This is a genomic window from Bacillus cereus group sp. BfR-BA-01441 (assembly GCF_022663075.1).
Classification (GTDB): domain Bacteria; phylum Bacillota; class Bacilli; order Bacillales; family Bacillaceae_G; genus Bacillus_A; species Bacillus_A cereus.
Genome location: NZ_JAKUEU010000025.1, coordinates 1 through 57671 on the forward strand (window position 1 = coordinate 1; position 57671 = coordinate 57671).

Consider the following 57671-nt stretch of genomic DNA (forward strand, 5'->3'; position numbering starts at 1 on the left):
CCAATTATAGAGCAAATATTACATGATCCATATGTACAAGCGATACTAAAGGAAACACACTCATAATTGTAAAAAAATATATCAACGATTTTTCAATTATATCTATCATAAATCGCAATATATCAACGATTTTCCGATTATATCTATCATAACTTACGATATATCAACGGTTCGACACGAAATATCGATTTAGCTACAAAAAAGAAGCTGTTCAAATATTGAACAGCTTCTCTCATATTAACGAGTTGGACCAGATACATCTTCTGATTTCAACGTATTATTTGCACCAAGAGAATGATACAACATCTTTCCATTTTCATTCACAGTTACAATATGTTCGTTATTAAAACTTTTGAACTTCACAGATCCATCACCGTAACGAATATGATACTCTTCATATGTCGTTACTTTATATTTCGTAGCACTTTGACGCTCTACATTACGAACTTCCATCGTTAATAAGTCTTCTGTAATTCCTTTTTTGTGTAAATACTGTATATAATCATGGTCTTCCTTATACGATTTCCCGCTCTTATCATAATTATTTTCAATTAAACTAAAATCATTTAATGAAATTGCACGTACGTTATCATAAATATGATTTCTTACAAATTCGCCCACTGCTGAACTTGATGTTTCTTTCGGGAATTTTAAGTAATATGTGCTTTGGTCTCCAATTTTAACACTTTCAGATTTCATCACACCAAAATCAGTAGTTTTCTCTAAATGTACTTCTACTGTTTCATCTGTGGATACAGGGCCAAGCTTATGACTTCCATAATTTAATTTTCCACGTTTTTTCCCATTCACAAATACAGTTGCATCACTTTCATCAGAAGAAATGCTTACATACTTGCCTTCAAGCGATAAATCCACTTTCACCTTCTCGCTCTGTTCATCCGCTAAATCTACTTCTTTCTCTGTTTCTAATTCAGTAAGTTCTGTCTTCGCCGTTGCCTTTACAACATATGTACCTGGGAAGTATGGCCCCAACTCTTTCGAAGTTTTATCACTAGAAAGCTCTGCTTCTTTTTTGTCATTCACATATATTTCTGCATTTTTTGCAGTTGTACTAACGCTCATATAATAAGATTTCATGCTGAACTTATACTTTGGATATAAGAACCACTCTTTTCCCTCTTCTACTATTTCCCCGTCCTTAAATGAAGATTTATCTTTTGTTAACTTTTGATCTACTGTCTCTTTCTGTAAATAAGACAGTAATTGTTTATTGTAAGAAGGATTCTCTTTTAAATAACGCATGTACGCTTTAAGATCCTCTGTCTTAATCTTTAAGCTTGAATCATTTGCTTTTACAAACTCATCAATTGCATTAATATCTTTCTTTTGGAATGCTTCAATCATTACATTTACTTGCTTTTCTTTTGAAAACTTATATGCTCCAAATTTATATGCCCCAAATAATAATGCAGCAATAATGGCAAAACCAATGATTAAAAATAAATTTTTTTTACTTTTCACTGGTTTTGTCTCGCTTTGTAATTCTGTATATGAAGCAGCAGTGTTATCAACGATTACTTCTACTTTACTCCCACACTCAGGACAAAAGTTCAAATGGTCTGCAACATTCTTTTTACATGTTCCACAAAACTTCAACGTGCTCTCCTCCTATTTTTTAGCTAATTTCATTCCAGCAAATGCCGCTACATATGTCACAATAAAACTAAACAAAATTAAATATGTAAATGAATTTTGCATAGATAGTACTGTTCCGCTTGTTCCAAATAAACTTGTTACAGTTCCTGAAACATTAATTTGGAACTTAGAAATCATATTCATTACAATCATCATAATTGTGTAAGAACCACTGCATACCGCTAATGTAATATATATATTGGCAGTCGGTAATTTAGCTAACTTTCTTCCCGCTCTAAACATAAAGAACAATGGAATAATAAGCAGTAATAAACCGTAATGGAATACGTTATTCACTTTATCAAATTCTGCAAGGCTTCCCTCATTTGCTCCTTTTGAAATCAATATCTCTCTAAGCTCTACGCCATTTACAGAGACGCCTGATATAAATGAAAACGATAGTGTGCTCTCATATGCATTTGATTTCTTACCAATTCTAGTAAATTCCTTACTAAGTGCTGGACTTGATACTTCTAACGGCGCAAAATGAGCCATACTCCATAATTGAGGTGTTAACTCTAATGCTAATAATGTACTTTCAGATTTTAAAGTTGTTATTTCTTTTAATGGTTCAATACCGTCTTCCTTACTTACTAACGCCATAATACAAACCGCTACTGCTGTTACTAAAAGTCCTTTTATCATAGCCGAAACACCGTAATAAACAGACGCTCCATATGGCATTAACTCTTGAAATGCTGCTGCCATATTGTTTTTGCTTGTATGAGCAATAAATCCTAATAAGGTAAATAATGTCCCACATACAAAACCACTCAATAAACTCTTCATCGCTGAATAGCCAACCGTAATCTTACCTGCTTCTGAGAATGGGATTGCAAAAGATTGTGATGCTATAAAACTTATAATGAATAAAAAGACTCCATAAATAATACCAACTGTTGCTGCCATAAAGATTTGATCTTTAATCGTTTTCGCAACATGCTGTTTCCCTAACCAAATTCCTGTACCAGCGAAAATAATAAATGGAATGATTAATAATAATGTAAATGGAGTATGCCAAGATAAAGAAAATATCAATCCACTATCATCGTTAGCTGTAAAACCAAGTAAATGGTAACTTAACATCGTAGAAGTTGCACTCGAATAAAAACTTGGCAACATTTCTAATTCTTTCGCAAATTTGCTAAACATCTCACTTAACATAGAGGCAAATAATAAACTACCAATCCAACCAGCAATTAACATGAGAATACTTGCAACAGCCCCACCAATAAAACCTTTTTGTAAAACGGCTTTATCTGCTTTAAATTCAACTTTAGGAGCACCATCCATTGTAGGCAATTTTACAGTTTGTTCTTTTTTCTTCACAACAGATAAAGAATACCCACACTTTTGACAATATAAATTTTTTTGAGCATTTTCACTGCCACAACCTCTGCAGTATTTTGCAGTATCTTTTTCTAATGTTACTGCATCTATAGCTCCTGCAATCTCCATACTACCTTCATTTGGGCAATAATTTACTTCTTCACCATGTTGTTTTCCACATGTGCGACAATACATTTAATTCACTCCCCACTTTGCTTAATTCCACAAACTGGACAGTAAGTAGAGTTTTTATCGATATGCTCATTACATGAAATACAATTTACCGTTTCACCTTCATTTTCTACTGTTAACATCGGGTTAGGCTTTCCACACGAACCACAAAACTTATCATTTATTGATAAAGGTCCACCACATTCACATGTAGCTTTTTCACCTTGTTGTTTTTGCAATTCAACAATGCGCTTTCTTGCTTGATAAATAGCTACATCAAATTCTTGAACTGGAGCAATCATTTCTTTTAAGCTCACTTCATTTACTCCACTTCCTCTTAATTGAACATACACTTGCTGTCCAACCTCTAATAGAACCTCTGCTTTTTTCTGCATTTGCACTTGCATTCCCTTTTTCAATTGAGCAATTTCTTGTGCAACTTGCAACTTCATTTTCCCTTGTTCTATTCCTTCTTGTAACTTATTCATTCCACTACCTAACTTCGTCTGTAAATCTGACAAATCATTTCTCCTCCTATACATATATATTCATATATGAAATTAACATTTTATATATTACCATGATTTTCAAGTTATGTAATCCAAATTTCATTTTTTCTGTTTTGAGCATTTTTTGTTTATAATGGTAAAGGAAAGAAATATGTGTACGGAGGAATATTATGCTGCAACACTCAATTACGAAAGATGAAATTATGATGATTGCGAATGAGTTCGTTCAAGGACTAGATCCACAGCAAACGGCTGATCAGGAACATGTCGCTACAGCTCGGCACCTATATCGTAGTGGTGTTGTCTACAACGTTGACTTTGATGGTTATACACTATCAGGAACTGTAGATGCGGAAGGCAACGTATATAGCGTTCATATTCCGATTCGTAATGTAGCTGAAAGTTATTGTGATTGCTTCGCACCAACACAATGTGAGCATATGCTCGCCGTATTACTATCTGCAGCGTCTAGTTTCGGGCAAGTAGGAGATGTATTAACTTTATTTAAAAATAATACGAAACCTTCCCTTCCTCCTATTCGAACTGCAAGACAAGTATTGCAATCATCAGCTTTTGAAGAAACGGATTATAAAAGTTGGGAATCGTATTTTGAAAAAGAATATGAATCATTTAAAAAAGAACAAGCTCGCCTTACTTATAAACAAATGTATTTTCTTATGAGTATCTTTACAGATTTCTATACGAAACTTGAGCGGAAAGCTCCGCGCGTCATCGCCATACATGAATTATTCAGGTTACATGCAGCACTTTACTGCTTTCAAAAATTATTAGAAGAAATCCAGGCATTCGAAGCAAACAAAACGTATTCTTATCACCAACCTGTTAATGTCGTTCGCCTATTTGTAGATAAAGTGGAATCCATCGTTCGGGACTTACAATCAGAAGCGATTCCTTCAGAATCTGAAATAATTTTGCAAGAAACAGCTCGTCTCGTTCATGAAGTATTCTTCTCTACCGACGCTTATACGCAAGAGCGATTTTTCATTTATCGCCACATATGGAGTGAACTTTTAAACAATAAAGAGAAAATACAAGAGGAAGAAAAACGAATCGATACGAAAATTAATCCACTATCTAAAGCGTTAGCGTCTTCTCACCTTCTCTTTTTAAATGAAGAAGATCTACTAGCGATGGACTTACTAAAGAAACAACCTGCTTCTGTTGTGAGTCTATACTTCTATTGGTTAGAAGAACTATTAAGTGCCATGCAGTGGGATCGTGCGAAAAACTGGCTTTCCTTTACGTATAAACAAGTAAAGAAAACGATCCAAGATCATGAAAATACGATTTTCATAAAAGATATCGTTCGGCTATTTGTAATCATGTATGAAACATATGCAACACATACAAATGAACAAGCTGGTTTTGAAATGATTTTACAAGAACTATTACCGTATAGTTTCACAAACTATGAACAGTACGTACTCGCGAAAAAACAGTATCGTACATGGGCAGAGCTCCATCTCTTATATGGATTTGAAGCAATTGAACTGTTAAAAGAACCACTGAAAGATATTGAAAAAGAAGCGCCAGAAGCAGCACTTCCTCTTTATCATCTTGCTGCTGTAGAAGCAATTGAAGAACGAAATCGTAAATCATATAGACGCGCAGTTCGTTACTTAAAGAAATTACGTACATTATATAAACGATTAAAACGCACCGATGAATGGGATGCTTTCATTATTCACATCGCCAATCTCCATTCACGTCTGCGTGCACTACAAGAGGAATTACGGAAAGGAAAATTAATCGATGATCAATCAAACTGAAGTAACAATTAGGCTCCAGCATGTTAGTCAAGGTTGGTTCCTTTGGGGAGAAGATGACAGCGGTACTCCATTATCCGTAACAAGTTGGAAACGAAATGCATTCACATGGCACTCCACTTCTTTCTACGGTACGTTTCTAAAAGAAGCACCCTTCGAAGGAAAACAAGGTGTGCTACTAACAAATGCACAAGCCTTTGAATACATTGCAAACAAACCAATGAATTCCTTTGCACATATTCAACTGAACGGCCCTATTACAGCACTTACAAAAGATGCAAATGAATTATGGGATGCCTTTACGAGTGGTAGCTTCGTACCAGATATGGAGCACTGGCCCAAACAACCATCTTGGAAAGTTCAAAATACGCCAATTGAAGATGACACATTAGCATCTCTTTTCTCAGCAGCAGTTAATGAAAGCATATTACAAGATAATCGTTCAAATGACGGCTGGGAAGATGCTAAAAGACTATATGAACATTACGACTTTACGAAAAGACAATTGGAAACAGCACTACATGAGGAAGATTGGCTTCGAAAAATTGGTTATATTGAAGATGATCTTCCGTTTACAATCGGACTAAGACTGCAAGAACCACAAGAAGAATTTGAAATGTGGAAGCTTGAAACAATCGTGACACCAAAGCGCGGGGCGCATCGCATATATGTATACGAAAACATCGATTCCTTACCGAAAAGATGGCACGATTACGAAGAACGTATTACAGAAACACAAGAAGGTTTTAGTAAGCTCATACCGTGGTTAAAAGAAGGAGATACGTTCCGAAATGAGCTCTTTGAAACAGAAGCGTGGAACTTCTTAACAGAAGCAAGCAATGAATTACTTGCGGCCGGCATTACAATTTTACTACCATCATGGTGGCAAAATTTAAAAGCAACAAAACCGAAATTACGTGTCCAGCTGAAGCAAAATACAGTACAAACACAATCGTTCTTCGGTATGAATACGCTCGTTAATTTTGACTGGCGAATTTCGACGAACGGCATTGATTTATCAGAAAGCGAATTTTTTGAACTCGTTGAACAAAACAAACGTCTATTTAATATAAACGGTCAATGGATGCGACTAGATCCAGCCTTTATCGAAGAAGTAAGGAAACTCATGAACCGTGCCGATAAATACGGACTAGAGATGAAAGATGTCCTGCAGCAACATTTATCAAATACGGCTGAAACAGAAATTGTAGAAGATGATAGTCCGTTTACTGATATTGAAATTGAACTAGATGGATATTATGAGGAACTATTCCAAAAGCTGCTTCATATTGGAGATATTCCAAAAGTAGATGTCCCTACTTCACTAAACGCAACACTTCGTCCGTATCAACAACACGGCATTGAATGGTTGTTATATTTACGAAAGCTTGGATTTGGAGCATTGCTAGCTGACGATATGGGACTCGGGAAAAGTATTCAAACAATCTCTTACTTACTATATATAAAAGAAAATAATCTCAAAACAGGCCCTGCATTAATCGTAGCGCCGACATCTGTTCTTGGAAATTGGCAAAAAGAATTTGAGCGTTTCGCACCGAATTTACGTGTTCAATTACATTACGGAAGTAATAGAGATAAGGGCAATTCTTTTGAAGATTTCCTTCAATCAGCAGATGTTGTATTAACATCTTATGCATTGGCTCAACTCGATGAGGAAGAACTAACTTCATTATGCTGGGATGCTGTTATTTTGGATGAAGCACAAAATATTAAGAACCCACATACGAAACAGTCGAAAGCAGTACGAAACTTACAAGCAAATCACAAAATCGCTTTAACTGGTACGCCGATGGAAAATCGCCTTGCTGAACTTTGGTCCATTTTCGACTTTATTAATCATGGATATCTCGGAAGCTTAGGGCAATTCCAACGTCGCTTCGTCACACCGATTGAAAAAGATCGTGATGAAGGAAAAATCCAGCAAGTTCAACGGTTTATCTCACCATTTTTACTGCGCCGAACGAAGAAAGATCAAACGGTCGCATTAAATTTACCAGATAAACAAGAACAAAAAGCTTACTGCCCTCTTACTGGTGAACAAGCTTCCTTATATGAACAACTTGTTCAAGATACACTGCAAAATGTCGAAGGATTAAGTGGAATTGAAAGACGCGGCTTTATATTACTTATGCTGAACAAGCTAAAACAAATTTGTAATCATCCAGCTCTTTATTTAAAAGAAGAAGAGCCACAAAATATCGTTGAACGCTCTATGAAAACAAAAACGTTAATGGAGCTCATCGAAAATATAAAAGATCAAAATGAAAGTTGCCTAATCTTCACTCAATACATCGGCATGGGGAACATGCTAAAACGTGTGCTAGAAGAAAAATTCGGCCAGCGTGTCCTCTTCTTAAACGGTAGTGTGCCGAAAAAAGATCGCGACAAGATGATTGAGGAGTTCCAAAACGGAACGTATGACATTTTCATCTTATCCTTAAAAGCTGGCGGAACAGGATTAAACTTAACCGCTGCCAACCATGTCATTCACTACGACCGTTGGTGGAATCCAGCTGTGGAAAATCAAGCAACAGACCGCGCATATCGCATTGGTCAAAAACGATTTGTTCATGTTCACAAACTTATTACAACAGGAACATTAGAAGAAAAAATTGATGAAATGCTAGAAAGAAAACAATCTCTAAACAATGCGGTCATCACAAGCGATAGCTGGATGACTGAACTATCAACAGACGAACTAAAAGAATTACTTGGTGTATAAAGTGAAACTTGAATCAAGCCAGTTAAGTGGAGTTTTACTACTCGCAAAAAAAGGCGCTAATCTCAAATGAGATTAGCGCTTTTTTCTATTCCAAAACCAATTACTTATTATAATTCCCGTTAATCCGCCGCACGTATCAAGCAATGAATCTTGCCACATTGGTGTGCGGTCTCCCGTATACCATTGGTGAATTTCATCAAATGTTGCATAACCCGCAACGAAAAGAAGGGCATATATAAAACATCTTTTCCTCGAATGACCTGATCGATGAAAAGCGTAATAAATCAATGAACCTAGCATAAAGAACACCATAAAATGAGCACCTTTACGAAGGAAAAACTCAATAAATCCGCCTACACCTTTATTCGCAATACTAACAGGGGTTCCTCCACCATAATCGATAGATACCCATGAAAAATGCTCTTTCACAAATTCAACATTTACATATTGTTCAATATCTGAACGCATATCCTGCTTTTTATATGGTTGTGCCGAAGAATAGAAAATCAGCCCCATCCATAGTAATACAGGAATCCAAAATAACCATTTACGATTCATTATCCAGAATTCTCCTCTCTTAATCTTTTAAGGGTACCAAAAAAAAGAAAAAATTTCACGCCAAAACATGACATTTGTACCCTATTTATAAAGTGAAAGGAGGTGATACACATGGCAATTGAAACAATCGTAATGGATTTAACTTTACGTCTTGTCTTAAACAACGGATTAGATAAGAACGGCAAAACAGTTTTCAAGAGCAAACAATTTAAACGTGTTAAAACAAATGCGAGCTTAGATCAAGTACACAACGTAGCTCATGCTCTAGCTTCCTTACAAGCATCACCACTTCACGCTGTACAACTTGTAAGCACATCAGATCTTTCTAAACTATAAAGTAAAACTCGGATCAGTGGGGATTTTATTCATCCCCGCTGAGTATTAGACCGCAATTTAACCGGCAGACCCAAATCCCATAAATAGCTTGATAAATACAAAGGAGGGAATAACACATGCAAGTACTAGAGTTGATTTTCGCAAAAGAAGATGGAAAAACAGTCGTTTTTTCTATCGATACGCCCATCACACCAATCGATGCACAAGTCGTAAATCAAGTAATGGATACAATCCTCGCCTCATCTGTATTTTCATCCATTGATGAAAACACACGAAAAAAGGGAGCTCGCCTTGTAGAAAAAAATGTATCTGAAGTTCCAATTACTCTATAAAATGAAAAAGGCGAATCTGCATCATTTTGCAGATTCGTCTTTTTTCTTCGGCATTTCAATCGGAATAAAAATCTTTGAGAAACCGACGCATACGTACTTATAATGTTCTTCACCTATATCAAACTCAGTCGTATATGTTGAGAAGAATATATAATCATTTCGCTTCGTATAATGATCAATTAATAACCCAACTTGTGGCTCAACATACTTTTTCGCTAACTTTTTACCGGCCGATGCCAAGTCGCCAAGGAGACCCTCTTCATTCTCTTTTTGAACTTCATCTAGCTTCTTACTCACATCATTACGCTTCATAAACTGCTTCGCTGCCCATTCTGTATATTCGCCCTTACTCGGATTACTGTTTGCTAAATATACTAGGAGAACGACAACTAAAGCCATAATAATATACTTTTTCTTCATACTATATCACCGCCTACTCTTTTCTATTTTCATATATATGTACAAGCGATGCAAATTAGAAAGACTATCACCTATTGATTGTAAACGAATAGCCAAAATTTACAATATGAAATAGAATATTAACAGTAAATTTACTTAATTTATATATAATTATATTCGGAATGAAAATTATAAGGGAGGATATAGAATTATGGATAATGAAAACAACATTTTTATTTCTAGTTCTACAATGATGCTTGAACCATGTAAACACCCTTATTACCGCACAAAAATTATCGACAGTAGCGGGAACCATCTTTACTCCTGTCAAACTGCTCTCCAACTTATACAGAAATCTTGTCTAACAAATATTCATTCTACTTATCAAGGGGACGTAATGCCGTAAAAACAAAATTTAAATTCAAACAAAACGTTCCAATTCCGATCAATCATAGAGAATATATTTGTGCTTTCCCAACAGAATCTCCTGCTTCTCCAAATTGCATTTGGCTTTTCTTCAAACATGTTCATACAATAGAGTTTTTCAAAAAAGCTAAACAAGCTAAAATTCATTTTTCAAATGGAGCTACCGTAACGATACAAATTAGTCCCCATAAGTTAAGCCAGCAATTATGGAAAGCTGGATATGTATTATCCCAAATGAACATGCAAGATTCATCACCTTAATAACAAATAGAATGGAAGGTAGTATTTCCTTACCTTCCATTCTATTTTCTATTTTTATCCTTTTACACTATCTCGCATTTTCTCGAGTGCTTGCCGATACATCCATCTTACTTGATAATATGTCATTTCCGTCTCTAAAGCGATTTCTCCCATCGTCTTCCCTACAAAAAAACGTTCAAAAATAATATACTTCTCCTTCTCATCTAACACGCTCATAAAATCCTTCACTCTTATTTCAACGTCCTCAAAATGAAAGATATCCTCATACTCTCCTACACATACACATCTCTCCTGCACTGCGAACTCTTTCTTCAATCTCTCTAATATATAACCTCGCACCGTTACAACTGCATATGCAGGGAAATACCCCTTCTTTTCATTAAATCTGTCATACGCATGCCAAAGACCAATTAAACCACATTGATAATACTCTTCATAATCTTTACGAATACCTAATTTCTTTATTTGATTTACAATCATCCCTTCATACAAAACAACTGCCTCTTTAAAAGTCGCTGGCTTCACACAGTACCCGTTTCTAAAAGGTATACCTTTCTAGTATTCCGCGGTACCTTCACAATATAAAAATAAAGAAAAGATTTCACTGTGAGTAATTTCAAATACTACCGACGGAATCTGAAATTACACTATGTAGAATTTGAAATTCTGTTGGTGGTATTTGAAGTAAGGGTAAAAATAAAAAAGGTGACTCTTGGAAGAGCCACCTTTTTCTAAAAGAATAAATTATGCACCAAATTTTGGAGCTAGACCACTTAAACTAGTAAATCCAACTGAAAGAATAAAGAAAATAACAATTAAAATCGTTGCTTGTTTTTTACTTAATCCAGCCGTAATATGTAATCCTAATCCCATTACAACTAATGTCCAAATATTGAAAACTTCGAATGATGAAGCAGCACCATGAGCAACTGTACCTGGCTCAAATAAAGTTGCTAAACTTGTATAAGAAGTTTCAATATCTCCACCAAGAATCATTCTAATAATAAAGTTCACAATTGCACCTAAAATTGAAATCGTATATGTGTAGACATAAATAGATAATAATTTCATGTATGAAGTATCATTACTCATAAACATCATAATCACTTTATAAATAGCTGCCGCAATGAAGAACCAAATCGCAGTACCAAATAGCCCTCCAACAATACCTGCTCCTATTCCGAAGTAACCAACAACTTTAGCCGTTTCAGCATCAGGCACCTCACTCATTACATCAGGATGATTCATTACTTGATACATGCTAATCCCTGCAATTACAGCTGTTAATATAATGAAAAGGAAAAATGCCCCCCATACTGGACTTTTCGTCTTCATTCTCTCAAATTGCTCACCTGGAGAAGTAATCATTCCTAATAATGATGGCTTCTTCGCACCTACATCTTGCGTATTAATATTTGCTTCCATTATAACGCCTCCTTCTATTTATATAACCCGTTCTAACGGGCGGTTCACTTCCTCACGCAAGAGGCTACGAACCGCCCACTAGAACGGTAATGTGTAGTTCTACTACACTATTAATTACTCATAACGCAATGCTTCAATTGGATCTAATTTCGCAGCTTTATTTGCTGGAATTAATCCGAAAATAATACCGAGTGTCATCGAGAACAGTACGCCTCCAACGACAACTTCCCACGAAACGAGCGGTGGCCATTTTGCGAATGTAGAAACGATATATGCTCCGCCATACCCAAGACCAATTCCGATTAAACCACCTAAAAGTGTTAACATAACAGCTTCAATTAAAAACTGTAATAAAATTTTACTACGCGTTGCTCCAAGCGCTTTACGTATCCCAATTTCGCGCGTACGCTCCGTTACAGATACGAGCATGATATTCATAACACCAATACCACCAACGACTAATGAAATACCAGCGATACCACCGATAATCATCGTCATGATGCTAGTTACTTTAGAAACATTTTCTTGGAGTTCTTTTAAATTCACCAGTTCATATTTACCTGGGATTTCACTTGGCTTACGACTATTTAATACATCAACAGCTCGTTTCCCTGCTGCTTCTAAATTGTCTACATTTTTAGCTTGAATTGCGATATTTTGAATATCATCTGTCCCGTATAAAACAGGCCATAACGTAAGAGGAATTAACGCTTCTTCCATTTCAAATCCCATAAATTCATTATCTGATGTATACACACCAATAATTTGCATTGGCTGTCCCTTCATCTCAATAATTTGTCCAACTGGGTTTACGTCCTTAAATAACGTTTCCTCTGTTTTTGTGCTAATCATCACAACGTTATTCGCGTGAGAAATATCTGATTCATTTAAGGAGCGGCCCTTTACAACCTTTACTTTATTAACCGCAAAATATTCATTATCAAGTCCAATAACATTCAGCCTTGCTTTTTTATCATTTACATCAAGTGTCTCTGTTGTCGAATTTGTTGTAATAACGTGTGAAACATCTTTTACTTGTTTTACTTCCAAAATATCCTCTTCCGTTAACTTCGGTATTTCAAATCCACCTATAGCAAATTCATCATTAATATCTGCTTTAAATTGAATTGGCATAAGGTTATTACCACCAGAACCTGCGAATTTCGATTTCAACATCGCTTCCCCGCCTTGCCCAATTGCAACGACAGTAATAATCGAACCTACCCCGATAATAATACCGAGCATCGTAAGAGCTGAACGTAGTTTATGAGCTAAAATAGAAGATAGGGCAATTTTTATACTATCTAGTAAACTCATACCGCGCACCTTCTATCTTCTGTAACTTTCCCGTCTCGCAGTACAATGCGGCGGGAAGAATACGCTGCCACTTCCTCTTCATGCGTAACCATAACAATTGTCGTACCTTCTGCATTAAGCTTCGTGAAAATATTCATAACTTGCTCACCAGACTTCGTATCAAGTGCACCAGTCGGTTCATCGGCCATAATGAACGTTGGATTATTCGCAATCGCTCTTGCAATCGCTACACGCTGCTTCTGTCCACCTGATAACTCATTTGGTAAATGATGCACGCGATCTGCCAATCCAACTTTACCTAACGCCTCCAAAGCACGCTTGCGACGCTCCGCTTTCTTCACGCCACCATATACGAGCGGAAGCTCAACATTTTCCACTGCGGAAAGACGAGGTAGTAAATTAAAATGCTGGAATACAAAGCCAATATATTCATTACGAATTAAAGCAAGCTTTGACTCGTCTGCTGTTAAGATATTCACGTCATTCAGCATATATTCGCCTTCTGTTGGACGATCTAAACAACCGATAATATTCATAAGCGTCGACTTACCAGAACCAGACGGTCCCATAATCGAAACGAACTCACCGCTCTGAATTGTTAAACTAATACCATGCAAAATCGGCACCGCCAATTTTCCTTGATAATACGTTTTAGCAATATTATTTAACGTAATCATTTCTCTTTCACTTCCATTCCGTCATACACATCGTCGGAAGGATTTTTAACCACCTTTTGCCCCACTGTTACGCCTTCTACAACCTCTGTCCAATCTCCATCAGTAGAACCTTTTTTCACATTTTGTTTACGAAGCTTCCCTTTATCCTCAACATAAACAAATGCATCATCGCCTTTTGCTACAATGCTCTTACTTGGGACAGCAAGCATCTTCTTATTCTCTAAGTTTACTTGCAGAGAAACGTGGTAACCTGGAGATAAACCATCTTGGCTATCAAGACTTGCTTTATATGTATATTGAGACATATTTTGAGTTGCTTCACCCATGCCGCCAGCTTGCGCCATCTCTGCGCTCGTTGGGAACTCACTTACCTCTGTAATCTTACCTGTCCACTTCTTCTTATTATTTGCTTTTGCCGTTACAGTGAATGTTTGATCTTTTTGGATTTGTGACTTTTGAAGCTCAGTTAACGTACCTTGAACTTGGAATGGGTCTTTAGAAGCTACTTGTAAAAATGCTTTTCCTTGACCACCTAACGCTTGAGATGAGCTTTGTGCCGCATCTTTATCTAACTTTTGAACAACACCAGCGAAATTACTATAAATCGTAAGTTCTTTCTGCTTCTTACTTAACTCTTCTTTCTGCAACTTTCCTTTTTCTTTCTCAAGGTCAATTGTTTTTTGTCCTATCTCTAACTCGTTTACTTGCTCGTCCATTGGATCTGTTACTTCTTTCCCAGCTCCGCTATCTTTCGCCTTCTTAATTTCTTTCTTCAATGAATCAATCTTCTTTTTCCCTTGATCATAACGCATATCCGCCATCTTCTGATCAAGCTCAGCTTGCTTCATTTGAAGGTTAATCTCTTCATTGTCATAAGAGAATAACTTCGTACCTTTTTCTACCTCTTGCCCTTCTTTTACCTCAATATCTTTCACTTTCCCTTTGGCCGGATCTGCATAGAAGCTTTCAATATTACCAGGCTTCACCTGACCAGAAATTAACTTCGTATTATTCAGCTTACGTTCTGTTACTTTCTCAAAACTTACAGCATCAGCATTTGTTGATGCACCCTTCTTCTTACCTTGCATAACAAAAATATTAATTGCCGCTACAATAACAATTAGTGCAATAACCCCAATAATAATCCATTTCTTCTTCTTGTTTGGAGTACGAACCGTATTTGGTAACATATTCTCTCTCCCTTTATAAATTAATAGTTTAATAAATACCATAATTGTATAAAACTTTCTGAAAATAAATTGTATATTATTACAATCTTTTTACAAAGTTTTACACATCCATTTATATTGTAACAAAAATTCCAATGATTAGAAATATGACATTATATCTTTTAAGATAGATTTAAGGAAAGATTATATTATATAGAAAAAACCATCCAATATAACAATTGGATAGCTTTTTCAAATAAAATATTATGCTACCTTAGAAGCTTTTCTCTCATGTCCCATTTGAACAATCAGTAAGAATATCGTTGCTAATATGCCGCCCGCTAACAGTAACATGAAGCAACCATCCCAGCCAGAACGATCAACAATGATACCAATTGCTGCGTTTGCTATGAAACTTCCTCCAACATAACCGAACAGACCACACATACCAACTGTCGTACCTACTGCAAATTTCGGTACTAATTCCATTGCACTTAAACCGATTAAGAACTGTGGTACATAAATTAAACAACCGATAATAGAAACTGCAACACTCACAACAATAATATTAGTTGCTTGCCAATAGACGATTGTTCCAACAACAACCCCAGCCATACTCATAACACATAATGGCATACGTTTTCCTTTGAATAATTTATCGCTTAAAAGGCCGACAATTAAAGAACTTGGAATCGCTGCCGTTTCAAATATTGAATACGCAAAATGCGCTTCTGTTTTTGTAAAACCTTTCACTGTTGTTAAGTAAATTGGTACCCAGTTAATAACACCGAAACGAATTAAGTAAACAAATGCATTCGCGATGCATAAGAACCAAACAAATTTATTTTTCACTACATATTTCATTAAAATTTCTTTTGGTGACATTTTGTTAGCATTATCTACTTTTTCAAGTTCTTCATAGTCATTACGATATTCATCAATTGGTGGAAGACCTTCAGATTCTGGTGTATCCTTCGCATTGATCCAAACAAGTACTGCAATTACCATTGCGATAATCGCTGGGAAAATAAACACGCCGCCTTGCCAATGGCTTTCACCGAAAATCCCTACCCCAATCCCAATGAATGGTGGAACAAGTAGTGCACCAACGTTATGTGAAATATTCCAAAGACCTGTTTTCGTACCACGTTCTTTCTTTGAAAACCATTTCGTCATAACAATACTACAAGGTGGTGCTCCCATACCTTGTACAATACCGTTTAGAACAAGTAATGTTAAAATCATCCCAAAGGAAGATGCATAACCGAAACAAATATTAACAAGCCCAGATAAAAATAAACCTACTGCAATAAAACGTTGAGCAAATGCCTTATCCGATAAATTACCCATAAAGAATTTACTAAGTCCGTAAACAACAGCCATTACTGCACCTAATAATCCGATTTGTGTAGTGCTAAATCCGAACTCGTCTACTAAATACGTAGTAGATAAATTAAAGTTACTACGAACTAAATAATAAGCAGCATATCCAACTGAAATCCCGATTAACACACGAATACGTAGTAATCGATATACACGATCAATCATATCCGCTGGCAATCTTTCAATTGCAGGTGCTGGCTTAAGCCATTTAAACATATATTTTCGTCTCCTTTTCTCACTTCAGAGAGAGACGCTGTCTATTCCATATCTCGATTATTCCGCTATTTGATATATTTTGGTTTGTTCTTCTAACCGGCTGTCCTTCTATTTCTTTCTCATTCTTCGCAAACATCGTTGGTACGCCAAACGACACTTTTTCTAAAATATGCCCCGCTTCTTCTGATAAACAATAATCAATAAATAAATCCGCAATAATACCACTCGGTGCACGTTTTAGTTTCGAAATCGCATTAACAGATAACCCTGTTTGCTCAGGTTCGTTACTTAAAATCGGAAAACCTTGTTTTTGAAGCATTCTCTGATCTCCCATAAAGTTGATGCCTATCATATATTCACCGCTCGCAACAAGTTCTGCTGGGATGTAACCATTCACTGTTACTTCTCCAACTTGTTCCGCCAGATTCTTCACATATTCCTTCGCTTCCTCTTCACCTAACATATCAATAAGTGATTGAAAAAACGTATATGCTGTACCTGAAACATTTGGATCGGGCATGACAATCTTTCCTTTATATACTGGATTCAATAAATCTTTCCATCTTAACGGATACGAGAGACCGAGCGGCGCTATTTCCTCGTTCCACCGCTCTTTATTAATCGCAATTGCCAGCTTCTCCACTTCATAACCGTACCAATAACCATCTTTATCCTTAACAGTTTTTGAAATACGATTTGCATGTTGGCTTATCACAGGAATAGAAAGGTTTTTTTGCTTCATCATTTGATGCGCATCTACTGTACCGCCAATAATAATATCCGCCTTCGGATTTCCAGCTTCTTCTTCCACTCTACGAAGAAGTTCTTCTGTTGAAAGACGAATAAATTCATACGTACATCCGCGCGGCTTACAAAATGATGAAAGTAACGCTTCACCAACTTCCTCACGAGCCGCCACATACGCAACAATATGACGATCATCCAAAATAGGGAGACCATTTTTACTATATTTAATAGAGGTTGTATCTCGAGAGCAACTAGACATCGCTCCTCCAATTACTAGCAAAAAGAAGAAAAAGGCTATCTTTCTCATGACGCATTCTCCTTTACGAATAACTCTGCTAGAGAGCTTTTCATATACATGACATTTCCGTTATTATCACCGAGATATTGCACAACAAAGTACGATGGATACACAGAAATCGTAAGAATATCTTCACGATCATTCTTTACACGCTTACCTGTTTTATAAGCTGTAATATAAGCAATCGGTTCATTCTGCGATTGTAATAACTTCTGAATTTCTCCGTAATCTGTAATTTGCTTTGCGTATCGAATAGAATCAAGTATGTGCGTAAGATTGATAGTACGTACCACATCACCTTGACGTACTACGACATCCTTTGCTGAAGCAAAGAAATCACTAATACGCTCTGGCGTGTAATACAGGCTTAATAAATACGTTTGAAGTGCTGAAATCATCGGATCCATGCCATTCTTTCCGTATACATTTTCCCCATACTGGAACAAGTCACCTACTGCAAAAGTACGCTTATGTCCATTCAAGTACGTTACTTCTCCAGTAAATACTTGTTCTTGGCTCTTAACGTCCCCAGGCTCTATTCGAATTCGGTCAAAGAATGAAACAATCGTATGCAAACGAACTTCATCCGTTACAACGATTTCTCCCCACTTTTCATGTCTTACTTTCACTTCAATTGGAAGAGATTCATTCACCCTTTGTAAAACGGCTTGTTTATCATTTACAATGTTAATTCGATTATAGATTTGCTTCTCCATAACATAAAACAAAACAAGAGAAACAATCATACAAATGACAAACATAAGAATTTGAAATGATAGCCTTTTCATTTCTGCCTACCTCCAAGATAAAAAAACGTTGTTTCGAAAATACCGCATAATTGTTTCATAAATGTATCATTTAACCGCTTTCAAGTTTTTTATGTCTTCCATCCTTCTCGGAAGCAAAAATGTAATGAATATTGTAGTACCTATTTCTTCATTACTCTCAATCCGCATGCTTCCGCCCTGCTTATTCATAATCTCCTGACAAATATACAAACCATACCCATTCCCGTAACTAGAAGGAAGTGCTTTTCCTTTCGGAGACTCATTCCACTCTGCAAGCACCATTTCATCTATACCGATCCCATCATCATGAACAAAAACCTTCGCCTCCTGCTCATTCACAATTACATTCATACGAATGTGCGAAGCATCACTATACTTAATTGCATTATCAAGTACATTTAAGAAAATTTGCTTCGTCTTATCAAAATCCGCCACAACATGTACATCTGTTAACTCATTTATCACTTCAATTTCAAACTGATTTAGACGGGGTTTCACAATTGAAACTGCTTCTTCTGCCAATTCCTTTATATTCACAACTGTAGGAGACACTTCAAACGTACTCGTTCCATATTTCGAGGACTTAAGCAGTTCCTCTACAAGTGATAATAACCGCTCACTTTCCACAGCCACATAACGAAGACTTTCCTGTACATCTTCTTTCGATTGTAACTTCGGAATTAAATCAACATAACCGATAATTGCCGTTAGCGGTGTTTTTAGCTCATGCGTAATGCGGTCTAGGAAATCTTTCTGCTTCTCTTTCTCCTCCTGCAATTGCTTAATATGCAGCTCAATTCCATCGGCCATCGCGTTAAAAGATGCTGAAAGCTGAGCGATTTCCACGTACTCATTTAACTCAATCTTACTCTTATAATCACCATTCGCGAGCCTCTGTGCCATTTGTCTCAACTGATCAATTGGTTTATGAAGAGACTTTGCCAAACGAATTGCAAAGAAAATACCGGTAGCAACTAGGCAAAGAGATGTCATTAAGAACGTCCAACTCACATTTGTTAAAACTTCCTTCTCACCCGTTAACTCATTTATAAAACGAATACTTCCAATGACATCGTTTCCATAATATACTGGGCTTGAAAACAAAAGAATGGGAGCGGGATCCGCCTCCTCGAAAACATAAGACTTTTTCCCCTTCAAGGAACTCTCAATGTCGATGTTACGGTGAAGCAATGCTCCTTTTTGTGTATCTGCAACAACATCGCCATTCTTCCCAATCATCTGCACACGGACATCCATACGCTTCGCTAAATACGACGCAATTAAAAGTGAATTAGGACCAAGCGTATCCACTTCTGCTTCCTTCTCTAAATAATTCATCGTATAAATTTGTGCTTCTACACTTAACTTTTCTAAAGAATCTGCTGCGTTATGATACATATTCTTTTCTAACGTAATATAAACAACTGCATATAAAAGAACAAAAATCGGAATTAACAGCCCAACTATTCCAAACACCATATTTCGCTTTAAAGACATACCATCACCACTTAACAATCCAGTTTATAGCCCACGCCATAAATTGTCTTAATATATTCTCCGCTCGTCCCAAGCTTCTTTCGAAGTCTCTGCACCATAATATCAACTGCTCTCGTATTTCCGATATACTCAAATCCCCATACTTTCTCAAGTAACTCATCCCTCATAAACACACGCTGCGGATTTGAAACAAATAACTGACATAAATTAAACTCTCGGTACGTTAACTGAATCTCTTGTCCACTCACATGTACCTTTCTTTCCTTAGGACAAATCACTATCTCTCCAGCCTCAATTACTTCATGACTTACAGCCGCCTCCGTCTTCTTTACACGCCGCGCCATATTCTTAACCCGAAGAATAAGCTCCGCATAATTAAACGGCTTCGTCACATAATCATCAGCACCAAGCTGCAAGCCAAGCAACTTATCATTCATCTGACTTTTTGCCGTTAACATAAGCACCGGAATATCCCTATCCCTCTCACGGAACAAACGAAGCAACTCATACCCATCCGTATCCGGAAGCATAACATCCAAAATCAATACATCCGGCCCTTCATTCCATTTCTCTAAAGCTTCTCTCCCATCAGCCGCTGCCAATACTTCATAACCTTCCATCTCCAACTGCATCCGAATCAAATTACGAATACTCGATTCATCATCAACCACAAGTATTTTCATTATTCTCCTCCTTCCATCATGTATTATAGTACAGTTTAGTATAGCAAAAATCCTATAAAAAAAGAGAGGGTATTGTCGAACATATTTTGTCGACGATACCCTCTCTTTCACTTATTATATTTATTTAGCATATCCATTCGGTTGCTTTTGATGCCAATTCCAAGCATGTTCAATGATTGTCTTAACATTTACATACTTAGGATCCCATCCTAGCTTCTCTTTCGCTTTCTTAGAAGAAGCAACTAAACGTGCTGGATCGCCCGCACGGCGCGGTGCTACCTCAGCAGGAATTTCATGATTTGTAACTTCGCGAACTGCATCAACGATTTCTTTTACACTGAAACCATTACCATTTCCTAAGTTATAGAAATCACTCTCTCCGCCGTTCTGCAAGTCTTTAAGCCCTAAGAAATGAGCCGCTACTAAATCTTCAACATGAATATAATCACGGATACAAGTACCGTCTGGTGTATTATAATCATCACCAAACATCATAATCTTCTCACGTTGACCTAAAGCCACTTGCAACACAAGAGGGATTAAATGTGTCTCTGGGCGATGATCTTCCCCAATAATACCATTTGGAGTTGCACCAGCCACATTAAAGTATCTGAAAATCTTATAACGTAAATTTGAAGCTTGGCTATACCAATGAAGCATCTTCTCGATTGCTAACTTCGTTTCTCCGTACGTATTCGTTGGATTCGTCATAGTTTCTTCAGTAATAAGATCAACATCTACCTCACCATACGTTGCCGCAGTAGAAGAGAAAATGAACTTATCTACCTTAAACTCATCCATTACCTCTAATAAACAAAGTGCACCATACACATTGTTATTATAATATTGAAGGGGCTTTTCCATACTAACTCCAACTAAAGAATCAGCTGCAAAGTGCATAACTGCCTCAATATTTTCTTGTTTAAAAACATTCCTTAAAAATGATTTATCACGAAGGTCGCCATTATAAAACTTCGCGCCTTCCGTAATTGCATCTTCATGACCAGTTTGTAAGTTATCTACCACTACTACAGATAAACCTTCGTCTACTAATTTTTTCACAGCATGAGAACCGATGTAGCCAGCTCCCCCGCAGATTAAGATTGAGTTCATTGTTTTCCTCCTACCATTTCAGATATCTTATTTATAAAAGGAAAAGGTATACGATAACTCGTATACCTTTTATCTCTCCTTCATTACTTAGCTACAAAATAATCAGTTACATATTTCGCCCAAACGTCATGTCCTTTTGCACTTGGGAAACCAAATTCTTCTTGTAAGTATGGTAGGATAGCCTTTGTTGTCGCATCAGGCCATGCTCCCCAATGATCAATATATGTATAATTATTTTGCGTCGCAAATTGTTTTAATGCTTCAATCGATTTCGGATAATTTTTCGCACCATACACTGGATTTGATGGTTGAATCATAATCGTAGCGCCTTTTGCACTAGTAGAAAGTGCTTGAACAAACTTCTGTGTATTCACAACAGAGTTCCCATTACCAGTTTTACCGTTATCAGTAATGAATGGTGGTTCAAATAAAATCACATCTGGATTGTCTTTCGCAATCTCTTTATCACGCTTATTCGCGATTAACTCTTCTGTGCTTTCACCCTTATATTCCTTTACAGTCACATTCCATAAACCTTTACCGTAAGCTGTTTCTAAATTAGTTGTTAACTTAGCTGCCCAAGCATCTTTTGCAGATGAAGAAGCTTCATCACCAACAATAACAAGGTTTACTGGCTTTTTATCCTCAGCAGCTTTCTTTAACTTCCCTTTCACTGCATCTGGCAAGTTCTTCGCATATGCTTCATTAAAAGATGACTTTGTATCTTGTTTTTTCTCTTCCTTTTTCTCTTCTTTCTTCGCTCCGCTATCTTTCACTTCATCCTTTGTTTTCGTTACTTCACTCGTTTGTCCTGTTGCATTCGCAATCTTCTTATTCCAGTATAATTTACCACTTACAACCGAAGCTACAAACAATACAAAAATAACAAGGACAAGTACTGCTTTCTTATTCATCGATTCACCTCATCTATTAATCTCACAATATATAATACTAATATAAATCCATGCAAAAATAAACCCAACTCCTTCCAAAGGAGTTGGGTTATTACATATTACTTAGTCACTTCAAGATGTGCTCTTAACTTATTCGTTAAATCTTGTTTTGCAGCATCTGGAACATAGTAGTACCAAATACCATCAGCTGCTATGTGACCGTCACCTGAGATTTGGATATCTTCACTATTCTGCAGACAATCTTTATAATTCTTTTGCATATCAAACATTTGATCTTGCGTTAAGTTTGTTTTCACATTCTTTTGAATCGCTGTAAGTACATCTCCATAGCTTGATAAAGAAGAGAAGCTTGCGCCTTTCTTAATAACAGCCTGCATCACTTGGCGTTGGCGCATTTGACGACCAAAGTCACCACGTGGGTCTGCTTTACGCATACGCGTGAACGCTAAAGCTTCATCACCTGTTAAGTGTATATTTCCCTTAGTGAAATGGTGCTTATCTTGTGTAAATTCTAAATCATTATTTACATCTACACCACCAACTGCATCTACAATATCTTTAAATCCTTCCATGTTCACTTCAATATAATAGTTAATAGGAATATTCAAGAATTTTTCTACAGTTGCAACAGACATGTCTACACCACCAAATGCATACGCGTGATTAATTTTATCACTTTTCCCTTTTCCAACAATTTCTGTATATGTATCACGAGGAATACTTACTGTTTTCATTGAATTATTTTTAGGATTTAGCGTGATAACCATTAAAGAATCTGAACGTCCTTTATCTTCACCACGTTCATCTGCCCCTAAAAGTAAAATTGAAACAGGCTCAGATTTATTGATTTTTTCTTCTTGTTTAGTATTTCCATCACGTTTTAAAGGCTTATGAACTTCATCTAATGTTTTTGAAACAGAAGAATATATATTATAAGCGTAAACCCCTCCACCTATAATAATTACTCCTATGATACCTAGTATCCAAAATAAGATTTTCTTATTCATTTCACTATGGCCTTCTTTCTTCAATTATTATGAATAGATTCCCCAGTAATCAAAATGTCAATCAAATATATAATACTAAAAATTTGGTTTCATAATCCAATTATATACTGACCTCAAGATTTTACATTTAATTGCTATAGAAGTATATGTAAAACAATTCAATTTTTAATTCCCTATAATATTCTGTAATTATTTCCTTGGTATATGTTAGTGATTTGGAATATACCAAATCACTACATCGACCTAGATAAAATGACATATAAAAATGTCCCTATATTAGAAATATCACTTTTTGACCTAATTCTCTCTTTGGAGATTAGAAAAATCTATAGGGTGCAACTCATTAAGCTAATCATAAAGAACCACTTTTTTTAGGATACTAAAAAGATGTCACTTTATAATTTAAATCACTATTTTTATGTATATTATCGTCCCTACTAACCCTATAATTAAAATTCAATCCATGAGTTAATCCAAAAACAAAACAAAAAATAGTAAAATATGTGAACCACCCTTGGAGTATAGGCTCAACCATAAAAGTTAAAAACATAGCTGTATATAATCCTACAATTAAGGCTTTTAATAATGCTGGTTGATTAGATTTCACAATATTTCGCAAAGCTAACAATGCTAAAAACGTCATTATACATAATAAAAAAAAGGACAACATGCCAACATCGTATCCCACATCTAACCACATATTATGTGCATAGTTCAAACTTAATGATGTTTTTCTTCCTCCTGTTGGGTTTATAAATAATCCTTGTAGTGCTTCCTTCCAAGTTTCAAAACGAGGATCGTTTCCCATATTCATTTCATTAAAACGAGAAAATAAAGGATATTGTAATAAAAAGTATTTAATAGACATATTATTTTCGTATAAAAAATTAATCAAACTTACAAATAATATTCCAAAAAACCATTTTATAGTTTTTATATATGTCACTTTTCCAACTAATAGACTTACAGATATTAGTGACACTAATATCAATACAAAACCTGTTCTATTTGCTAAAGTTATAATCCCATACAAACTAACCATAAAGGAGAGGATACACAAAGTTTTCATGATTTTTCCATATCTTAACTCTTTAAAGCTCATAAAACAAATTGGTAGCAATATTAAGCCAAATGACAAATATGTATTAAATCCCGTAGCACTAATAAGACTGTCATCCCAAATGTTTAAAACATATCGACCATTTAATGCTTTCATCGCTACATCCATATCACCGTACCTATTAATTGTTTTCATCAAGCTTAAAAATGAAAACAGCACAAAAGAGAAGATAATACCAAAAATAACATTATAAGCTATTTTTTTATCTACTCCATCTTTTCTTGCCACAAGTTCACCTAGCATAAATAAACAAACAGGATACAATAAGTAAGAATAAAAATTAAAACTAGAAAATATATACCCATAACTATTCATTGTGAGGGTAAATATAGTAGAAAAAGTAATGATTATACCTAAAATAATAAAATACCTAATATTAAATCGATAAAATATTAGATGAATTAATAAAAATGGTAGTAACAAAAAAGGTATAAAAATTCCTTCTCCCCTAAAATTCAGGCAATATAGAACAAGAGCAAAAAAATATAAAATTTGTATTTTTTTGCCTTTATAAACCTCGTTAATTCCCAAAAATAACAACTCCTAAAGTAAAACCTTTACTATTTTATAACAATTCATTTAATTATAGGGTATTTTTTAAACCTTTATAGTATCTTTATCCTGTAATACACCTCAAAACCTTTATGAATAGAACATTGCTTTTATTGAAGATTTATTGTAACAAGACTAAAAACCTATATAAATGAGTTGTCTTTTCACTTTCTTATTCTATAGAAACTAAACAATTGATTTGTGAACCTTATGTGGACATGTTATTTATTACTTAATTTATGTTTTCAAATTATAATTCATTTATATAACTTCTTATCCTTTTAATCCCTACTAAATAAATCTCTTGTATACACTTTATCTGCTACCTCGCGTAAATCATCAGATAATCTATTAGCCACAATTACATCACTTACTCTCTTAAAAGCATCGAAGTCATTTATCACTCTAGAATTATAAAATTTCTCTTCATGAAGGGTTGGTTCATATACAACTACTTCAATCCCCTTCGCTTTAATACGTTTCATGACCCCTTGAACAGCTGATTGTCTAAAATTATCTGAATCCATTTTCATAGTAAGTCTATATATACCTACAATCTTAGGATTCTTCTGTATAATCATTTCTGCAATGTGATCTTTTCTTGTTCTATTTGCATCTACAATTGCCGTCATTATATTATTAGGAACATCAGCATAATTTGCTAATAATTGTTTTGTATCTTTAGGTAAACAATATCCACCATAGCCAAAGGACGGATTATTATAATGGCTACCTATTCGTGAGTCTAGTCCAACTCCATCAATTATTTGTTTTGTGTCTAATTCCCTTACCTCTGCATATGAATCTAGTTCATTAAAGAAAGCCACTCTCATCGCTAAATATGTATTAGCAAATAATTTAATAGCTTCTGCTTCAGTTGAGTTTGTAAATAATACATGAATGTCATCTTTAGCAGCACCTTGAACTAATAGATTAGCAAATACCATTGCCCTCTCCGATTGTTCACCAACAATTATACGCGAAGGATATAAATTATCGTATAAAGCTTTTCCCTCTCTTAAAAATTCTGGTGAAAAAATAATATTTTCCGTTTCAAACTTTTCCCTTACCTTCTCTGTATAACCTACGGGAACTGTTGATTTAATTACCATTATCGCTTCTGGATTTATAGATAAAACATTAGCAATCACAGCTTCGACGGTTCTTGTATTAAAATAGTTCTTATCTGGATCATAATTTGTTGGCGTTGCGATAATGACATACTCTGCATCCTTAAATGCTTTGTAATTATCCGTAGTGGCAACTAAATTTAACTCTTTGGTTGCTAAAAATTCTTCAATCTCATTATCTATAATAGGGGATTTTCTACTATTAATCATATCTACTTTTTCTTGAATAATATCAAGTGCTATTACTTCATTATATTGTGCTAATAAGATTGCATTAGATAAGCCCACATAACCTGTTCCTGCTATTGTGATTTTCATCCCAATCACATCCTCAATAACTTTTTTATAATACGTTTTGGTTTAATTAAATAATATTGTAAACTGGAACCATAATGATTTTGAAAATTCTTCAGTATTTCCTGATTTAAATCTGGATCATCAAAGCTACATTTTGTAAAGCTTTTATCAATTTCTACATTATAATGGGATGTAATTCCACTATGCGTCCCAGAACCATCTAACCCAATATTTTTCACTCGGGATTTAACTGGATATACCGTGAGTAGATTCTTTTTTGATTGAGCATAACACCAACGAATTGCCCATGAATCTATAATTCCTTCCATTTGGGAATCCAACATATTTGCCATATCTCTCCCACCGCGATTAAATTGATTTTTCAAACGTCTGCTTGATTTAAATTCTGCGTAGTCTTTTACATCCCAATCCACTTGATCCCATCTATTTTTCCATGTTGCCCATCCCCAACTGCATCCTCTATAAGAGTAATAAACCTCACTCTTATAATCCTTTGGGAATGCAATTGGTATATTATATCCACTAATCGACCATACCTTATCTAAATTACAATAGTAATCCAACGCATCATTCATATACGTTAAAAAATCCGGTGCTGTTATTAAATCATCTTCTAGGACAATTACCTTTCCATACTTACTAATAATTTCACTAACTCCATGAATTACTGATTTAGCTAATCCCTTATTTCCCTCGGATTTAGTAATCGTAAGCGACTTGAAATATTTTTTTTCTTCAACACTATCTATATAATTTCGTACTACTTTTACCTTTTCTACTGATTCTTCATTCTTAGCTGCATCAGAAAAAATAAAGATATTAGATTCTCTTGCCAATCCATTCTTAGCCAAAGCTTCAATTGTTTGTATTGTGTGTTCAGGCCTATTGTAAACAAAAATTATTACCGGAGCTAACATTCAGTGACCTCCATTATTCAAATAAAATTTATAATTTTCTTGCATTAAATATATATTTAGGGGAAAACGCCTTTATAATCATGATACTAGATATTCGTGTTTTTTTAAAAAATGCTAAAACAAAGATATTCGCAAAAGCTTGGGCTATAAGGGTTGCAAAAGCCGCCCCAAAACCACCATAATTCGGTATTAATAGATAATTTAATCCAACATTTACTATCAATCCTGCAGAAGTATAAAGTAATGTATACTTTTGTAGGTTTTCAACTAATAACCAAATTGAACGTGCTGATCCTAATGTTGCAAAAGTACCCGCCCATACGCTTATTGTAATTATATTTGCTGCATGTTTATATTCTTGCCCATATAAAAGAGCCACAATAAGATCTGAAAATAAAATCATGCATATTCCAAATACTATTCCAATCCATGCAACAATTGAATACAAGGTTTGCATAGAATTAATATAATTATTATGAGACTCCAACTTTCTCTTCATAATAATAGGCTGAAAGGATGTAATAACAGCTAAAGGTACAAAATACCACATGCTTGCAATTTGTGTTGCAGCCGAATACATGCCTAATTCCTTCTTGTCCGTCAACATAGACCCCAACATAACCTTGTCAATTTGCATATAAAGAGTGACCATCAATCCTGAAAGGATCAAATACCAACTTTTTGATAATATTTTTTTAGCATATTGAAATTTAAACTTCCATTTTGTATGAGATGCTCGATTTTTAAAATATGCAATCACTAGTGCAATGCCTACAATCAATGCATCAGATGTATAAATAAGAGCTAGATGTAATAAATTTCCCTTTAAAAAAACAAAAGCAATTTTAAGCAACGCGGAAAAAACATACGCCCCCATACGAATCAATGAAGATATTTTCGACTTTTGATACGCTTGTATCCAATACTCAATGACCTCTAGGGATTTAATTATCATGGTAAATGACATAATCATTACAAGTAAATGTACAAGCGGTTCATTGGGTGCTAAGACTCGGACACTTATACTAGCCAAAAATACTACAACAATACCACCTAGTACTCTTAAAATTAAAGACGTATAAAGTATCGTTCCCTCTTCTTCTTCTTGATGCAAAATTGATTTTACAGATAGTGTTTCTAAACCCAATGTGGATAATGCGGTAAACAACGTAACAAAGGCCAAAGCATAATTGTATAATCCATAATTTTCAGGTCCTAGATATCTAGCTACCAGTGCCATTACAAATACACCAATAACCATATTAAACACTTTATCGCCAACTAGCCAACTTGCATTACGAATAACCTTTGCAGCTACTTCGTTACCCTTTATACGTTTATACGATAGCGCAATAATATTTTTAACTTTCAATGCCTATACCTTCTTTTATAAAATATCTTTATATATATCTATTAGACGTTTTAGGTTTTTTACAGGATCATGTGTTTTTAAAGCATGCGCTGTTGAATTCTTAGAAAATTCCAAAGCTAATCCTTCATTTTCAAATATTTCACATACATAATGCGCTAGCATATAAGGAGCATCCGTTTGATATACAAACCCTTCTTCTTTATGCTTTAACATATCCGAAACACCACCGACATCTGAGGCAACACAGGGAACTCCTAATATCATTGCTTCACCCAAAGAATTCGGGCTATTTTCAATAGATGATGGACAAACAAATACGTTTGATCGTAGATATCTTTCGCACATTTGTTTTTCATTTAATAATCCAGTAAAAATAATTTTATCTTGCAGACTATATTTTCTAATCAGTTCTTTAATATATTTCCCATAAGATGAAATTTTCATCTTTTCTTTCAAAGTTTCGGATTTTGTTATATCCATACCACCAATATATAACTTTGTATTAGGAAATCTTTTTAATATCAAATGCATTGCTTCAATCATAAAATGAAGACCTTTTATAGGATAAGACCCTTGGCTTAAAAAAATAGAATTTCTCTCTATTTTTTCTATGTTCCACCGATGGTTGTAGAACTCTTCTCTTAATGTTTCATCGCAATGATGGTAAATCACATCTGGATTTATCTGAGTGGAACATGCTTTATCCCAAGTAGTTCTACCAATAACATGCCTTACTTTTCTCAATGCCTCAATTTCAAATTCTCCACGTTTAATAAATCCTCGTTGCTGCTTTTTAATATTATCTTGTTTTATCAAATCCCTAAGAGTATACCTATTTTGAACCTTTGCAGGTAGAGATAATGTATAGTGCTTGGCATAAATAGATACTAACCCCTGGATAGATATCACCGTCTTAATATCTTTCTTTTGACAAATATTTATCATCGAAAGCGTATGGGTAAATTCAGTACCAAAAATGTGAACAATGTCAGGATTACATTCCTCTATAACTTTCTCTAGGTATTGATTATTCCTGATTTCATTTACATCAGTACTATTAACGGTGGGAAATATATAGTATTCAATCTTATCTCCGCGTAATAACTTCACATCATTGATTCTGTTATTTGGAGATGCAACAGAAAGTAACACACCGTCAGTCGACGAAAGTGTTGTAGATGCATTAACAAGCCACCCTCCAAAAGGAAGCACTTCCTCATTTAGAAGTAGGCTAACTTCTGGAAGAGGGATATTTGTAAGCCACAGTATTTTCATATATAAAACTCTCCTTACCCCTTCACTCTAAGTAACTATAAATTAAAACAGTTTAAAGCTAAAAATTAAAATATCACTTATAATTTATTAATAACAATTACTACTAAAAAACAGGATATGCCCCTTTAGAATTATAACCAACACTCTTAAATATTCAGAATAACTTTTTAAAACAAGTAATATAATAAGAGTTAGGATTCTAAATAATATTAATCTGAGCTTTTCTTAGATATTTTCCTATTTTCAATTATGATATTAAGAAAATCTAAAATCTTTTTTGCTTGAACCGTACTATTTTTATTTTCTAAAATAAATAGTCTAGCTTCCTTAGTTAGTTGGTTTATTTTTTCGCTTGGAGTCGATAGTACCTTTTCAATTGCTTGTCGAATTGAATTGATGTCACTATTATTTATGGAATAAATGTATTTACTATATTCTTCTGGTATACATTTTAATTTTGTGGTTAAAAATGGCGTTCCAGAGACCATATATTCAAATGTTTTCGACGGAAAAGAATACATAGTATATTCATCATCTGGATTTCTTGCATTAATTAGTAATGCAGCTCTTTTTTCATATTCAAAAACTTTCGCTCGTGGTTGAAAACCAAAATATTTAACCCTATGATCTTTTAACGATAGCTTTTCTATATATTCCTTCATATCCCCATCACCAAAAAGCCAAAGTTCAAGTTCACTGTCCTCTATTTGTTCAAACGCATCTAAAATATTTTTCACTCCATATTCAAAAGCCAATGTGCCTGCATACATAACAGCCTTACTCTTGGGCATTTCAGACAGATCTAAATCATTATTAAAAATACCTTCCATAATTACATACGGCTTATTTGAAGAATTTACTTTTTCTTTCATTGGCTCAGCAAATAGGACGTAACCATCATAGCCTTGTTCAATAAAACTCACTAATTTCACATAATATGATAGTAGCATTTTCTTAATCCAATGCATTTCTTTTTGTCTCTTAGAATTCATTACGTCGCTTGAAAGATCTGTAAAAACATTCACTCGCTTTATTCTGAATATCTTGGAAACTAAATAAATACCTAGGGACAGTGGTGTATAGTTAAATGGTGTTAAAATAATTTTATCTTTATCATTAAAGTTTTTGATTGCCCATTTCAACGTTAAGTATATACCTTGAAATAAAGAATATAATTCTTTAATGATTGGTAAATTAAAATTAGCTAAATACTTTACTATATATTTATTATTTAATTGCTTTTTTCTTTTCTTAAAATATAAGAATTTTCCTCTTGGATAATATTGTTCTTGATAAAGATAATTTATATCCAAATCAACATCTTGAATCTCAGAGAAACCACTTACTAATGCCTTCTCAAAAGAATATTGTGCGATACGAGAAGGTTCTTTTTTTATACTAGATACAGATTCAATCCATTCCTCGTCACAAAGACTACCAAAATATAAAATTTTCATTTTCTACACCTATAAGATTAGTTTTTAATAAATTTCAATGTCATTTTTATAATTACTTAATAATTTAGCTGTTAAGTAAAATATCAATTAATAATTTTGTTTTATTGTTTTTATGTTGAACCTCATGTGAATCATTATATTTCCTCTGTTTTTGAAGATATTGACACATTAATACACTTAATTCTCTTGAATTAAACGCATCAAAAAAACCTACGTTTTCATAATCCTCAAGTATTTCTTTTGCAAATGGTGTATCTGCTGCAAGTATAACTCCTTGACACATCCGTACTTCAAGTAAAGGCATACCAAAGGTTTCAATATAGGAGGGGAACAGCAAAATGGACTTAGCATATGCTTCAAAAACTTCTTCCCTTGTTTTTAACCCTTCAAAACGAATAGGTAATTTTTCATTTTGTACTTTTTTATACAAATCTATAATATCCTGATTCTCATTTCCGTTTAATGTAAAAATCACTTCATAATCTATGTCCGTTACTTTTTTTAATTGCTGACAAGCTTCTACAATTATCCTATGATTTTTATACGCACTTTCACTAGCAGGATAAAAAAAAGTTTTTAATGCCTTCTCATTAGGTTCAAAATATTTTTTTATTTCCACATTAATAGTTGGCGGTATAACTTCAATTTTATTTTCTTCAATTCGAGCTTTTTCTATGCAAGCTTTTTTCATCCATTGAGTTTGAACAATAACATACTTTGCTTTTTTTATTGAACTGATTATATTGCGCCCTATTACATTTTGATATATCCAGAATTTTTTATTCTCTTTAATTGAAAATTTATACTCCACAAATGGTAAAGGTTGATGCACATAAAGAATTTGTTCACATTTTATCCGCGGAATTGTAATATTTTGAAATGAAAGCACCTTATCCACTTTATACTTTTTCACCAACTTTGGAGCTATAACTTGATCAAAGTAAAAACGGTGTCCCCAACTTTTCTTAATCCATGGAAATTGTAGTACCTTTATATTATCTGTTTCCTCTAATTTAGGTGTACTTAGTACAAAAAACCAATTAACATTTTTTTCTTTACTCTCAACTACCTCATTATAAAAATCATTTAAGATGGATAATGCTCCTCCGCTTTCTGCTGGAACATCAAAAACCATAATGTTCATATTTTTATTCCTCTCTCTAAACAATCTTGTTAAACATTCCAAGGAAATCCCCAACAAGATTTACAAGTTTTACCTATATAATTTTGTCTTATCTGGATAATTATTCATTGAATAAAACTTGTAATTAATCTCTCACCTAACTCTACACAACTCAATAACCTCTATAAACATTGAAAGAATTGTATAAGAATATTAAATCTTATAATTAATAATGAAAATTTATGATAATCCCCATACATATATCTTTTAATATACTAAAAAAAGAATACCATCAATCTACATTGATAGTAATTGTATTCTCTATTGGTAAGGCGCCTAGGGAACAAAACTAGTTACCACTTACATTTGATAATCCAATCCCTTCTCTAAAAAAACAGAAGGGATTCAATTAAATACGCACTTCTTCTTATAAACCGACAATCAAAAAGATATCACTTAACTAAAAATAAAACTATAAGTAACGTATATTAACTGTCATTTTATTATATGATAATATTTTACACCAAAAGCAATCATTTTAAGTTATAAAAGATTTATTAATTTTATTTTCCCCAAACAACTCTATTAACATAATCTGTATATGACAGAATTATTCTAAGTACCTTCTCTGATACATTAGGCATACTATAATCTCCAACAAGTCTTAATATATTTTTCTCTTGCACTTCTAATACCGCTAATCCTTGTAATATACGTTCTTTCTTTAGACCTACCATCATAACAGACGCTTCTTCCATTGCCTCTGGTCTTTCATGGGCTTGTCTGATATTTAGTGCCCTAAATCCAAGTATTGAAGATTCTTCACTAATAGTTCCACTATCACTAAGAACTGCTTTAGACTTAATTTGGAGTTTTACATAATCATTAAATCCTAAAGGTTTTAATGTTTTCACTAATGGATTAAATTTTATCCCCTTATTATCAATCATCTTTTTCGTTCTAGGATGTGTACTTACAATCACAGGCATATTATACTTTTCTGCAATCGCGTTTAAACTCTCTACTAAATCTAGAAAATTAATTTCCGAATTAATATTTTCTTCTCTATGAGTAGACACTACAAAATATTTATCCTCTTCCAGCTCTAATCTTTCTAATACGTCTGAGTTCTCAATATCCTTCTTTCTTGAATTTAGAACCTCAAACATTGGACTTCCTGTTTTAATAATTCTATCTGCTGGTATTCCTTCTCGGAGTAAATATTCCCTCGCGATATCACTGTAAGTTAGATTAATATCTGCTGTATGATCAACAATTTTTCTATTAGTTTCTTCAGGTACCCTTTGATCAAAACATCTATTCCCTGCTTCCATGTGGAAAATTGGAATATGTCTTCTTTTAGCTGCAATAGCACATAAGCAACTATTTGTGTCGCCTAAAACTAAAAGTGCATCTGGTTTAACCTTCTCCATAATAGGATCAATCTTCACCAGTATATTCCCAATAGTTTCCACCGCAGTTCCAGTTGCCGCATTTAAAAAATAGTCTGGTTTCTTTAATTTAAAATCGGTAAAAAATACTTCGTTTAATTCATAATCATAATTTTGGCCTGTATGAACAAGAATATGTTCTATTGATTTTGATTCTTCTAGTTTATTTATCACAGCTGATAGCCTTATAATCTCCGGCCTAGTACCTACAACTGTCATAACTTTTAATTTTTTCATCAACTATACCTCCAAAAAATAAGTGTCTGGTCTTTCTGGATCAAAACATTCGTTTACCCACATTACTGTAACGAGATCATTTTCTCCTACATTTACAATTGAATGTGTATATCCAACCGGTATATCAACAACTTGTAATTTTTCTCCACTCACTCGATATTCAATAATATCAGCTGAATCTATCTTTCTAAATCGAATTAAACCTTCACCACTCACCACTAAAAACTTCTCATTTTTAGTGTGATGCCAATGATTTCCTTTAATAATTCCTGGTTTTGATATATTTATAGAAACTTGCCCGCGCTCTGGTGTTCTAATAAACTCTGTAAATGACCCTCTATGATCACTGTGCATTTTTAAATCGTATGCAAATTTATCCTCTGGTAAAAAACTTAAATATGTACTATAAAGTTTTTTAGTTAGGGCATCCCCCATATTTGAAATACTTAGATTCTCTCTACCTTCTTTAAAACTATTGATAACATTAGCTAACTCGCCAAGTTTAATGTTATGCGTTACAGGCACACAACAATAATCATCCTGTATAGTTGGGGTTTGATTCAAAGCTTTGAAAAATTCCTCCAACACATCATCTATATAGCAAAGATTTAGTTCTACATCTGGATCATTCACTTGAATATCTAAGCCTCTAGCAATATTGTGACAAAATGTAGCTACTACCGTATTGTAATTAGGTTTACTCCACTTTCCAAATAAGTTAGGAAGTCTATATACATAAGCTGTAGCACCAGTTTCTTTAGAGTAATTAAATACCGCCTCTTCACCAGCTTTTTTACTTTTTCCATAAGGATTATTATTTTCTGCCTGAATAGAAGAAGTAATAAGTACAGGGGCCTTATTACCATGCTCTTTTAATAAGTTTAGTAATTGAGATGTAAACCCCGCATTTCCTTCCATAAATTCATTTTCATCCTTAGGTCTATTCACACCAGCTAAATGGAAAACAAAATCACATTCTCTCGTATACATTTCAAGTAATGTAATATTATCTTCTCTAGAAAATTCGAATATATCTTTATATCCCTGATTTTTAAGTTCGGCAACAAGGTTTCTTCCAAGGAAGCCCTTTGCACCTGTAACAAGAATTTTCATTAGTTATCCCGCCCTCTAATTCATTGAATAAATATTCGTCTTATTCCATTCCTCAAGTTCTTGTTTTACATAATCTAATTCTAATAATTTTTCTTTAATTTGCTCAATATCAAGGATTTGTGTATTATCTGAATTATATTCTCCAACAGTAGTAAGTTTTTGATTTCCTTCTGCAAAATACTTATCATAGTTAAGATCTCTTCGATCCGCAGGAACCCTAAAGAAACCTCCTAAATCTTCCGCTACCACGTACTCTTCCTTCGTTAATAATGTCTCATAACGCTTCTCTCCGTGGCGTGTACCAATTACCTTAATTTCATTATCAACGTTAAATAATTCCTTTACAGCTTGAGCAAGATCACCAATGGTACTTGCAGGAGATTTTTGAACCATAATATCCCCAGCTGCAGCATTTTGAAATGCAAATACTACTAATTCTACTGCCTCTTCTAAGCTCATAAGGAATCTTGTCATATTAGGGTCAGTCACAGTTAGGGGTTGGCCCGCTTTAATTTGCTCTATAAATAGTGGAATAACTGATCCACGTGAAGCCATAACATTACCATATCTTGTACCGCAAATAAGTGTGCTCTCTGGAGATACTGTTTTTGATTTTGCCACAAACACTTTTTCCATCATTGCTTTCGAAATACCCATAGCATTGATTGGATAAGCCGCTTTATCTGTAGATAAACAGATAACTTTCTTCACATTATATTCTATAGAAGCCGTCAGTACATTATCGGTACCTATAATATTAGTCTTTACTGCTTCTAACGGGAAAAATTCACATGAAGGAACCTGCTTTAATGCAGCTGCATGAAAAACATAATCTACACCATGCATAGCATTTTTAACACTTGATAAATCTCTTACATCTCCTAAGTAAAATTTCAATTTGTCATTACTATAAAGTTTTCGCATATCATCCTGTTTTTTTTCATCGCGTGAGAAAATACGAATTTCTTTTATATCAGTATCTAAAAATCTTTTCATTACTGCATTACCAAAAGAACCTGTACCACCTGTTATTAATAAAGTTTTATCCTTAAACATATTAGTTGCCTCTTTTCATATTATTTGAAATGATTCATTATTATTTCATATGATTTTCTTGCTGTATAATTAGCTTCTAAGTATCTCCTAGCATTAATCCCCATAGATTCTCTCGAGTCTCTGTTACACATTTGATTTAGCTTTTCATTAAAGCTCTCACTATTACTACTCTCGCACCATAGACCAAATCCACCATCTTCAATAATCTCACCAATATCCGTATTTATATCAGTTGCTGCTAAAATAGGCATCGAAGCTTGCATATATGATAGAATTCTTGAAGGAACGTTAGGTATCGTAAATCTTTTATCAAGGAATATTAACCCAACATCACAGGAATTTGCTAGAATATCATACTCATCCTTTGGTAGTTGAGAAAATAATTGTGTATTAGTTAAATTCTCTTTATTAATACATGTTTTTAATTTAGGGAACTCCGTCCCCGCTCCAACTATAACAAAGTGCACTTGATCATTATTCTTGTTAGTTTTGAGACACTCTATTAAAAAGTCAATTCCTTGTGGCTTGCCAAGATTTCCTCCGTAAATAAAGACCGTTTTATCAATTGGTATCCTATATTTAGCCTTAACTTCATTACTCTTCCTTACATCCTTTTTTACAATTAAAGGTTCTATGCTATTTGGACATACTTCAACAATATCTGGAGATATTTCTGGATTATTTTGTAATAAGAAATTCACATTAGCTTGTGACATGCATCCAATATAATTTGAGATGCTATACAATTTTTTTTCCTTAGTCCTAAAATATTTATAAAGTAAACTTCCAATTCCTTTTTTCTTTATCATACCTAAATCTACTGCATTTTGAGGGAAAATATCTTTTAGCAATAAATATGTTTTTGCATTATCTCTTTTTTGTACATATTCAACCGCCTTTTGAAGCGTTATTGGCGGTGTTGAATATAACACTAAGTCAAATTTAACATCTGAAAAGTAATTTTTAATACCTTTTAAAAACTTAGATTCCAAGGTTAAAGTTGAAATACCCTTTTCAATCATGTTAGTTTTTTGAATATTACCGATTTGTAATTTTAATATTTTACAATTTCCCTCATCAATCAACTTTGTTTTTTGTCGTTTTCTCTTTTCAATCGGAGAAATAATATAGACATTATTTCCATCATTTGTAAACTCTCGCATCAAATCAGTGTATATGCCCTTTTCTTTAATTGTTGAAAAATCTAGAAGTGTTAAAAATAAGACATTCATAAATTAAATTCTCCTCACCGGAACCCCTACATAAGTTCTAGATTCAGTTATATCTCTAATTACCACGGCACCTGCACCAATTTTACAGCTATGTGTAATATTTATATTATTACTTACTACACTACCAGTTCCCAACCAAGTACCTCTTCCAACTTTCACTGTCCCAGCTAAATGGGCTCCCGGTGATACATGAACATAGTCTTCAATTACATTGTCATGATCCACCGTGGAGGCAGTATTAATAATGCATCCTTTCCCGATTTTAGTACAACAGTTAATTACCGCTCCTGCCATAACTACAGTTCCTGCTTCCAAATAAACCTGTTCTCCAATAATTGCACTCGGATGAATTAAAACCGGGATACTCGCCTCTTCAGCTTCAAGTTGTCTCTGTATCTTCTCTCGTATAACATTATTACCAATTCCAACGAAAAAATCGTAATCATCTATATACTTTGAGATACTTGCTGATTTATCAATTATTTCTATTCCCATTGAAGATCCTACATTTTCATTATCATCTAAAAAAGCAATGCTCTGCCATTTATTCATTTTCAGTGCGATATCAGCTATGACTCTTCCGTGGCCACTAGCTCCTATTATAAGAAGTTTTTCTTTCATAATTTTATACTTCCTTTTCCATTTCCTTTAAATGGTTCCATCGTAGCAGCAGTTTCTGAATTAATCCCTTCTCTAATAAAAACCTTCTTAATTGTTAAAAGAATAATCTTCCAATCTGTAGTGAAACTTACACGATCTACATACTCTACATCATAATTAAATTTCTCTTCCCAACTAATAGCATTACGCCCATTAACTTGCGCTAACCCTGACAACCCGGGCCTAACTTCATGGCGACGCTTTTGATGTTCATTATATAATGGTAAATACTGAACTAATAAAGGCCTTGGTCCTATAATTGACATATCACCTTTAAGGATATTGAATAAACCTGGTAACTCATCAAGTGATGTTGAACGTAAAAAATTCCCGAACTTAGTAAGTCTTACACTATCAGGTAGTAGCTCACCGTTTTCATTCTTTTCATCCGTCATAGTTCTAAATTTATACATTTTAAAAATAGTTCCATGCAACCCTGGTCGCTCTTGTTTAAATAATACCGGGCTACCCAATTTAGTTTTTACAAGAAAAGAAACTATAAGAAGTACTGGACTCAGCACTATAATAGCGATTAAAGACAGGATAAAATCCATCGGCCTTTTTATAAACCTACCATAGATACCAACTTTAGAACCCCTCATTATGCTATCCACAACCCTTTAATAATTTTCACCACTTTTTCTAAATCTGCTTCTGTCATCTTCGTATCGCTTGGTAAACATATACCATTCTCAAAAAGTTTTTCTGATACATCTGTACCAACAAAATCATATTTCTCAAAGAACGGCTGCATATGCATTGGCTTCCAAACTGGTCTAGATTCAATATTTTCTTTTTCAAGAGCTTCCATCACATCTATTGGACGAATCTTACCGTTTAGTGTCATAGAACTTAACCAATAGTTCGGTTCATTCCACTCATTACTAGGCATAAATTCAATTCCTTCAAGATTTCCTAATTCTTTCTTATAAAAATCAAATATGTATCTTTTTTTTTGAACCCTTTGATCTAATACTTTAAGTTGCCCTCTACCAATTCCAGCAACTACATTACTCATACGATAGTTAAATCCTAATTCACTGTGTTGATAATGTCTTGCCTGGTCTCTACTTTGAGTAGCCCAAAATCTTACCTTTGAAACTCTTTCTTCATCATTAGAAACAAGCATACCGCCACCAGAAGTAGTAATGATTTTATTACCATTAAAAGAAAAAATACCATACTCTCCAAAACTACCTGTATGTTTACCTTTATAATAAGTTCCCAAAGATTCCGCAGCATCTTCAATTAAAGTAACATCGTATTTTTTACAAAGTTCAATAATCTTATCCATATCCGCGGACAGACCATAAAGGTGAACTACTATAACTGCCTTTACATTGGGATACTTTTTAAAAGCCTCTTCCAATGCTTTAGGACACATATTCCACGTTTCATAATCACTATCTATGAAAACAGGAGTAGCATTTTGATAAATAATAGGATTTGCTGTAGCTGAGAAGGTAAGTGTTTGGCAGAAAACTATATCTCCCTCTCCTACTCCAGCTGATTTTAAAGCCAAATGAATTGCTGCTGTCCCAGAAGATAGTGCTGCCGCTGCATTAGATCCTACTTTCATAGCTAATTCTCTTTCAAATCCATTCACATTTTCCCCAAGTGGCGCGATCCAATTTGTATCAAAAGCTTCCTTAACATACTGCATTTCATAACCTTCATCACTCATATGCGGTGATGACAGCAATATTCTATCTCCCATTACAAAAACTTCCTTCCAAAAATTAATTTTCAATACTAACTTTATTATTAGCAATACCTAATAATCGTTCTCGTATTTCCTCTTTACTCATTTCACCAAAATCATTCATAAACCGTCTTAGAATTACTTGATCTATCAAAACAGCTTTTCCTATGTGAATTTTAGGGAATATTTGTTCTGGATGGATTTCACCTTCATTTAATAACTCTTCATACATTTTTTCACCTGGTCTTAATCCAGTAAATTCAATTCCGATTTCTTCAATAGAAAAACCTGAAAGAGTAATTAAATTTTTTGCTAAATCTACAATTTTCACTGGGTCTCCCATATCGAGAACAAATAATTCCCCACCTCTAGCTAACGTACCAGCTTGAATCACTAATCTAGAAGCTTCTGGTATTGTCATAAAGTAACGAATCATATCTGGGTGAGTAACTGTTACAGGTCCACCCTTTTGAATTTGTTTCTTAAACAGAGGAATTACACTTCCCCTACTCCCTAGGACATTACCAAACCTAACAGCAACAAAACGTGTACTAGTACTTACAGCTGCCATATGTTGGACAATCATTTCTGCAAATCGTTTTGTAGCCCCCATTACATTTGTCGGATTTACAGCTTTATCTGTAGAAACCATTACAAACGTATTTACTTTAAACGTATCTGCCGCTTCAGCTACATTTTTCGTACCAAAAATGTTATTTTTAACGGCTTCCTCTGGATTACGCTCCATTAAAGGAACATGCTTATGTGCCGCAGCATGATATACGATATATGGTTGATGCCTTTTCATTATTTCAAAGATTTTATGACGATCTTGTACGTCAGCAATTTCTGTCGTAATTTCAACCGCATCTTTATAGGTAACTCTCATTTCCATTTCGATATTATAAATACTGTTTTCACCATGTCCTAAAAGTACGATTTTTGCAGGTCTATACTTCATCACTTGACGGCAAATTTCTGATCCAATTGATCCACCGGCACCTGTTACTAAAATCGTTTTGTCTGTAATCTTTTCCCCAATACCTGCATCATCTAACTTTATTGGTTCTCTCCCTAATAAATCTTCTACTTGTACATCACGGAATTCATTAACAGAGAGTTTACCATCTAAGAGGTCTTCTAGCATCGGTACAATTTGCGTTTTCGCTTTTGTTTTTCTACACTTCTCAAAAATTTCATTGATTTGACTTCTATTTAAAGAAGGAATAGCAATAATAATATGTTCTATATCATTATCTTCTACAATTTCTTTAATATGATTTGTTGTACCAACAACCGGCACATTATAAATTTCTAATTTTTGCTTATTTTTATCATCATCAACAAATGCAATTGGATATAAATCAGCTTCTTTATTATGTTGCAACTGACGTACTACCATTGTCCCTGCTGAACCAGCACCAATAATCAATGTTCGTTTTTTATCAGTAGTTTTTGTAATATATGTATCACGGAACATACGCCATACGAAGCGAGAACCACCTATTAATAATAAATGTAACATCCATGCGATTGCTAAAATACGAACATAAATATCGTGATTTACAATTTGTTGAACGATTGCCGTTACTACAATTGAAAGCGTAATCGCCTTAAATATTTGCTTTAATTCTCCGATACTTGCATATTCCCACGCTTTGTTATAAAGCTTATAAATAGCAGCAAAAATATGATGACTACACAATAATGTAATAGAACTAATAACTACTGTCATAGGAATTTTGTTTAATACATTTGGATGTATAAACCAATAACTTAAATACACGGCAGTTAATACTATAAATGAATCTAATAAAATTAATAATGATAGCCGTTTTCGATAACTCAATATATCTGTTCCCTTCTTTATATAATTCGTATCTTATCGATAATAAAAAAGAACATTTCCTTATGAATATACCTCTTCCTTTTTTACAAGTTCTTTCATATATTCCATTAAATCAACTTTTAATTCTTCATTTTGAAGTGCCATTTCAATCGTTGTCTTAATAAATCCAAACTTCTCTCCAACGTCATAACGAGTGCCTTCAAAGTCATACGCAAATACACGTTGAATTTCATTTAAACGCTGAATCGCATCTGTTAATTGAATTTCCCCACCAGCACCTGTTTGTTGATTTTCAAGGAACATAAAAATTTCTGGCGTTAATACGTAACGACCCATAATTGCTAAATTTGATGGCGCAGTTCCTAGAGCTGGCTTTTCAACAAATTGGCGTACTTGATAACGGCGATCATTTTGTTCAACTGGATCAATAATACCGTAACGATGTGTTTCATTTTCTGGTACTGTTTGTACACCAATAACGGATGATTGTGTATCTTCATATTGATCCATTAATTGACGTAAACATGGCGTTTCTGCTTGCACAATATCATCACCAAGTAATACCGCAAATGGTTCATTTCCAATAAATTTACGTGCACACCATACTGCATGCCCTAAACCCTTCGGTTCTTTTTGTCTTATGTAATGAATGTTAATTTTTGAAGAAGCTTGTACTTTTTCAAGCATTTCATACTTCCCTTTTTCTAAAAGGTTTTGTTCTAGTTCAAATGAATGATCAAAATGATCTTCAATCGCTCGCTTTCCTTTTCCAGTAACAATAATAATATCTTCAATTCCTGATTCAATTGCTTCTTCTATTATGTATTGAATTGTCGGTTTATCGACGATAGGTAACATTTCTTTCGGCATCGCCTTCGTTGCTGGTAAAAATCTTGTCCCAAGACCAGCAGCTGGGATAATTGCTTTTCTTACTTTTTTCAATTATACTCCCCCTATAAATCTATTTATTTTTATGTAACAATAACAAAAACCCTACCTATAGAGTCATTTTTATAACTCCATAGGTAGAGTTTCTATTAAAAATAAATTATGGGCATCTAACCCATCCTCACGCCATACTCCCGACGACAAGCGTCTAAGGTAGGTTCGAAATAAAAATTTCTACCCACAGCACGACCGAGTGCCCCCATTGATAACGGTTAGGAGACATCACCGATTCTTTATTTAAAAAATACCGAACAATTTTTTACGACGAATTTGTTCTGGATCTTCTTTGTAAATTGCTTTCCCACTAATTAATAAGTACGGATTTTCTTTTAAATCACTCATAACATTCATTCCGAATTCTTTCTCAATCAGTTCATAACTTTCTGCTAAATGAAATCCTCTTGAAGTTGTGTTATGTGCATCTGAAGCGACCATATGTGTTAAATTATGTTCTACAAGCTGTAGTGAGAATTTTTTAATTTTTTTACCGAAATTCCCTAGTAAACTCCCTGCTGTTACTTGCGTAAGTGCACCTTTATTAACAAGGTTATATAACTTATCTGGCCGCTCGATTAACTCGGCATTACGTTCCGGATGAACAATAATTGGAATCATTCCCTTTACACGTAATTCGTATAATAATTGTTCGGCATAACGAGGTACGTGATTCGATGGAAATTCAATGAATATATATTTATTTGTTTCATTTAAAGTAACGATTTTACCAGCTTCATAGTCTTCTAATAAATCACCATATAATCTGACTTCTTGCCCAGGTAAAATGGTAAGTGGAATATTATGTTGTTGTAGTTCATCATTTAGTTGTTTTACGTGATGAATAATTGAGGTACGTTCATTTACATATTTGCCATTTTGATGGTGCGGCGTTGCGACAATGGTATGTATTCCTTCTAACACGGCTTGTTGTGCCATTGCTAAACTATCGGTCACTGTCTGTGCACCATCATCGATACCAGGTAAAATGTGACAATGTAAATCTATCATTTGTTTCATCCTCCCTCTCTCCTATAAAGATCTTTTTTCCCTTGAATATGAGATATTGCTCATATTCAAGGGAAAAAAGGAGATATGTTTTTACCATATCTCACTTTAAAATTAGTTTGCACCGTAGTAATAATATAAGCCGTTTTCACGTTCACGATCGTTTAGAACAACGCCCAACAATTTACCTTTAGCCGATTCTAACAATCCTTTTGCTTTTACTGCTGTCTCTTTTTCTGTTGATTCACTACGAACAACAAGAATAGAAGCATCACATACATTTGCCATAATTTGCGCATCGGTTACAGCTAAAATTGGTGGCATATCAAAAATAACTAAGTCGTACATGCTGTATGCTTGTCCAAGAAGTTCTTTCATTGATTTTGAGCCTAACAATTCAGCCGGATTTGGTGGGATTGGACCACAAGCTAAAAAGTGTAGATTGTCTACAGATGTCGTTTGTACACATTTTTCTAAACGTTCACTATGTGTTAATACGTTCGTTAATCCGAAAATGTTATCTACTTGGAACATTTGATGCATTGCTGGTTTACGCATATCTGCATCAATTAATAATACTTTTTTTCCTTGTTGAGCAAACACAACAGCCATATTCGCTGTCGTTGTTGTTTTCCCTTCACTTGGATTTGCAGACGTGACCATTAATGAATGTAAATTCGTATCAACAGCTGCAAATTCAATATTCGTTCGAATATTACGATATTGTTCTGAAATTGGTGATTTCGGTTGTTGATGAGCAATTAATTGACGGCGTTGACGATGATTCTTTTTCTTTTTAAATAAATTAAGAGCCAATTGTTTGTCCCCTCACTTTTCTTGATGATGGAGCGTGTGATTTCACGTTCATTGTTTCTTCATCCATACGAGCTACAATCCCTAATACTGGTAAGCCAAGTAAATTTTCTACATCTTCTTCTTTTTTCACTGTGTTATCTAAGTACTCTAGTAAGAATGCAAGACCAACTGAAGCCATTAAACCAACAATGAAAGCAATTGCCACATTTAACATTGGACGTGGTTTAATTGGAGATTGATTTTCTGCAACTTCTGCTTTAGATAGTACTGTTACGTTATCAACGTTCATAATTTTTGCAACTTCACCTTTAAATACATCTGCAGTTGCATTTGCAATATCACGAGCTAGTTTTGGATTTTTATCCTCAGCTGTTACAGAGATTACTTGTGAATCCTTTTCATTCGCAACATTAATCTTTCTAGTTAGCGCTTGGGCTGTCATATTTAAATTTAATTTTTCATTCACTTGTTCTAAGATTACTGGACTTTTAATAATAACCTTATATGTATTCGTTAATTGAATATTCGTTTGAATTTCACCAGCTTGGAACATTGCCCCTTCTTGCTTCTTCTGGTTAACAAGAATTTGCGTCGAAGATTGATAGATTGGTGTCATGAAGAAAAAGCTAATGATAGCACTTACAATAGCTGCACCAAAGGCGATTACGAGGATCATTGCTAAACGTTTTTTTAAGATATGAAATAACTCTTTTAGACTAATTGTTTCTTCCATAGGTTCCTCCAACTTTCTAAAATTTACACATAGGAAAAATTATAACATATAAATCTTACATTTTTTATTTTTAATAATTCAGTTCTATATTTGTTCACAAGAAACAAGTTTAATCTTACAAAATAATCTTAAATATGACAACACATTCCAATGATTTCCCAAAAATTTTATCATATCATGCTTTTTACAATGTATAACTTGATAAATAATTTTCAGAAATCAAAAAAGCCAACAAATTTTTGTTGGCCTTTTCATATTTTAGTAATAACCATACTGTTCTTTTTCTTCTCTTTTATCGTTCAAAATAACACCTAGTAGTTTGCCTGATGCTTTATCTAATATTTGTTTCGCTTTTACGATTTTATCTTTTTCTGTCTTTTCACTTCGTACAACGAGTACGATTCCATCACATTTATTCGCTAGTATTTGTGCATCTGTAACCGCAAGGACAGGTGGTGTGTCGATTAATATAATATCAAACATGTTATATGCTTCTAGCAACGCCTCGTCCATTGCCCGGCTCCCTAATAGTTCTGCTGGGTTTGGCGGGATTGGACCTGCTGCCATTAAGTATACGTTCTCTATATCTGTTTTTTGAATGCATTGCACGAGTTTCGCTTGTCCTGATAATAGGTTCGTTAACCCATTTGAACTATGAATAGCAAATAAGTTTTGTATCGTCGGCTTACGCAAGTCAGCTCCAATTAATAAAACTTTCTTTCCTTGTTGTCCGAAAACAACTGCTAAGTTTGCGATTGTTGTTGTTTTCCCATCACCTGGATCGGCTGAAGTAACAATAATAGAACGAACATGATTATCTACAGATGTAAACTCAATGTTTGTACGAATGTTACGGTATTGTTCTGTAATACGCGATTTAGGCTCTTTATGTGTAATTAATTGTCGTAATGGTTTTCTTTTCTTTCTCCCGAACATATTCATAATCTCCTTTTGTGAAATGCGACATTTCCCTTTTCTCTCTTTTATGCTCGATTTCATACGTCTAATTAATTTTTTGCTGTTTTCCCCATATTTCATCATAATCAATAACATTCTACTTTGTCTTATTTAAGTATCTTAACAATATGACAATGCCCTTATTTCTTTATTACCTTTATCACTTATCCTGTTTTCTAGATAAATAATAAAGTAAGTATATGGTAATTACCATCTATTTACAAGATATTTTCTGATTAGTTTGTATATTATCGTTTCATTGTTATATAGCAGAAACTAAAAAATCCCCTTGTCTTTTCACAAGGAGATTTTTTAGTACTATCTATTCTTTTTTATCACCAATCGCAAATGTAATTTCTGCCTCACATGCAACTTCACCATCTACTGTTGCGATTGCTTTTCCTTTTCCAATTGGGCCGCGTACGCGTGTCATTTCTACTTCTAGACGAAGTTGATCACCTGGGCGTACTTGTTTTTTGAAACGGCAATTGTCGATACCTGCAAAGAAAGCAAGTCTTCCGCGGTTTTCTTCTTTCTTTAATACTGCAACTGCTCCGACTTGTGCTAATGCTTCTACAATAAGTACACCAGGCATAACTGCATAGTCAGGGAAGTGTCCGTTAAAGAATTCTTCGTTTGCGGATACATTTTTAATCCCAACCGCTCTTTTACCTTCATCTACTTCTAATATTTTATCAACAAGTAAAAATGGATAGCGGTGAGGAATGATTTCTTTAATTTGTTCTATATTTAGCATATAACAATCGCCCCTTTTGCAATATTGGTCTTACCACTTGGACATATTGCTATTATCCCATTTTGTTTATTGTTTGTCATTACAAAGTAACATTTTATATTTAGTACAACTTCCTAAAAAAAATGCACACACTCTATTCCATTAAAATAGTTGCACATTTTTGCAACTGACACGGAGGTGGAAAGGAGTGTATGCCCAAATTAGGGAAAGGCAATATGTATTGAAACATTATTTGCCTTAATGTCGTATTCGACTCATTATATTATAAACGTTTTCAATTAAGGAAATATTAAATTTAACCATATATATGAATATTTTACCTGTTTCCTTCACATTTCTCTATTTTCCTTCCATTTTCGCAAAAAATCAAAATAAAAAAATATAAAAACGAAAAAAAAGAACTAAGGCATTAGCCTTAGTTCTTTCAAATTATCTCAAAGCACGCTTTGGTAATCTGTCGATATTCTCTAACATAATACCTGTACCAACCGCAACGCAGTGCATTGGGTTTTCAGCAATTAATACTGGTACTTTTAGTTCTTCTGCTAGAAGCATGTCGATACCGTGTAGTAAAGCTCCACCGCCTGTTAGAATAACACCGCGGTCGATGATATCTGCAGATAATTCTGGTGGTGTGCGCTCTAATACGCCTTTTGCAGCTTGTACAATAACAGCTGCATTTTCTTTTAATGCTTCTGTAATTTCTTCAGAGCATACTGTAATTGTACGTGGTAAGCCTGTTACCATGTCACGTCCGCGAATTTCAAGTTCTTCGCTACGTGCACCTGGGAATACTGTACCAACTTTAATTTTAATATCTTCTGAAGTACGTTCTCCGATTAATAGCTTATACTTACGTTTAATATAGTTTAAGATCTCCATATCAAACTTATCGCCAGCCATTTTGATAGAGGAAGAGGTAACAATATCACCCATAGATAGTACAGCGATATCTGTTGTACCTCCACCAATATCAACAACCATGTTACCGCTTGGTTGGAAGATTTCCATACCAGCACCAACTGCGGCTACTTTTGGTTCTTCTTCTAAAAATACTGTTTTACCACCTGAACGTTCAGCAGCTTCACGAATTGCTTTTTGTTCTACTGATGTAATATTTGTTGGACAACAAATTAAAATACGAGGTTTTGAAAAGAAGCTCTTTACGTCCAATTTGTTAATGAAATACTTTAACATTGCTTCTGTAATTTCGAAGTCTGCGATTACACCATCTTTAAGTGGACGAATTGCTACAATATTACCAGGCGTACGTCCCACCATGCTTCTCGCTTCTTCACCTACTGCTAATACTTTACCACTATTACGATCAATTGCCACAACAGATGGCTCATTTAATACAATACCCTTACCTTTAACATGAATTAATACGTTAGCCGTACCTAGGTCAATTCCGATATCTCGCGCAAACATTCCCGTTTTTTCCTCCTCGATATTCAAAATCAGGTTACACCCGAATTCTTTTCACCTAATTTCTGATTTTATCATAAATTTAACAGAAACGTAATATTCGCAAAAAGAATTCTTCTGAAAAATATTACCGAATGTGAACGGAATGTTTGCTACTGTAACATTATTGACGTACAGGCTTCTCTACATCTTCTTTTCTATACTTTTGCTTTGTTGCTTCTCCACCTCTTAAATGACGAATAGACTTATGATAATCAAGAATTTCTTTCACTTCATTTGCGAGCTCTGGATTAATTTCTGGTAGACGCTCTGTTAAATCTTTATGGACTGTACTCTTTGATACCCCAAATTCCTTTGCAATGACACGCACTGTCTTTCTTGTCTCCACGATATACTTACCAATCTTGATAGTTCTCTCTTTGATGTAATCGTGCACACCACTCGCCTCCCTAATTTGGATGTGAGAAGGGTGAAATGAGCCTCGCTGCATACGACTAAGAAGTAAGTGTGAGTGCTGTTTGTAAGCGTTAAACATTCTTGGATTTATAATGAAATGATTCACGATTTCTCACCTCAAACACTCTCTTTGCTTTGGTTTATACCATTGTATTGCCCGCACTACTGATATATGCTACATGTTCACTATTTTTGCGGACTAAGTTAAGAAAAATTACGTTTTTTTGTGAGAAATACGTTAACAGTGACTATTTTGACGAAAAAAAATGACACCTTATGTATAAGGCGTCATTCTTCTCTTTCAAACTCTTCTTCTAATAATTGATGGTGGGGAACCTCTTTCTTACCGGCAATATAATAATATAAGGTGAATAAAACAAACAATAAAATAATAGCAGTCGACAGAACAAATAAAAATGACACAGTATCCCCTCCCTTTTGTAATATATATTCGAGAATCTCGTCATTTTTCCTTGTTTTTGCAACTTTTTTCTCGAAATTGAGTATTTTTATATAAAGTGAAACTTTAATCAGTGGGTGCCATTTCCCACTGATTATTAGCTTTCACCAATCGGGCTTTTACGGGCAGTTGATGCCCGACCTAACTTCTTAGCTTTTACTGAATTTTGAAGTAGGGGTCTTACTGCCCGTTAATGCGGGATAAAAATAAAAAAATCAGCTCCCCTAGTGGGAACTGATTTTTTCACTTTCTTATTCTTGTGAAGAAGAATCGTTAGATGATTCTGTAGAACCATTTGTTGATTTTTCTTCTTTCTTCGGTTCTTCTTTTTTGTCACTAGTTGAACCGCTTGTTGATTTCTCTTCTTTTTGAGACTTGTCTTCTGTTTTACTTTCTGGTTTCGTGCTCGTTGACTTCTCTTCTTTTTGAGATTTGTCATCAGCTTTTTTACCAGAAGCATTCGTAGCCTTTGCAGCACCTGCATCAGCTTTAATTTCTGTTACTGATTTATTTAAGTAACGTTCAGGGTTCACAGCCACATTGTCTTTACGTACTTCAAAGTGAACGTGAGAGCCTGCCTCTTTATTCATTGCACTTAGACCGGATGTTCCTAATACTTCACCTTGTGCAACTCTTGCACCTTTTTCTACTTTCACACTGCCTAAGCTTTGATAAGATACCGCTACACCATTTCCACTATCAACTGTTACAACATAACCAAGAAGTGAATCTTTTTCAGCTTTCGTTACTGTACCACTTAAAGCAGCAGCAACATTGAATTCTTTTCCATTCTTCGCAGCAATGTCAATTCCTTTGTTCGGGGAATATGTGTTGTTATAAAAGACAAGTGCTTTTTCTTGTTCCGCCTCAGTTGCTGCATCTTCATAGAATTTCTTCTGTACGACTACTTCCGCATTCGCGGCAGCTGGCATTTTCACTACTTCTGAAGATTTCGTTACTGGTACTGCTGGATCTTCCGATTGTGTATACGGTGTTGCTTGATCGTGGTTTGGAGTCTTCTTCGGATTAGCTCCTTGGAACCATAGCGCAACCATTAAGATTACCGCTGCACAAGCAATGTATAGTGCCGGAAACACCCATCTTTTTTGAAATAAATGTACTACCTTTTGCGACTTTTTATTATTTCTTCCTCGCATTCCATCATCACCTCAGCAATCATTTTGAACAATATTCACGTATCCTATACAACGTATAACTAATTACTTTTCGACAAAATCTGTAAAAATATGTATAAGAACTGTAAAATTTCCGAGGAAATGATAGAAAAAAGAAAAAACTGAGCACTTTTAGCTCAGTTTTTAGTCTAATTGTTTCTTTTTATATACGATTAAACATACAACGAGCGATATAATAAGCCAAACTGCAACATTTAATACATGCCCACTAATACTACTAAATCCCGCCCCACCTACTAAGCTTTTAAGTGCTTTCACAATATGAGATGTTGGAAGATATCCAATCATCGTCTTAATTACTTTATTTTCAACCATTGGCTCAAACTGTACAGCCAAATACATCGTCATTAATATCGGCATTCCAATTATTGATGTTTGTGGTACAGAAGATGCAAGTAATCCGATCATTGTTCCAAGTACGATAAACAAAATAGTTCCGCATAAGAATATCAATCCTACCAATGGAAGATTAATATTTAACTGATCTAAAATGAATAAATTTACAATACAAATGACCATCGTCAGACCCGATGTTAATAAACTCTTTCCAAGTAGAACTTCAACCGAAGATGCCGGTGATAGCATTAATACACGCAATGTATGTTTTTCTTTTTCTTCTGCAATTACCATAGATTGAACAAAGCCTGCGACAAATAGGAAGGCCGTTATAGTAGTAATACCTAACATTTCCTTTCCCACTCCAAATCTGCTAAACAAAAATGAAAGTATAATTGGTAAAAATGCCATTAACAACACTTGTGAATTTGTCTTAAAATCTTGTACTTCTTTTCTAAAAATAGCTGATACACGTCTCATTGAAAATGTCATTATAATCCCCTCCCAGTAACTTCAATAAAGATATCGCCTAGCGTTGGTTCGTGTGAATGAATAGATAACAGTTCGCCCTTTTTCATCCATTCTGAAATACGATTTGCGCCTAATTCATCTTTTTGCACTACTTCTTTTCGTTTACCTTTTAATACGACCTCTATTTGATCCTTAGCGTATTGTAAGCGCAGGTTCTCTGGCGTATCGAGTGCTACAATTTCTCCGCCACAAAGGAAGGCAATACGGTTACAAAGCGTTTCTGCTTCATCCATGTTGTGCGTCGTTAAGAAAATCGTCGTTCCTTCTTCATTTAAGTCTTTTAAGATTTTATGAATGTTTTGTACGTTTACTGGATCAAGTGCAGATGTTGGTTCATCTAAGAAGAGGATATCTGGTTTATGAAGGATTGCTCTCGCTAGTGTGACGCGTTGCTTCATTCCCTTTGATAATTTCTTTACTGGTGTTTTTTTATCATCTAATAAATTTACTTGTGTTAGTACTTCATCGATTCGTTCTTTTTTGCAATCGTATAAGTCACAAAATAATAGTAAGTTATCATAAATGCTAAGTCTTTCATATAAGCCGCTGTTATCTGTTAAAATACCAATTCGTTTGTAATCGATGCTACTTGGTCCTGTAATATCTTTCCCTAATACTCTTACCGTTCCAACACTATGAAGCAATTGAGAAGTTAAAATTTTTACTGTTGTCGTCTTACCAGATCCACTCGGTCCGAGGAATCCGAATATCTCTCCTTGCTTCACCTCAATATTTACATTTAGAAGTGCCGTTTTTCCACTGAAACTTTTCATTACATCTTTCATTTCAATTGCCAATGTCATTTCTTCATCCCCTTTGTTTTTCTTCTTTATAGATGAAAGTCGCTTTAGCGCTTTTCGTTCGTTTGTTTCGCTTTTCTTGACTCAATCATATGAAAAACAAAGGGTTTACGCAGTAAAATACCGGTAAAAGGAGTATTTTTACCGGTGAATGAATCGCATGTTGAGCTTATTGGAGCACTTTTTATAGCCCAATCACACCTTTTAATTCATCCATGCGTCCTTTTGAAAGCGGAATCGAACTTTTTCTTTCGTCGTCTAAAATTAAACTGAAACTGTTACGAGTCCATGTAATCACTTCTCGTACTCTTTGTAAATTTATAAGGTACGAGCGATGACATCTAAAGAAACCAAAACCTGTTAATCTCGCTTCTAGTTCACTTAATGTTAATGCACATACGAAATCGCCTTCACGAACGTGAATATGCGTTACTCCGTTTTGCGTTTCAATGAAATGGATTTCCATCGGATCAAGTAAAATGATTTTATCGTTCACTTTCGCAGGTATTCTTTCTAACTTCATTTGCGGAATCATTTGAATGACTTTTTCTTCACCGACTTCTTCCACTTCCTCTTGCTCAATTTCTATCTTTTTCACACCATCATTGTTTAATATGTATACATCCTCTGTTAACGAAAGGGCATCCGATAAAAATGATGACGTAATAAAGATTGCCTTTCCTTGCTCTTTCATTTTCATAATTGCTTTTCGAATAATAACCGTACTCTCTATATCTACATTTTGCTCCGGTTCTTCCAAAATAATTAAATCCGGATTATGAATCATTATTCGTCCAATATGAAGACGACGCTTCTCTGAAAATGATAGTTTTTCTATTTTAACGTTTAGCTTATCTAGGAGACCAACAGACTGCACAACTTCTTCTATACTTATCTTTGATTCATAAAGCCCTATTAAAAACTTAAAGTATTCTTTCACCTTCAAACGATCATATGCCTCATCCTTCAAAAAACAAAAGCCGATGCGGGAATAATTTTTCTTTCCAATTGCTTCTCCTTCAAACAGTACATTGCCAGTCGAAGCTTCTTCTTCACCAATAATAATGCGGTGTAACACTTTAGCTGTATGATTATTGCATTGCAAAACAATACATTGTCCTTTCTCAACCTTTAGCTCAATTGCCGGTAACTGGTTCGTCTTCCCTAATTGTTTCAACTCTAGTAACGCCATTTCATTTCCCCCAAATGCCTTTTTATCCTATTATATCAAACAGTTAATGGAAAATTATGATATTTTAAACAAAAAAAATAGATGCCAGAGTTCTGACACCTATTTCTTCACCATCAATTTTCCTTCATAATCATTCATCGTCTTTATTTCAACGCCTTTATAGTAATGAGCGACGATATCTGTATATTTCTTTCCTTCCGCTGCCATGCCGTTCGCCCCATATTGACTCATACCAACGCCGTGACCGAAGCCTTTCGTCGTAACGATGATTTTATCTCCTTGTTGTTTCCACGTAAAATCAGAAGAACGTAAATCTAACTTTTCACGAACTTCTTTTCCTGTTAATGTTTTTCCTTGAAAAGCTACATCCTTTACGCGCTTTCCTTCCGTAAGGTCTTTAATATTTCCAACCTTCCCGTCTGCTAACACTTTCACACCGAGACGTTTTTGAAAATCAGCTACTGTAAATGTTTGCTCACTCGTAAACTTTGGAGAGGCTTGATCCCACGGACTATCTACACTTTTCAAGTACGGATAATCATTTCCCCAATAGTCAGCTGCATTTTCTGTTCGGCCATTACTCGTTGAAAAGAAGGATGCTGAAATTGGTTTTCCATCATACGTTAAAACTTGTCCTGCTGTTTTCGAAACGGCTTCTTCGATTTTCTTCAAATTATTTTCGTAGTTATTACCCCATTGCTTCTTCAATTCATCTTTGCTTTTGTACACTTGATCTTTCACCGTATCTGTCACGTCCGCATTATTTTTCTTTCCTCCGCTTAGCATACGTTGTACTACAAATGTTCTCGCTGCTAATGCCTGCGCCTTTAGTGCCTCTATTTCAAAACTGGCATTCATCTCAGAAGCTACTACACCTGTCACATACTCCTCCACTGGTAATGTTTCTACCTTCTTCTGTTTTTCGCGATATACAGCAACTTGAACAGCTGTATCTACTTTTCCTGGAGCTGGTATGCTTTCTATCGGTGGAGGAGTGTTAGAGGCCGTTTCTTCCCCTACTTTTGCTTTCGCAAATGGAATAACAAGGGCTGCAGGTACAATGATAACGAGCGCTATTAAGAGCGCTACTGTAATAAAAAGTGGCTTTGAAAATTTCATCCTATTTTCCTCCAATATAAAAGCTTTACTCCATTCATTCTTATGGAACAACTCTTTCTTTTAGAACATACTTAAGGGGAAGAGTATAAAACAGAAATTTTCTAAATATTTTTACTGGTACGTGCATAAGTATAGAATTTATTGACTATAACAGTAATAACCAAAAAAAATAGCCCCTATGTCAAAAGACATAGAGACTATTTTAATTAAGCGTGAAGATCAGAAACTTCTTGTTCTTTCACTTCTTCTACTTTTTCGTTTACACGTTCAATAGTTGCACCTAATGCAGCTAATTTCTTATGGAAGTTTACATAGCCACGGTCAAGATGTTTTAACTCAGTTACACGAGTATAACCTTCTGATACTAAACCAGCTAAGATTAATGCAGCTGCAGCACGTAAGTCAGTTGCTGCTACTTCAGCACCTTGTAAGCTGTTTGGACCGTTCATAATAACAGAACGACCTTCAATTTTAATATCAGCATTCATACGACGGAATTCTTCAACGTGCATAAAGCGGTTTTCGAATACCGTTTCTGTAATCATGCTTGTTCCATCAGCTTGTAGTAATAATGCCATCATTTGTGATTGCATGTCTGTTGGGAAACCTGGGTGAGGCATAGTTTTAATATCAACCGCTTTTAACTTATCTGGGCCGATAACACGTACACCTTCGTTTTCCTCAATAATTTTAACACCCATTTCTTCCATTTTCGCTGTAATTGAGCGTAAATGTTCAGGTACAGCATTTTCAATTAAGATGTCTCCACCAGTAATTGCTGCTGCAACCATGAATGTTCCCGCTTCAATACGGTCAGGAATAATAGAGTGGTTTGCACCATATAATTTATCAACGCCTTCGATACGAATCGTTCCAGTTCCAGCTCCGCGTACTTTCGCTCCCATCGCATTTAAGAAGTTAGCTAAGTCAACGATTTCTGGTTCTTTCGCTGCGTTTTCAAGAATTGTTGTCCCTTTTGCTAATGTAGCTGCAGACATAATGTTTTCTGTCGCGCCTACGCTTGGGAAGTCTAAGTAGATTTTAGCTCCTTTTAGTTCTCCCTCAACATATGCCTCAACAAAACCGTTACCAACCTGTACTTTTGCTCCCATTGCTTCGAAGCCTTTTAAATGTTGGTCAATTGGACGTGAACCAATTGCACATCCACCAGGAAGTGCAATACGAGCACGACCGTTACGTGCTAATAATGGTCCCATTACTTGAACAGATGCACGCATTTTACGTACATATTCAAATGGTGCTTCAATGTTTAGTTCTTTAGAAGAATCGATTGTTACTTGATTATTTTCAAATACGACTTCAGCATTTAAATGACGTAATACCTCATTAATTGTGTATACATCAGACAAAACTGGTACTTCAGATAGTACATTCTTTCCATCACTCGCTAATAGGGCTGCAGCGATTATAGGTAATACAGCATTTTTTGCGCCCTCAACACGCACTGTGCCGTTTAACCGCTTTCCGCCACGGACGATGATCTTTTCCAAATTATTCCCCTCCGTGTCCTTTTTTCAGTATCTATTCACTCAATACTCAGAAGTTATGATCGGTGTGCCAACCACAATTGTATCTTTGTTGTCTGTAGAACGTATTGCTATTTGCACATTTATTTTCTCTCTATTTGTTGAAAGAGCGTCATCCCACTTTTTATTGTATGCGGAGACTGACACAAATGCTCTTTCTTCTACTTGTTCGATCGCTCTTGCTGAAAGATCTTTCAAAACCTGATTGGTTTTATTTTGCAAAACACCTTCAATCTTATCATTCAGTACACCTTGAACACAAGTGTAAATTATAGGTTTTTCACTAAAAATTTTATTCATGTTTTGAACATACTTCGGGTCCCATTTCGCCCCACTTACTTCAAAGATAATGAAAGTGTTTTCTTTAGTATTTTCTTTACTCCAAGTTACTACTACTCGTTCTTCATAAGAAGAAAGCTTTTTATAGGATGTAGCTTTATATCCATCTGGAGATTGCTCTACTTCCCACTTTTGAATATTTGCCTTTTCCTTCACATCGTTTAACAACTTTTGAAACGTATGTATGTTAGAAATTGTTTTTGTTTCTCTCGCTAACCATGACCATTTTTCTACTTTAGCATCATTTTTCTCTAAAGCCTTGATCATGCTCTCCATTTTCTGTTCATCGCTTATCGGTTTCATCTCTCTATATCCAACCAAAAATAAAACAACACTAAGTGCAACAATAAGAATGGCTTTAAGCTTCAATTTCATCCCCTCCTATCCCCATTGTTAACGGAGATTTGAGGTTCTATACACTTACTTTACTAAATACGTTAAACTCTTCGAATAGCCTAAATAATCAAGGAAAAAGTTACTTACAGATGTCCCAATTGCAATTGTAATTAAGATGAGTAATACTCGCGTCTGCAGCACTTTTCCGGACTTCATTAAACGCTCAATGTGAATGCCTTGTAAGGCCCACCACGTAATGGTAATAAACAATAAATGCGAAACAATGGCAATCAGTGCTTGTTGCCCTAAAAGTTGTGCCAAAAAATCGACCCCTTTTTACTCAGCTACTACTTATGAAAGAATATAAAAACGATACCATAATAAGTAGGAGCTACACTTTTTCAAATGCACAT

General features: G+C 34.6%; 54 protein-coding genes and 2 pseudogenes. 6 read left to right on the forward strand and 50 right to left on the reverse strand.

Translation table 11 applies throughout. The features are described 5' to 3' along the window. A pseudogene (locus MR107_RS31975) lies at positions 1 to 66 on the forward strand (DUF3910 family protein); the annotation flags it as partial. A 171-nt stretch (positions 67 to 237) separates the two neighbouring features. Here the strand turns inward: MR107_RS31975 and MR107_RS12715 are convergent. Genes MR107_RS12715 through MR107_RS12725 form a run of 3 tightly spaced genes read right to left on the reverse strand, consistent with a single transcriptional unit; the run spans position 238 to position 3677 of the window. Beyond that, the gene (locus MR107_RS12715; protein ID WP_242292413.1) at positions 238 to 1617 is read right to left on the reverse strand and encodes a zinc ribbon domain-containing protein; all 1380 of its coding nucleotides are present in this window, start codon (positions 1615 to 1617) and stop codon (positions 238 to 240) included. Positions 1618 to 1629: 12 nt separating this feature from the next. Further along, positions 1630 to 3180 carry a zinc ribbon domain-containing protein gene (locus tag MR107_RS12720; RefSeq protein WP_000271649.1) on the reverse strand — a complete coding sequence of 517 codons (1551 nt, stop codon included), beginning with the start codon at positions 3178 to 3180 and terminating at the stop codon, positions 1630 to 1632. A gap of 5 nt (positions 3181 to 3185) precedes the next feature. After that, positions 3186 to 3677, reverse strand: coding sequence for a zinc ribbon domain-containing protein (locus tag MR107_RS12725; RefSeq protein WP_086402094.1), 492 nt, complete (start codon positions 3675 to 3677; stop codon positions 3186 to 3188). Between the two features lie 158 nt (positions 3678 to 3835). Here MR107_RS12725 and MR107_RS12730 point away from each other — a divergent pair, with 158 nt between their 5' ends. Together MR107_RS12730 and MR107_RS12735 are read left to right on the forward strand one after the other, a co-directional pair. Next, positions 3836 to 5455 (forward strand): SWIM zinc finger family protein, encoded by a 1620-nt coding sequence (locus tag MR107_RS12730; RefSeq protein WP_000939139.1) that lies wholly within the window; start codon positions 3836 to 3838, stop codon positions 5453 to 5455. Further along, positions 5439 to 8195: a DEAD/DEAH box helicase gene (locus MR107_RS12735; RefSeq protein WP_242292414.1), complete on the forward strand. Its 2757-nt coding sequence runs from the start codon at positions 5439 to 5441 to the stop codon at positions 8193 to 8195. Before MR107_RS12730 ends, MR107_RS12735 begins: the two co-directional genes overlap by 17 nt. A 72-nt stretch (positions 8196 to 8267) precedes the next feature. On the opposite strand, the gene MR107_RS12740 is transcribed toward MR107_RS12735, so the two are convergent. After that, complete coding sequence (locus MR107_RS12740) at positions 8268 to 8753, reverse strand: VanZ family protein (protein WP_001080707.1); 486 nt, start codon at positions 8751 to 8753, stop codon at positions 8268 to 8270. Positions 8754 to 8864: 111 nt separating this feature from the next. On the opposite strand from MR107_RS12740, the gene MR107_RS12745 reads away from it, so the two are divergent. Both MR107_RS12745 and MR107_RS12750 read left to right on the forward strand, forming a co-directional pair. Further along, entirely contained in the window at positions 8865 to 9089 is a 225-nt protein-coding gene (locus MR107_RS12745) for a DUF1659 domain-containing protein (RefSeq protein WP_000963861.1), read from the forward strand. A gap of 116 nt (positions 9090 to 9205) precedes the next feature. After that, positions 9206 to 9421, forward strand: coding sequence for a DUF2922 domain-containing protein (locus MR107_RS12750; RefSeq protein WP_001197593.1), 216 nt, complete (start codon positions 9206 to 9208; stop codon positions 9419 to 9421). 21 nt (positions 9422 to 9442) lie between these two features. Here MR107_RS12750 and MR107_RS12755 read toward each other — a convergent pair whose 3' ends face one another. After that, on the reverse strand, positions 9443 to 9841 hold the full coding sequence (locus MR107_RS12755) for a DUF4359 domain-containing protein (RefSeq protein ID WP_000731405.1): 399 nt from the start codon (positions 9839 to 9841) through the stop codon (positions 9443 to 9445). Between the two features lie 190 nt (positions 9842 to 10031). Between MR107_RS12755 and MR107_RS12760 the strand changes: the two are divergent. Then, positions 10032 to 10507: pseudogene (locus tag MR107_RS12760) on the forward strand (competence protein ComK). A gap of 54 nt (positions 10508 to 10561) precedes the next feature. Here the strand turns inward: MR107_RS12760 and MR107_RS12765 are convergent. From MR107_RS12765 to MR107_RS12985, 45 genes are all read right to left on the reverse strand, one after another. After that, on the reverse strand, positions 10562 to 11032 hold the full coding sequence (locus tag MR107_RS12765) for a sigma-70 family RNA polymerase sigma factor (protein WP_163093261.1): 471 nt from the start codon (positions 11030 to 11032) through the stop codon (positions 10562 to 10564). Positions 11033 to 11251: 219 nt separating this feature from the next. Then, complete coding sequence (yknW, locus tag MR107_RS12770; RefSeq protein ID WP_000387922.1) at positions 11252 to 11932, reverse strand: YknW family membrane protein; 681 nt, start codon at positions 11930 to 11932, stop codon at positions 11252 to 11254. Positions 11933 to 12046: 114 nt separating this feature from the next. Next, a complete protein-coding gene (locus MR107_RS12775; protein ID WP_000054354.1) occupies positions 12047 to 13249 on the reverse strand; it encodes an ABC transporter permease in 1203 nt (400 codons plus the stop codon). After that, complete coding sequence (locus MR107_RS12780) at positions 13246 to 13926, reverse strand: ABC transporter ATP-binding protein (RefSeq protein WP_000631626.1); 681 nt, start codon at positions 13924 to 13926, stop codon at positions 13246 to 13248. The genes MR107_RS12775 and MR107_RS12780 overlap by 4 nt, the downstream gene beginning before the upstream one ends. Continuing rightward, positions 13923 to 15116, reverse strand: a complete 1194-nt coding sequence (locus MR107_RS12785; RefSeq protein ID WP_242292415.1) for an efflux RND transporter periplasmic adaptor subunit — start codon at positions 15114 to 15116, stop codon at positions 13923 to 13925. Before MR107_RS12785 ends, MR107_RS12780 begins: the two co-directional genes overlap by 4 nt. A 243-nt stretch (positions 15117 to 15359) precedes the next feature. Next, positions 15360 to 16694: an MFS transporter gene (gene pgtP, locus MR107_RS12790; RefSeq protein WP_076876227.1), complete on the reverse strand. Its 1335-nt coding sequence runs from the start codon at positions 16692 to 16694 to the stop codon at positions 15360 to 15362. A 19-nt stretch (positions 16695 to 16713) separates the two neighbouring features. Beyond that, positions 16714 to 17748 (reverse strand): ABC transporter substrate-binding protein, encoded by a 1035-nt coding sequence (locus MR107_RS12795; protein ID WP_242292416.1) that lies wholly within the window; start codon positions 17746 to 17748, stop codon positions 16714 to 16716. After that, complete coding sequence (locus tag MR107_RS12800) at positions 17745 to 18527, reverse strand: DUF3919 family protein (protein WP_000826625.1); 783 nt, start codon at positions 18525 to 18527, stop codon at positions 17745 to 17747. The genes MR107_RS12795 and MR107_RS12800 overlap by 4 nt, the downstream gene beginning before the upstream one ends. 66 nt (positions 18528 to 18593) lie before the next feature. Beyond that, positions 18594 to 20024 carry a sensor histidine kinase gene (locus MR107_RS12805; RefSeq protein WP_000054026.1) on the reverse strand — a complete coding sequence of 477 codons (1431 nt, stop codon included), beginning with the start codon at positions 20022 to 20024 and terminating at the stop codon, positions 18594 to 18596. 11 nt (positions 20025 to 20035) lie between these two features. Then, positions 20036 to 20707 (reverse strand): response regulator transcription factor, encoded by a 672-nt coding sequence (locus MR107_RS12810; RefSeq protein ID WP_000699548.1) that lies wholly within the window; start codon positions 20705 to 20707, stop codon positions 20036 to 20038. Positions 20708 to 20827: 120 nt separating this feature from the next. Then, positions 20828 to 21820: a UDP-glucose 4-epimerase GalE gene (gene galE, locus MR107_RS12815; RefSeq protein WP_001084662.1), complete on the reverse strand. Its 993-nt coding sequence runs from the start codon at positions 21818 to 21820 to the stop codon at positions 20828 to 20830. 83 nt (positions 21821 to 21903) lie between these two features. Further along, positions 21904 to 22734 carry an SGNH/GDSL hydrolase family protein gene (locus MR107_RS12820; protein WP_001034189.1) on the reverse strand — a complete coding sequence of 277 codons (831 nt, stop codon included), beginning with the start codon at positions 22732 to 22734 and terminating at the stop codon, positions 21904 to 21906. Between the two features lie 98 nt (positions 22735 to 22832). Further along, on the reverse strand, positions 22833 to 23741 hold the full coding sequence (tagU, locus tag MR107_RS12825) for a polyisoprenyl-teichoic acid--peptidoglycan teichoic acid transferase TagU (RefSeq protein WP_001035084.1): 909 nt from the start codon (positions 23739 to 23741) through the stop codon (positions 22833 to 22835). A 379-nt stretch (positions 23742 to 24120) separates the two neighbouring features. Then, positions 24121 to 25392, reverse strand: a complete 1272-nt coding sequence (locus MR107_RS12830; RefSeq protein WP_000512415.1) for a hypothetical protein — start codon at positions 25390 to 25392, stop codon at positions 24121 to 24123. 302 nt (positions 25393 to 25694) lie between these two features. Next, positions 25695 to 26861: a nucleotide sugar dehydrogenase gene (locus MR107_RS12835; protein WP_000704749.1), complete on the reverse strand. Its 1167-nt coding sequence runs from the start codon at positions 26859 to 26861 to the stop codon at positions 25695 to 25697. A 5-nt stretch (positions 26862 to 26866) separates the two neighbouring features. Beyond that, a complete protein-coding gene (locus MR107_RS12840; RefSeq protein ID WP_000880841.1) occupies positions 26867 to 27778 on the reverse strand; it encodes a glycosyltransferase in 912 nt (303 codons plus the stop codon). 28 nt (positions 27779 to 27806) lie between these two features. Next, positions 27807 to 29150 carry a flippase gene (locus MR107_RS12845; RefSeq protein ID WP_000865298.1) on the reverse strand — a complete coding sequence of 448 codons (1344 nt, stop codon included), beginning with the start codon at positions 29148 to 29150 and terminating at the stop codon, positions 27807 to 27809. A 15-nt stretch (positions 29151 to 29165) separates the two neighbouring features. Continuing rightward, positions 29166 to 30425 carry a glycosyltransferase family 4 protein gene (locus MR107_RS12850; protein WP_000699782.1) on the reverse strand — a complete coding sequence of 420 codons (1260 nt, stop codon included), beginning with the start codon at positions 30423 to 30425 and terminating at the stop codon, positions 29166 to 29168. 209 nt (positions 30426 to 30634) lie between these two features. Then, positions 30635 to 31882 carry a glycosyltransferase gene (locus tag MR107_RS12855; protein ID WP_000699788.1) on the reverse strand — a complete coding sequence of 416 codons (1248 nt, stop codon included), beginning with the start codon at positions 31880 to 31882 and terminating at the stop codon, positions 30635 to 30637. Positions 31883 to 31946: 64 nt separating this feature from the next. Further along, positions 31947 to 33026 (reverse strand): glycosyltransferase, encoded by a 1080-nt coding sequence (locus MR107_RS12860; protein WP_001024419.1) that lies wholly within the window; start codon positions 33024 to 33026, stop codon positions 31947 to 31949. A 542-nt stretch (positions 33027 to 33568) separates the two neighbouring features. Beyond that, positions 33569 to 34693 (reverse strand): non-hydrolyzing UDP-N-acetylglucosamine 2-epimerase, encoded by a 1125-nt coding sequence (gene wecB, locus MR107_RS12865; RefSeq protein WP_000734428.1) that lies wholly within the window; start codon positions 34691 to 34693, stop codon positions 33569 to 33571. Between the two features lie 3 nt (positions 34694 to 34696). Next, positions 34697 to 35806, reverse strand: coding sequence for a capsular polysaccharide biosynthesis protein CapF (locus MR107_RS12870; RefSeq protein ID WP_000699355.1), 1110 nt, complete (start codon positions 35804 to 35806; stop codon positions 34697 to 34699). A 15-nt stretch (positions 35807 to 35821) separates the two neighbouring features. Next, positions 35822 to 36862 carry a polysaccharide biosynthesis protein gene (locus MR107_RS12875; RefSeq protein WP_000471751.1) on the reverse strand — a complete coding sequence of 347 codons (1041 nt, stop codon included), beginning with the start codon at positions 36860 to 36862 and terminating at the stop codon, positions 35822 to 35824. Between the two features lie 20 nt (positions 36863 to 36882). Further along, on the reverse strand, positions 36883 to 38094 hold the full coding sequence (locus tag MR107_RS12880) for a glycosyltransferase family 4 protein (RefSeq protein ID WP_001101544.1): 1212 nt from the start codon (positions 38092 to 38094) through the stop codon (positions 36883 to 36885). Positions 38095 to 38097: 3 nt separating this feature from the next. After that, positions 38098 to 38715 (reverse strand): acetyltransferase, encoded by a 618-nt coding sequence (locus MR107_RS12885; RefSeq protein ID WP_000660173.1) that lies wholly within the window; start codon positions 38713 to 38715, stop codon positions 38098 to 38100. Next, positions 38712 to 39356, reverse strand: coding sequence for a sugar transferase (locus tag MR107_RS12890; RefSeq protein WP_001214985.1), 645 nt, complete (start codon positions 39354 to 39356; stop codon positions 38712 to 38714). The genes MR107_RS12885 and MR107_RS12890 overlap by 4 nt, the downstream gene beginning before the upstream one ends. After that, a complete protein-coding gene (locus tag MR107_RS12895) occupies positions 39356 to 40471 on the reverse strand; it encodes a DegT/DnrJ/EryC1/StrS family aminotransferase (RefSeq protein ID WP_242292417.1) in 1116 nt (371 codons plus the stop codon). Before MR107_RS12895 ends, MR107_RS12890 begins: the two co-directional genes overlap by 1 nt. A 22-nt stretch (positions 40472 to 40493) precedes the next feature. Then, positions 40494 to 42305 carry a polysaccharide biosynthesis protein gene (locus MR107_RS12900; RefSeq protein ID WP_242292418.1) on the reverse strand — a complete coding sequence of 604 codons (1812 nt, stop codon included), beginning with the start codon at positions 42303 to 42305 and terminating at the stop codon, positions 40494 to 40496. 60 nt (positions 42306 to 42365) lie between these two features. Then, positions 42366 to 43247 carry a UTP--glucose-1-phosphate uridylyltransferase BpsC gene (gene bpsC, locus MR107_RS12905; protein ID WP_098293317.1) on the reverse strand — a complete coding sequence of 294 codons (882 nt, stop codon included), beginning with the start codon at positions 43245 to 43247 and terminating at the stop codon, positions 42366 to 42368. 243 nt (positions 43248 to 43490) lie between these two features. After that, complete coding sequence (locus MR107_RS12910; protein WP_098293339.1) at positions 43491 to 44258, reverse strand: tyrosine-protein phosphatase; 768 nt, start codon at positions 44256 to 44258, stop codon at positions 43491 to 43493. Between the two features lie 111 nt (positions 44259 to 44369). After that, positions 44370 to 45071, reverse strand: a complete 702-nt coding sequence (locus MR107_RS12915) for a CpsD/CapB family tyrosine-protein kinase (protein WP_061457913.1) — start codon at positions 45069 to 45071, stop codon at positions 44370 to 44372. Beyond that, on the reverse strand, positions 45061 to 45804 hold the full coding sequence (locus MR107_RS12920) for a YveK family protein (RefSeq protein ID WP_098293319.1): 744 nt from the start codon (positions 45802 to 45804) through the stop codon (positions 45061 to 45063). The genes MR107_RS12915 and MR107_RS12920 overlap by 11 nt, the downstream gene beginning before the upstream one ends. Before the next feature lie 258 nt (positions 45805 to 46062). Then, positions 46063 to 46740 carry a CpsD/CapB family tyrosine-protein kinase gene (locus MR107_RS12925; protein ID WP_000467946.1) on the reverse strand — a complete coding sequence of 226 codons (678 nt, stop codon included), beginning with the start codon at positions 46738 to 46740 and terminating at the stop codon, positions 46063 to 46065. 343 nt (positions 46741 to 47083) lie between these two features. Next, on the reverse strand, positions 47084 to 47518 hold the full coding sequence (gene fabZ / locus MR107_RS12930; protein WP_000931959.1) for a 3-hydroxyacyl-ACP dehydratase FabZ: 435 nt from the start codon (positions 47516 to 47518) through the stop codon (positions 47084 to 47086). Between the two features lie 429 nt (positions 47519 to 47947). Next, positions 47948 to 48949 carry a rod shape-determining protein gene (gene mreB, locus MR107_RS12935; protein WP_000457978.1) on the reverse strand — a complete coding sequence of 334 codons (1002 nt, stop codon included), beginning with the start codon at positions 48947 to 48949 and terminating at the stop codon, positions 47948 to 47950. Between the two features lie 160 nt (positions 48950 to 49109). Beyond that, positions 49110 to 49382, reverse strand: a complete 273-nt coding sequence (gene spoIIID / locus MR107_RS12940; RefSeq protein WP_000544012.1) for a sporulation transcriptional regulator SpoIIID — start codon at positions 49380 to 49382, stop codon at positions 49110 to 49112. A 308-nt stretch (positions 49383 to 49690) separates the two neighbouring features. Then, the gene (locus MR107_RS12945) at positions 49691 to 49825 is read right to left on the reverse strand and encodes a hypothetical protein (protein ID WP_000008901.1); all 135 of its coding nucleotides are present in this window, start codon (positions 49823 to 49825) and stop codon (positions 49691 to 49693) included. Between the two features lie 288 nt (positions 49826 to 50113). After that, positions 50114 to 51019 carry a stage II sporulation protein SpoIIQ gene (locus tag MR107_RS12950; protein ID WP_001214926.1) on the reverse strand — a complete coding sequence of 302 codons (906 nt, stop codon included), beginning with the start codon at positions 51017 to 51019 and terminating at the stop codon, positions 50114 to 50116. Positions 51020 to 51181: 162 nt separating this feature from the next. Continuing rightward, positions 51182 to 51886: an ABC transporter permease gene (locus MR107_RS12955; RefSeq protein WP_048655556.1), complete on the reverse strand. Its 705-nt coding sequence runs from the start codon at positions 51884 to 51886 to the stop codon at positions 51182 to 51184. After that, entirely contained in the window at positions 51886 to 52728 is an 843-nt protein-coding gene (locus MR107_RS12960; protein ID WP_242292419.1) for an ABC transporter ATP-binding protein, read from the reverse strand. The genes MR107_RS12955 and MR107_RS12960 overlap by 1 nt, the downstream gene beginning before the upstream one ends. Before the next feature lie 181 nt (positions 52729 to 52909). Continuing rightward, a complete protein-coding gene (locus MR107_RS12965) occupies positions 52910 to 53917 on the reverse strand; it encodes a LytTR family transcriptional regulator DNA-binding domain-containing protein (RefSeq protein ID WP_001185925.1) in 1008 nt (335 codons plus the stop codon). 99 nt (positions 53918 to 54016) lie between these two features. Beyond that, a complete protein-coding gene (gene spoIID / locus MR107_RS12970; RefSeq protein ID WP_242292420.1) occupies positions 54017 to 55036 on the reverse strand; it encodes a stage II sporulation protein D in 1020 nt (339 codons plus the stop codon). A 206-nt stretch (positions 55037 to 55242) separates the two neighbouring features. Next, complete coding sequence (gene murA / locus MR107_RS12975; protein ID WP_000411274.1) at positions 55243 to 56547, reverse strand: UDP-N-acetylglucosamine 1-carboxyvinyltransferase; 1305 nt, start codon at positions 56545 to 56547, stop codon at positions 55243 to 55245. Between the two features lie 39 nt (positions 56548 to 56586). Then, a complete protein-coding gene (locus tag MR107_RS12980; RefSeq protein ID WP_000767916.1) occupies positions 56587 to 57291 on the reverse strand; it encodes a YwmB family TATA-box binding protein in 705 nt (234 codons plus the stop codon). 51 nt (positions 57292 to 57342) lie between these two features. Continuing rightward, entirely contained in the window at positions 57343 to 57579 is a 237-nt protein-coding gene (locus MR107_RS12985; protein WP_000057889.1) for a DUF1146 family protein, read from the reverse strand. Between the last annotated feature and the right edge of the window lie 92 nt (positions 57580 to 57671).

Coding starts and splice junctions, on each gene's coding strand:
- MR107_RS12720 (WP_000271649.1), bottom strand. CDS start 3,180: ATGTATTGTCGCACATGTGGAAAACAACATGGTGAAGAAGTAAATTAT.
- MR107_RS12730 (WP_000939139.1), top strand. CDS start 3,836: ATGCTGCAACACTCAATTACGAAAGATGAAATTATGATGATTGCGAAT.
- MR107_RS12735 (WP_242292414.1), top strand. CDS start 5,439: ATGATCAATCAAACTGAAGTAACAATTAGGCTCCAGCATGTTAGTCAA.
- MR107_RS12740 (WP_001080707.1), bottom strand. CDS start 8,753: ATGAATCGTAAATGGTTATTTTGGATTCCTGTATTACTATGGATGGGG.
- MR107_RS12745 (WP_000963861.1), top strand. CDS start 8,865: ATGGCAATTGAAACAATCGTAATGGATTTAACTTTACGTCTTGTCTTA.
- MR107_RS12750 (WP_001197593.1), top strand. CDS start 9,206: ATGCAAGTACTAGAGTTGATTTTCGCAAAAGAAGATGGAAAAACAGTC.
- MR107_RS12755 (WP_000731405.1), bottom strand. CDS start 9,841: ATGAAGAAAAAGTATATTATTATGGCTTTAGTTGTCGTTCTCCTAGTA.
- yknW (WP_000387922.1), bottom strand. CDS start 11,932: ATGGAAGCAAATATTAATACGCAAGATGTAGGTGCGAAGAAGCCATCA.
- MR107_RS12775 (WP_000054354.1), bottom strand. CDS start 13,249: ATGAGTTTACTAGATAGTATAAAAATTGCCCTATCTTCTATTTTAGCT.
- MR107_RS12780 (WP_000631626.1), bottom strand. CDS start 13,926: ATGATTACGTTAAATAATATTGCTAAAACGTATTATCAAGGAAAATTG.
- MR107_RS12785 (WP_242292415.1), bottom strand. CDS start 15,116: ATGTTACCAAATACGGTTCGTACTCCAAACAAGAAGAAGAAATGGATT.
- pgtP (WP_076876227.1), bottom strand. CDS start 16,694: ATGTTTAAATGGCTTAAGCCAGCACCTGCAATTGAAAGATTGCCAGCG.
- MR107_RS12795 (WP_242292416.1), bottom strand. CDS start 17,748: ATGAGAAAGATAGCCTTTTTCTTCTTTTTGCTAGTAATTGGAGGAGCG.
- MR107_RS12800 (WP_000826625.1), bottom strand. CDS start 18,527: ATGAAAAGGCTATCATTTCAAATTCTTATGTTTGTCATTTGTATGATT.
- MR107_RS12805 (WP_000054026.1), bottom strand. CDS start 20,024: ATGTCTTTAAAGCGAAATATGGTGTTTGGAATAGTTGGGCTGTTAATT.
- MR107_RS12810 (WP_000699548.1), bottom strand. CDS start 20,707: ATGAAAATACTTGTGGTTGATGATGAATCGAGTATTCGTAATTTGATT.
- galE (WP_001084662.1), bottom strand. CDS start 21,820: ATGAACTCAATCTTAATCTGCGGGGGAGCTGGCTACATCGGTTCTCAT.
- MR107_RS12820 (WP_001034189.1), bottom strand. CDS start 22,734: ATGAATAAGAAAGCAGTACTTGTCCTTGTTATTTTTGTATTGTTTGTA.
- tagU (WP_001035084.1), bottom strand. CDS start 23,741: ATGAATAAGAAAATCTTATTTTGGATACTAGGTATCATAGGAGTAATT.
- MR107_RS12835 (WP_000704749.1), bottom strand. CDS start 26,861: ATGAAAATCACAATAGCAGGAACAGGTTATGTGGGCTTATCTAATGCA.
- MR107_RS12840 (WP_000880841.1), bottom strand. CDS start 27,778: ATGTTAGCTCCGGTAATAATTTTTGTTTACAATAGGCCTGAACACACA.
- MR107_RS12850 (WP_000699782.1), bottom strand. CDS start 30,425: ATGAAAATACTGTGGCTTACAAATATCCCTCTTCCAGAAGTTAGCCTA.
- MR107_RS12855 (WP_000699788.1), bottom strand. CDS start 31,882: ATGAAAATTTTATATTTTGGTAGTCTTTGTGACGAGGAATGGATTGAA.
- MR107_RS12860 (WP_001024419.1), bottom strand. CDS start 33,026: ATGAACATTATGGTTTTTGATGTTCCAGCAGAAAGCGGAGGAGCATTA.
- wecB (WP_000734428.1), bottom strand. CDS start 34,693: ATGAAAAAATTAAAAGTTATGACAGTTGTAGGTACTAGGCCGGAGATT.
- MR107_RS12870 (WP_000699355.1), bottom strand. CDS start 35,806: ATGAAAATTCTTGTTACAGGTGCAAAGGGCTTCCTTGGAAGAAACCTT.
- MR107_RS12875 (WP_000471751.1), bottom strand. CDS start 36,862: ATGTTTAAGGATAAAACTTTATTAATAACAGGTGGTACAGGTTCTTTT.
- MR107_RS12880 (WP_001101544.1), bottom strand. CDS start 38,094: ATGAATGTCTTATTTTTAACACTTCTAGATTTTTCAACAATTAAAGAA.
- MR107_RS12885 (WP_000660173.1), bottom strand. CDS start 38,715: ATGAAAGAAAAACTTCTTATAATAGGAGCTAGTGGCCACGGAAGAGTC.
- MR107_RS12890 (WP_001214985.1), bottom strand. CDS start 39,356: ATGAGGGGTTCTAAAGTTGGTATCTATGGTAGGTTTATAAAAAGGCCG.
- MR107_RS12895 (WP_242292417.1), bottom strand. CDS start 40,471: ATGGGAGATAGAATATTGCTGTCATCACCGCATATGAGTGATGAAGGT.
- MR107_RS12910 (WP_098293339.1), bottom strand. CDS start 44,258: ATGATAGATTTACATTGTCACATTTTACCTGGTATCGATGATGGTGCA.
- MR107_RS12920 (WP_098293319.1), bottom strand. CDS start 45,804: ATGGAAGAAACAATTAGTCTAAAAGAGTTATTTCATATCTTAAAAAAA.
- MR107_RS12925 (WP_000467946.1), bottom strand. CDS start 46,740: ATGTTCGGGAGAAAGAAAAGAAAACCATTACGACAATTAATTACACAT.
- fabZ (WP_000931959.1), bottom strand. CDS start 47,518: ATGCTAAATATAGAACAAATTAAAGAAATCATTCCTCACCGCTATCCA.
- mreB (WP_000457978.1), bottom strand. CDS start 48,949: ATGTTTGCGCGAGATATCGGAATTGACCTAGGTACGGCTAACGTATTA.
- MR107_RS12950 (WP_001214926.1), bottom strand. CDS start 51,019: ATGCGAGGAAGAAATAATAAAAAGTCGCAAAAGGTAGTACATTTATTT.
- MR107_RS12955 (WP_048655556.1), bottom strand. CDS start 51,886: ATGACATTTTCAATGAGACGTGTATCAGCTATTTTTAGAAAAGAAGTA.
- MR107_RS12960 (WP_242292419.1), bottom strand. CDS start 52,728: ATGACATTGGCAATTGAAATGAAAGATGTAATGAAAAGTTTCAGTGGA.
- MR107_RS12965 (WP_001185925.1), bottom strand. CDS start 53,917: ATGGCGTTACTAGAGTTGAAACAATTAGGGAAGACGAACCAGTTACCG.
- spoIID (WP_242292420.1), bottom strand. CDS start 55,036: ATGAAATTTTCAAAGCCACTTTTTATTACAGTAGCGCTCTTAATAGCG.